A 51,862-nucleotide genomic window follows, 5' to 3' on the forward strand; every position below is an offset into this window, starting at 1 on the left:
CTGCCCACCGGCGCGGGGGGGGCCCTGCGCGCGGGGGGGGGGGGCCGGGGCCCGGCCGCGGGGGGGGGGGGGGGGGGGGGGGGGGGGGGGGGGGGGGCCCCGCCCCGCCCCCCGGCCGGCGCCGGGAGCCGCCCCTGCGCCATGCGGGTGACCTGCTTCGACGCATCCGACATGGCGCCGACGATCAGGTCCTGCAAAGTCTCGATGTCGTCGCGGTCGACGACCTTCGGATCGATCTGAACCGCCACCACCTCGCCGCTGCCCTTCACGGTGACCTTGACCAGCCCGCCGCCGGCCTCGCCGTGCACCTCGGCGTTCGCGAGTTGTTGCTGGGCCTCCAACAGCTTCTGCTGCATCTGCTGCGCCTGGGCGAGCAGCGCCGACATATCGCCTCCGGGTTGCATGACAGTCCCCTCGCATCTCGGTCTCGACTTGGTTTCGCCTGCGCGTATTGGGCGATTCGGAACACCCAGCGTAGACCGCGCGCCGCTACCTTGGCGCCGTGGACCTAGGACTGAGCAGGCGTGTCGGAATCAAAGTGGTGGTCGGCGTGCTGGTTGCTGCGTCGATGATCCTGACCCCCACCGCGCGAGCGGTTCCCTCCAACATCGCCGGCATGGTGGTCTTCATCGACCCCGGCCACAACGGCTCCAACGACGCGTCCATCACCCGTCAGGTGCCCACCGGCCGGGGCGGCACGAAGGATTGCCAGGCCAGCGGGACGTCGACCAACAGCGGCTACCCGGAGCACACCTTCACGTGGGACACCGCGCTGCGGGTGCGCGCCGCGCTGAACGCCCTCGGTGTGCGGACCGCGATGTCGCGCGGCAACGACACCGGGCTGGGTCCCTGCGTCGACGCGCGCGCCAACGCGGCGAACGCGATGCATCCCAACGCGGTCCTGAGCATCCACGCCGACGGTGGGCCGCCGTCCGGCCGCGGTTTCCACGTCAACTACTCGGCCCCGCCGCTCAACCAGGCGCAGGCCGGGCCGTCGGTGCAGTACGCCAGGATCATGCGTGACCAGATGCAGGCCTCGGGCATCCCGCCCGCCAACTACATCGGCCAGGACGGCCTCTACGGGCGCGCGGATCTGGCGGGCCTGAACCTGGCGCAGTACCCGTCGATCCTGGTCGAGTGCGGCAACATGAAGAACCCGGCCGATTCCGCGCTGATGGAGTCGGCCGAGGGCCGGCAGAAGTACGCCGACGCGCTCGTCCGCGGCGTCGCGGGCTTCCTGGCGACCCAGGGCCAGGCCCGCTAGCTCTCCAGCTCCTTCTTCAGGTTGGCCAGCACCTCGCCCTGAATCCTCTTCAAACCCAGTGGCGCAAAGGTCTTTTCGAAGAAGCCCTTGACGCCGCCCGCGCCGTTCCACGTCGTCTTGACCGTGACGCTCGAGCCGGGCCCGGCCGGAGCGACCGTCCAGTTGGTCAGCATGGACGAGTTCGCGTCCTTCTCGATGACGGTGTGGCCGGCGACGTCGACGTCGACCTGGACGTCACGCACGCGCGACTTGGTGGCCTGCAGCCTCCACTTCGCGACCGTGCCCGCGCCCTGGCCGCCCTGCAGCACCTGGTAGTCGCTGTACTGCGGGGACAGGATTTTCGGACGAACGGTCTGATAGTCGGCGACCGCGGCGAGGGTCGCCGCGGGGTCGGCGTTGATCAATATGGTGCTGTCGGCGCTTACCTGTCCCAAGGCACTCCCCTTTTGTGGTCCTCGTGTTGCATGCGCCCGCGCTCGGGTGCATGGGCTGTCGCCGAAGACTAGGGTATATGTGGTGCCTGTCGGTGGATCTGCACTCTCGGCTCACGCTGCGGGCGTCGAACGGTTGATGGCGAGCTATCGTTCCATCCCGGCGACGTCCGTCGTCCGGCTAGCCAAACCCACCTCAAACCTGTTCCGCGACCGCGCGAAACGCGATGCGCGCGGCCTGGACACCTCAGGCCTGACCGGTGTCTTGTCGGTCGATCCGGAAGCGCGCACCGCCGACGTCGCGGGCATGTGCACCTACGAAGACCTGGTGGCCGCGACTCTGCCGTACGGACTTTCGCCACTGGTGGTACCGCAATTGAAGACGATCACCCTCGGCGGGGCGGTCAGCGGGTTGGGTATCGAGTCGGCGTCGTTCCGCAACGGCCTGCCGCATGAATCGGTACTGGAGATGGACATCCTCACCGGCACCGGCGAATTGGTCACCGCCTCGCGCGAGGAGCATTCCGATCTTTTCCGGGCTTTCCCGAATTCCTATGGCACGCTGGGGTATTCGACCCGTCTGCGGATCGAGCTCGAACCCGTCGCGCCGTTTGTGGCGTTGCGGCACGTGCGATTCCGCTCGTTGCCCGACCTCGTCGCGGCGATGGAACGCATCATCGACACCGGCGGGCAGGGCGGCACCCCGGTGGACTACCTCGACGGGGTGGTGTTCAGCCCCGACGAGAGTTACCTCTGCGTGGGCAGGCGAACCACCACGCCCGGACCGGTCAGCGACTACACCGGCAAGGACATCTACTACCAGTCCATCCGCCACGATTCACCCGGTGTCGAGGCCACCAAGGACGACCGCCTGACGATCCACGACTACTTCTGGCGCTGGGACACCGACTGGTTCTGGTGCTCGCGCGCGTTCGGTGCCCAGGACCCACGCATCCGCCGGTGGTGGCCGCGCCGTTACCGGCGCAGCAGCTTCTACTGGAAGCTGGTGGCGCTCGACCAGCGCTACGGCATCGCCGACCGGATCGAGAAACGCAACGGCCGTCCGCCGCGGGAGCGGGTGGTGCAGGACGTCGAGGTGCCGGTCGAGCGGACCTGCGAGTTCCTCGAATGGTTCCTGGGCAACGTGCCGATCACCCCGATCTGGCTGTGCCCGCTGCGGCTGCGCGACAACGAAGGCTGGCCCCTCTATCCGATGCGACCCGACCACACCTACGTCAACGTCGGGTTCTGGTCGTCGGTCCCCGCCACCGGCACCGAAGGCGCCACCAACCGCTCGATCGAGAAGAAGGTGAGCGAGCTCGACGGACACAAGTCGCTGTACTCCGACTCCTTTTACACCCGCGAGGAGTTTGACGAGCTCTACGGCGGGGAGGCATACAACACGGTCAAGAAGACCTACGATCCCGACTCACGGCTCCTCGATCTCTACGCGAAGGCGGTGCAACGGCGATGACCACGACAAAAGCTTCGAGCCGCGCCACAACCGGCAAGTTCAGCATGGCGGAGGTGCTCGAGATCTTCGCCGCAACCGGGCGTCACCCGCTCAAGTTCACGGCCTACGACGGCAGCACCGCCGGCAGCGAGGACGCCGAGCTGGGCCTGGACCTGCGCACGCCCCGCGGGGCCACCTATCTGGCCACGGCCCCCGGCGAGCTCGGCCTGGCCCGCGCGTACGTGTCGGGTGACCTCGAGGTCACGGGCGTCCATCCCGGTGATCCGTACGAGTTGCTCAAGACGCTGACCGACCGGGTTCAGTTCAAGCGCCCGCCGGCGCGGGTGCTCGCCAACGTCGTGCGGTCCATCGGGGTCGAGCGCCTGGTGCCGGTCGCTCCCCCGCCTCAGGAGGCGCCTCCGCGGTGGCGCCGCGTCGCCGACGGGTTGATGCACAGCAAGACACGTGACGCCGAGGCCATCCACCACCACTACGACGTGTCGAACACCTTCTACGAGTGGGTGCTCGGCCCGTCGATGACCTACACCTGCGCGGTGTATCCCCACGCCGACGCCACCCTGGAAGAGGCGCAGGAGAACAAGTACCGGCTGGTGTTCGACAAGCTGCGGCTGCGGGCCGGCGACCGGCTGCTCGACGTCGGCTGCGGCTGGGGCGGCATGGTCCGGTACGCGGCGCGACGCGGCGTGCGCGTCATCGGCGCCACGCTGTCGGCCGAACAGGCCGCCTGGGCGCGCGCGGCCATCGCCGCCGAGGGGCTGCAGGAGCTGGCCGAGGTGCGGCATTCCGACTACCGCGACGTCGGCGAGTCGGACTTCGACGCCGTGTCGTCGATCGGCTTGACCGAGCACATCGGCGTCAAGAACTATCCCGCCTACTTCGGCTTCCTCAAGTCGAAGCTGCGGACCGGCGGCCTGCTGCTCAACCACTGCATCACCCGCCACGACAACAAGTCGACGTCGTTCGCGGGCGGCTTCACCGACCGCTACGTCTTCCCGGACGGGGAGCTGACCGGCTCCGGGCGGATCACCAGCGAAATCCAGGACATCGGGTTCGAGGTGGTGCACGCCGAGAACTTCCGGCACCACTACGCGATGACGCTGCGGGACTGGAACCGCAACCTGGTGGCGCACTGGGACGAGGCGGTCGCGGAGGTCGGTCTGGCCACCGCCAAGGTGTGGGGCCTGTACATGGCCGCCTCGCGGGTGGCGTTCGAGCAGAACAACCTGCAGTTGCACCACGTGCTGGCGGCGAACGTCGACCCGCGCGGCGGCGACGAGCTGCCACTTCGCCCGTGGTGGACGGCTTAGCCGCCTAGCTGCCGTCTATCCGCCGCGCGCCCAGCTCGTTCTGCAGCAGTTCCAGTGCAGCCTCTTCGGGGTCGCGGCGGGGCACTGAGGGGTCGCTGCGGCCCGCCTCGGCCAGCATGTGTTCCTCTTCGTCACGCTGGGCCGCGTCGACCGCGGCGACGGGTTCCTCGGGTTGCGGCGGCGCGGGGGCCGGTTCGGCGGGCGCGGGACCGCCCGCCTCGCAACGCACCCGCCAGTTGACGCCCAAGGCGTCCTTGAGCGCTTCGGCGATGACGTCGGCGTTGCGCTGCTCGCACAGCCGCTTGGCCAGCGGCGCCGACGCGTGGGTCAGCACGAGAGTGTTGTCCTCGACCGCGCGGACCGTGGCCCCGGCCAGCATCACCTCGGTGGTGCGGCTGCGCTGGCGCACCTTGTCGCGCACCGTCGGCCACATCGTCCGCACCGCTGACGCGTTGAGCTCGCCGGGGGCAGCGACCGGCTCGAAAACCGGCTCGGGCGCGGGAGGCTCGGGCGCGGGAGCCGGCTCGGGCTCCGGGGCCGGCTTGGGTGCGCGCCGGGGCTCGGCCTTCGGTTCGGGCGCCCGTCGCGGCGGCGGCGCGGGCTGGGCGACGGGGGTTGGGGCGTCCTGCGGTACCGAGATGGCCAGCCGGGTCTCGATCCGCTCGACGCGTTGCAGCAGCGCCGATTCGGCGTCGCTGGCCGACGGCAGCAGCAACCGCGCGCAGACGACCTCCAGGAGCAGCCGCGGCGCCGTCGCCCCGCGCATCTCCCCCAGACCGGCCTGCACCACCTCGGCGTAGCGGGTCAGCGTGCCGGGGCCGATCCGGGCCGCCTGATCGCGCATCCGGTCCAGCACGTCCTCGGGCGCATCCACCACGCCGCGGCTCGCCGCGTCGGGAACGGCCTGTAGCAGCAGCAGGTCGCGGAACCGCTCCAGCAGGTCGGTGGCGAAGCGCCGCGGGTCATGGCCGGCGTCGATCACGGACTCGACCGCTCCGAACAACGCGGCGGCGTCCGACGCGGCGAGGGCGTCGACGGCGTCGTCGATCAGCGCGACGTCGGTGGCGCCCAGCAGACCCAGCGCGCGCGGGTACGTCACATGGGCGTTCTCCGCGCCCGCCAGGAGCTGATCCAGCACCGACAGCGTGTCGCGGGGCGAGCCGCCGCCGGCCCGGATCACCAGCGGGTACACCGCGTCGTCGACGACGACGTTCTCCTGCTCGCAGATGCGCCCGATCAGCGCGCGCATGGTCTTGGGCGGCAGCAGCCGGAACGGGTAGTGGTGGGTGCGCGACCGGATCGTCGGCAGCACCTTCTCCGGCTCGGTGGTCGCGAAGATGAAGATGAGGTGTTCGGGCGGCTCCTCGACGATCTTGAGCAGCGCGTTGAAGCCCGCGGTGGTCACCATGTGGGCCTCGTCGATGATGAACACGCGGTAGCGGGACTGCGCCGGGGCGTAGAAGGCGCGGTCGCGCAGCTCGCGGGTGTCGTCCACGCCGCCGTGGCTGGCGGCGTCGAGCTCGACGACGTCGATGCTGCCCGGCGCGTTGGGGGCGAGCGCCTGGCAGGAATCGCAGACCCCGCACGGAGTGGCCGTCGGCCCCTGCACACAGTTCAGGGAACGGGCCAGGATGCGCGCCGAGGACGTCTTCCCGCAGCCGCGCGGCCCGGAGAACAGGTAGGCGTGGTTGATCCGGCCGGCCTCCAGCGCGATGGACAGCGGTTCGGTGACATGCTCCTGTCCCACCACCTCGGCGAACGTCGCCGGTCGGTACTTCCGGTAGAGGGCCACGGTCAGCAGGCTACCGACGACCGGTGACGAAGGCCCGCCGGGCGTCGAACGTGAACTGAGGGCGGGTTTTCGGCGATTTTGCCGCCCTCAGCTCACGCTGGATGCGGCGGACACCAGCAGCGACTCGGAGGCCGCCAGCAAGGCGCAGGTCGCGAGCCCGTCGACGGCGTCGCGCAGATCCGGCAGCGACGGGAAGGTCGGCGCGATGCGAATGTTCTTGTCGTCGGGGTCCTTGCGGTACGGGAACGACGCGCCCGCCTCGGTCACCGCGATGCCGGCGTCCTTGGCCAAGGCGACCGTCCGCCGCGCCGTCCCGGGCAGCACGTCGAGGCTGATGAAGTAGCCGCCCTTGGGGTCGGTCCAGGACGCGATCTTCGCCTCGCTCAGCCGCTGGTCCAGGATTTCCAGGGCCAGCGCGAACTTCGGCGCCAGGATCTGCTGGTGGCGGAGCATGTGCAGGCGCACACCGTCCGCGTCGCCGAAGAAGCGCAGGTGCCGCAGCTGGTTGACCTTGTCCGGACCGATCGACTTCTTCCCCGCGTATTGCAGATACCAGGCGATGTTGCCTAGCGATCCGCCAAGGAAACTGACACCGGCCCCGGCGAACGTGATCTTCGACGTCGAGGCGAAGACGTAGGGCCGATTCGGGTTGCCCGCCTTGGCCGCCAGGCCCAGGACGTCGACCTGGCGGATGAAGTCGTGGGTGAGGGTGTGCACGGCGTACGCGTTGTCCCAGAACAACCGGAAGTCCGGTGCGGCGGTCTGCATCTGGACCAGCCGGCGGACCGTCTCCCAGGAGTACGTGACGCCGGTCGGGTTGCCGAACACCGGGACGGCCCACATGCCCTTGATGGCCGGGTCGACGGCAACGAGCTCTTCGATGAGGTCGACGTCGGGACCGTCGGCCAGCGTCGGGACGGGGATCATCTCGACGCCCATGGTCTCGGTGATGGCGAAGTGGCGGTCGTAGCCGGGCACCGGGCACAGGAACTTGACGGTCGCCTCGTCCTTCCACGGCCGCGGCGAGTCGACGCCGCCGTAGAGCATCGAGAACGCGACCAGGTCGTGCATCAGCTCGAGGCTGGAGTTGTTGCCGGCGATCAGGTTCTGGACGGGGATCCCGAGCAGCTCGCCGAAGATCGCGCGCAGTTCCGGCAGGCCGTGCAGCCCGCCGTAGTTGCGGGTGTCGGTGCCCTCGCCGTCGCGGAAGTCGTCGCCCGGGAGGCTCAGCAGCTGGTTGGACAGGTCGAGCTGCTCGGGCGCGGGCTTGCCGCGCGTCAGGTCCAGCGCCAGCTTCTTGGCCTGCAGATCCGCGTAGTCCTGCTGGTTGCGGGCGTGCACGGCCGCAAGTTCTTGCATGCCGAGGGAATCGAACGACACGGACTGCCTTTCGCTGCATATCTACGGTGGCGATCGCAAGCGCGGCGGTGGGGGTACCCCCGCGAAGCTGGGGGACCGGGCGCTGCGGGTCGCCACCCAAACACTAAGGGGACCCCGCGCACCCGACAGAGCCCATTGACCCTTGCTGCCTTCCGGCCCTGGGGGAGTTCACAGGATAGACGCCGCGCGGGGTCCTCCGGCGAGTCTAATACCTGACCGAAAGCGACTACCGAGGGCGGCCGTGAGGCGCTCGGCTACCATGGCCACGGAGGATTCGCCTAGTGGCCTATGGCGCTCGCCTGGAACGCGGGTTGGGTTAACAGCCCTCGCGGGTTCAAATCCCGCATCCTCCGCCAGTTGTCCGCCACGCGGACATGCACGATATGGGTTCGCAATCGGGTCGGTCCCCTTTAGGCTCGCGTGAACCGACCGGCATGAGGAGGGGTATGGGCCGCAAGGTCGCCATACTGTGGCACGCGTCGTTTTCCATCGCGGCCGGCGTCCTCTACTTCTTCTTCGTGCTGCCCCGCTGGCACGAGTTGATGGGTGACACCAGCCATGGGCTCGGCACGACGCTTCGGATTGTCACGGGCGCGCTGATCGCGCTGGCCGCGCTGCCAGTGGTGTTCACGCTGCTGCGGACCCGCAAGCCGGAGCTGGGCACCCCGCAACTGGCCCTGTCGATCAGGCTGTGGTCGATCGTGGCCCATGTGCTGTCGGGCGTGCTGATCATCGGCACCGCCATCAGCGAGATCTGGCTGAGCCTCGACACCGCCGGGCGGTACCTGTTCGCGGTCTACGGCGCCGCCGCAGCCATCGGTGTCCTCGGGTTCCTCGCGTTCTACCTGTCCTTCGTCGCGGAGCTGCCCCCGCCACCGCCCAAACCGATCAAGCCGAAGAAGGCCAAGGAACCCCGGAAGCGAGGCGTTCGCCGCAAGAAGGCCGAGCTCGACGACGTCGACGAGGCCACCGAAGACGACGACTCGGAGACCACCGAGGAGTCGGAGGAGCCCGCGACCGTCGAGGCCGATGCTCCCGACGCGATCGAGGCGACCGAGGAAGCCGAACCGGCCGAGGCGGAAGAGGCGGCTGAGGAGCCCACCGAGGCCACCGCCGACACCAGCGAGGCGGCGGACGAAACGGCCGAGACGGACGAGGACACGGACGAGCCCCGCAGCGGGCTGCGCAACCGCCGCCCGACCGGCAAGGGCACCCACCGCATGCGCCGCCGGCGCACCCGGGGCGGCGTGGCGGTCGACGAGGCCCCCGCCGAATAGGTCAGTCGCGGCGCCGAAGGCGCTCGACGTAGTCGGCCAGGTGCCGCCGGGTTTCGTCGGCGCCCCACATCCGGCTCACCTCGGCGTCCACGGCGCCGCCGGCACGGATCCGCGAAATCGTCGGCGCCCGCAGCTGCGACTTGGTGTGGCGGTAGGCCTCGGCGGGGATGCCGGCGAGGTCGGTCGCCTCGGCCACGGCCGCCTCCACGAGGTCGTCGGTGACGACCCGATGCGCGAGCCCGGCCGCGACGGCCTCGGGCCCGCGGTAGGTGCGGCCCCCGAGCAGAACCTCTTCGACCCGGTCGCCGCACGCGTGGCGCATCACCTCGAGCGCGGCGACGGGAAACGGCACGCCCACACGCACCTCGGAGGCCCCGATCTGGGCCTCGGGGGCGGCGAGGCGCCGGTCGCAGGCGCACGCGAGTACGCACCCGCCCGCGATGGCGGCGCCGTTGACCGCTGCGACGGTCGGAGCGGGATAGCAGAACAGCGCCTCGAATGCGGCGGACAGCGCGGGGATCAGTCGGTCCGTGTACTCGGCGCCCCCCTGCACCACACGGTTGAGGTCGACCCCGGCGCTGAAGACGCGCCCCTCCCCGGTGACGACCAGCGCGCCGGCTCCCGCGCGCGCCAGGTCGCCGACTGCGAGGGTGAGCTCCTCGAGCAGCTCGACGTCGAGGGCGTTGACGCGGCCCGACGACAGCGAGAGCACCTGAACGCTTCCGGCCGTGTGGACTTCGATCATCATCGGCTCGCTACGGCGAGGACGACGGGGATGTCGGTGTTCTCGTCGGTGTGGTAGCTGGCGCACACGCGGTGGTAGCCGTCGGCGATCTGCAGCGGCACCCCGGTCACGAAGTCGCCGCGTACCAGCAGGATGGGCGAGAGCGGTTGCCCCTTCTTGACCTTGGCGAGGTCGGCGGCGACGTGCGGATTGTCCTCGGGCAGCAGGCTCAGCTGCGCCGCCCGCAGGATGTCCTTGGCTTTCTTGTGCACGATGCCCCCGGCCCGCAGCCGCTGCGTCAACTCGTCGACGGTATGTGAATCCGCAAGCAGGGCAAGGTAATCGGCGGCCGCAGGAAAGTCGTGGGCCTCGGGTTTGTCCAACCACTTGACGCTGGGCACTGCGGGTCTCCCTTCATCGCGCCGACACCGAGGCAGCCTACCGACTGCGGCGACGGAATTTGGGATCGGTAGCGGCCCCGACGATCTGTACTTGCTCCCATGTCGACGCCATTGGGGCGGCGCATGAGGAAAGGGAATCTCGGTGAAACGTCTTCTCGCGGCTGCGATCGGAACACTTGGCTGCGCCACGGCTTCGCTGGCGCTGGTGGGTTGCTCGGACGGCGGCCACACGGCCGGCCCGGCCTCGAGCACGGCACCCAGCGTGGCCACCGGCACGGGCGCGCAGGTGAAGGTGGGCGGCACCGACCTGGCGGGCGTCGATCCCGCTTCGGTGACGTGCGTCAAGACCGGCGGCAAGATCAACATCGGCAGCGGGTCCACCGGCGGTCGGCAGGCGCTGGCCGTCGTCATGACCGACGAGGCGACCCCCAAGGTCGAGTCGCTGGCGCTCGTCGTCGACGGCAACGCGCTGTCGGTCGCCAACAACATGGGCGCCAAGGTCGGATCGGCCAACGTGGCGGTGGACGGCAAGACCTACACCATCACCGGCCAGGCGCAGGGCGCCGACCTGAAGAACCCGATGGCCGGGATGATCACCAAGGACTTCAACATCAAGGTGTCCTGCGGGTGATCGGTTGAACTCCGGAGCGGCGGACGTGCCCCCCAACGTCCGCCGCTCCGGCTTATGATGCTGCCGTGTCGATCCCCGGTGAACTGGAGCGCGCACGTCACCTGGCGTTCGCCGCCGACGAGGCCGGCGCCCGGGACCTGCTGCTGTCCCTGATACCCGGGATCGAGCGTGAGGACCGTGACGACCTGATGCTGGAAGTGCTTGCCCAGCTTGGCGACATCTATCTCGCCCGCGGGGCGCACGACGGGGTGCGTGAGTCGGTCCTGCGCATCCGCGACTGCCTCGCCACCTACGCCGCGATCGCCGCCGGCGCCATGCCCGAAGCCGCCGGGCGGGTACGCATGTCGGATGCCGAAGTGGCGCACATGACGTGCCGCTACTCGCGTCGGGCCGGGTTCCTGGAGACGGGCCTGGCCGCGGCGCTGGGGGACCACGAGGGCGCCGCGACCGCGCTCGCGGCACTCGACGACATGGGATCGGACGAGTTCGGCGACCTCGCAGACGAATTCGCATCTCTGCGGTGTCACGCGCGCGTGCTCTGTGCGACCGCGCTCTGCGACGACGATCTGCACGTACGCTCGGTTCCGTTGTGGGACGAGGTACTTCGCACTCTGGAGGACGCCCGCTGCCCCGACCACCTCAGGGTGTCCGCGGCCACCGCGTACGGCAGGTTCTGCGTCGAAACCGGACGACTGGCGGACGCCGAGCCGTGGCTGCGTCGCGCCGAGGCCCGGGCAGAAGCGAACGGCTGGGAATTGGCCAGAGCCACCGCTCAATTGGAGCGCGCCGCGGGGTGCTGGGCGGCGAACGACCACACGACGACCGAGCGGCTGGTTTCGGAGGCCTACCCGGTGATCGCCCGTTACGCCCGCGCGCACGACATGGCCCGGTGCTGGCTCTACCAGGGCCTGACCCGGCTGGGGTCCGGCGCGCTCGAGGCGGCCGACGAGTGCTGGCAGCACGCCGAGCGGCACTGGCGGGAGTTGGGCAAGCCGTTGTACCTGCACCGGATTTTGTTGCAGCGCAGTTGGATTCCGATCTTCTGGGGCCGCTTCGCGACGGCGGTCGAGCTGATCGCCCAGGCGCGCGAGGTGCTCGACTCGTCGCCGCGCAGCACGTGGCTGCAGTACGCCAGGCTCGACAACCACCTGGGCACCGTGTGGCGCGCGGACGCGCTGACCGACCTCGGCTTCGACGCCTCCGGCGACCCGGACGAGACGCTGCAGGAAACCGAAGCGCGGCAGGCCGAGTCGCTCGGCGTCCTCGTCGGCGAGGTCGGCACGCCGGAGTATCACCGCGGGCTGGCCAAGCTCGAACAGGCCGCCGAACTGAAGGTGCCGGCGGCCCTGGCGGTGGACTCGGTGCGGTATGCGATCGCCGACCCCGACGCGCGGGCGCGCTGGGCGGCCGGCGTGGCCGCGCCGATGCTGGCCGGCGCCTTCGCCGTGGCGTGGGAGTGGGAGAACACCCAACTGGTCAGCGAGCTCGTCGAATACCACAGCGCCCGAGGGACATTCGATACCGAGGCGAAAGGGCCGGCCTCCGGTGAATGGGCGTCGACGGCCACCGCGGCGGTGCCCGTGGACGCCGCCGATGCCCTTGCCGCGGCCGCCCCACCCGTGCGGGGAGCGGGGGTGCTGACAAGGCTCGGGCCGCTGCCCCCGCTGCAGATGCAGCCGGACGCGCCGCCGATCCTCAGTCACTACCGTGGGCTGGCATTCGAACGCTACGGTCGCGAGGTCACCGCGGCCGAGCCCGCCTGGTCGACGTGGCCGTGAGCGAGCGCCTGACGCTGGTCCTGCGGTACGCCGACCTCGGCATCGCCACCTACGCCAGCCTGCGTATCGTCGGGCAGCCCGCGCGGACGGTCACCTGGGTGGTCGAGGAACCCATTCTGCTGGCGGCGCTGCAGGAGCTCACCGACGCCCTGCCCGAGCCGCACGGCGGCGAGACCCTGCGCGACGCGATCGAAAGGGCCTTGACCCGGGGAGCTTTCGCCCGGCCCGACACCGAGCTCACGGTGGCCTACATCCTCGGCGTGCTGTTGATCGGGGCGGCCGGGTGGCAGCTGCTGACCGAGTGCGCGGCGACGCCGCGCGCGACGCTGTTCGTGTCGCCCAGTGCGCGGCTTGCGCGGGTCCCGTGGGGCCTGCTGTCCCTGCCGAAGTCGGGTCCGAGCAAGGAAGAGCTGGTGCGCGCCCGCCAGGAGGCGATTACGCCCGACGGCCGGGTGGCCGCGCGTATCCCGTGGCAGCTGGCCGACATTCGCGAACACACCGACGGGTATCGGCTCATGGAGATGGTGGACGTGCTGATGGCGCCCCCCCAGAACATCGTGCACTCCGCGCGGGCGGCGGCGCGCTGGGACGACAGGAAGGGCCACCCGCCCGCGCTCGTCCTGGATCCGCGGGTGCCCGGCCAGCTGCCGGACTCCCCGCTCGGCTCGGTCCTCGGGCGGCCCTCGCCGCAGACACCGCTGGCGCTGCATTACACCGACCTGATGCGGCGCCGCCCCGTGTTGCCCGCCGTCGACGGTGCGGTGGATCTGTTCCGCCGCCGCGACGCCGACCGCACCTGGCTGCAGACGCTCCTGGCGCAGGCGCCCAGCCGGCTGGTGTACGTCGGCCACGCCAGCTCGGCCGAGGGGCGGGCGGACCGCGCCGCCCTGCATCTGGCCTGTACGGCCGCGGCGCCGGGCGACGCCGAGCCCATCGGCGACCACCGGCCGCTGACGGCGTCCGACCTGATGTCCTCGAAGGTGCCGATGCCGCCGCGCGTCGCCATGCTGGCGTGCGGTTCGGGCGGCGACTACCAGTTCGACGAGGCCACCGGCCTGGTGGCGGCCGTGATCCTGGCCGGGGCCCAGGTGGTGACCGCCACGCTATGGTCGCTGCCGACCACCGCGGCGTATCGGCAATTCGCGGGCGGATCGAGCGACCCGATGTCGGACCTCGTCATCGCCGTGGACACCGCACACCAGGAGGCCGACGCCGGTTGCGCGGTGAACCGGTGGCAGCGCGCGCAGATGCGGCGCTGGCGCGACGGCGACACCGCCGCCAGCCCGCTGTACTGGGCGGCCCTGGTCACGTTCACCGTGGACGGCGCGCGGTAGCTCAAACCGCGACCGGCCAGGAGGCGTGCACGGCCAGCACGTCGTCGGGCAACGAGAGTTGTTCTCGCGCAGCGGGATCGAACGCCACCAGCACGACGAGTCCCGGGCGCAGCATCGACAGGTCCGGCCCGTCGCCGCAGCGGGCCAGTTTGCCGATGAACGTCTCCCCCGACACGGCCACCACCTCGACGAAGACCTGTCGCTCGTCGGCGGCGGTCGCGCGGACGGTGCCGACCCCGACGGTGCGGCCGTGCGATGCCCGACGCCGGGCGGACACGAAGCGGCGGGCGCGTTCTGCGAGCCTGGTCAGCGAATTCATGCGACCAGAATCGCGACGCCGGCCGGCTACCGAACCCAACTTTTCGGCTGCCGGATTCTCGGCGATCCCCCTATCCTGTCCAGATGAGCGCGGATTCGCCGGTGGCGACTGCCATCGCGGGGGGGCATCCCCGCCGGTCGGTCATCGACCGGGCGTGGCGGGCGATCGGCCCCGGCGTGGAGGTGCTCAGCAGCGACGACGGCGGCCCGTTGACCCGCACCGTCAAGCGCATCATCGACCCGTTGGTGCTCCGGCTGCGCTCGAATCCCCAGTACTCCGCCCCGGTCGTCACGCCGGATACGGCCACGGCGATGCACGACCTGATCGTCGGGAGCGGCAGCGAGTTACGTTCGGCCGCAGCATGGTTCGAGGCTCTCAAGCTGGAGCGCCGCAGGCAGCGGATTCGCACGGGGAACGCCCAGGAGCTGTACTTCCCGGTGTGCTTCGAGCTGGCGGTCACCAAGGGGCCGCCCGGGCCGCACGACCACCAGACGGCCGCCGCCGTGCTCGCCGACATCCACCAGGGCCGCGACCGCACCGCGATCGAGGTGTTGCACGAATACGTGGCCGACCCAGGCGTTGTCGCCACGCTGGTCGAACAGCTCGACCGCAGTTGGCGCGACGTGCAACCGGGCGAGACGGTGACCGGCCCGTTCCTGGCCGAGCTCGCCACGGTGCTGGGGCCGGCGCACGGCCACAGTGCCACGACGGCCCGGCAGCGGGTGTGGTCGGCCATGATCGCCGACGCCACCCCCTACAACCTCGGCGCGCTGGCCCACACCGAATCGGACGCGCTGCCGTGGTCGATCGTCGAGCTCGGGCTGAGTTCGGCTGCCCCGCAACGACAGCCGTGCATCGCCGGCGGCTCCGACAGCGACCGGCCCCTGGACCGCACCGTCGTGGACCGGGTGCGGGGGACGCTGCGGCGCGCGCTGGATCGCGACGCGCTGCCCGACATCCCGCTGCTGTGCGAAGAAGAGGTCGACCGCGCGTGCGCGCCGTGGGGTCTGCTGAGCGAGGACAAGCAGGCCACGCTGGTCGCAGGCATCGAGGTCGCGGTCGATCTCGCGCCGCTGGACCAATCCGTATGCAGCCGTTACGCGTTGGGCGCGCAGATTCAGGCGCGCCTGCGCAAGGAGGCGTACGTGCTGCACGCCCGGCGCTACCTCGCCGAGGGCGGCCCGATCCATCCCCGGCAGCGGCAGGTGGTCGAGGACCTCGCCGCGTACGCCCAGCCGTACCTCAGCCGGCTGTGGGCGCGCCTGCATGGGCGCGACGTGTGGCAGGAACCCTGTGACGACGTCGACGACGTGCGGTCGCTGCTCGAGGGGGTAGCGCGGTCGGTGAGCCTCGACCACCGGCAGCGCATCAAGGCGATGCTCGAACTGCAGGTGGCCGGATGAGATTGGTCGCCGATTCCGGTCTGTGGAGCACGGGGGCGTCACCCGGCGCGACGCCGCTGGTCGCGGTTCTGGAGGTCAGTGGCGCCGTCCTGTCCTGGGTCGTCGACGAGCGACCGGACAACGCGCCCGTCGGGATCACGTTCACCGATGTGGTCCGGGCGGACTGGCTTTGGCGTGTCGTCGGCGACGCCGGGCACGTCGCCATCGCCTCCGCCGTGGCCGGGGTCGACGAACCCGGCGGCCTGGACATCGCCGGCGTCGACATCTCGCCGTCGGCCGTCGCACCTCTGCGCAGGCTCGCCGTCGGGCACTGGTTGCGGCGGTGGTGGCCCGCCAGCGGCCGCGATGCGATCCCGCTTCTCGACCACGCGCTGCTCGACGCCGAGATCGCGTTGCTCACCGCGCGCGCGCAGGGCTACTTCTCCGACGACACGCTCGATTCGGACGTGACCGAACTGCTCGCCCCGCACGGCGCCGCGTTGCTGGCACACGTGCGTGACGGCGACCCCCGGGTGATCGAATTGATCCGCGCGGCAGCGGAATTGGCCGACGAGGTCGGCGTCGAAGGCCCCGAGTGGGCGGACCTGTTGTCCGCCCTGGACGATCCGGTTCCCCTCGCGGAACCGGCGGGCGGGCGCCGCGACGACTACGCGCTGGCCGCCGGGCGCGACGGTGGCCCACCCGGCGCCGCGATAGCCCGCGGCCTCGCGTCCATCACCTGGAGCGCGGTTCCGGCCCAGGTGTTCGACGCGGCCGAGGACACGGTCGAGTGGACGATCGAGGCGGAGGACGGGGCCGCGATCGCGGTCGTGCGGGCGGCGACCGTGGGACCGGGGCGGCCCACCGGCATCGCGGTGCGCCTGCGGTCGGGCGATATCACCGGCGCGGGCGCGCTGGACGCCGACGGTCGCGCCGTCCTGCCACTGGTCGACTCCCGGAACCGGCCGGCCACGGAGGCGGCCGCCTGGGGCCACGATTGGTCGGCGACCTCGGTGCTCGTCGGCGCCGACGCGGCGGAGGAGACGCCCGCCCTGCGCGAGCGGGTCCGCCGGTGGGCACGCGCGCGGATCGACCGGCCGGCCGACGACGCGTTCCTCGCCGAGATCCTGGCGTCGGAGTCGTCCTACTGATCCGAAAATTTCACTCTCGCAGATGAGAGCGCCATTCTCTATGCTGTGCGAGTGCCCAACAAGTATCGAGTCGTGCAATGGAACACCGGAAACGTCGGCAAGAGCTCGCTGCAGTCCATCGCCGGCCATCCGGCGCTGGAACTGGTGGGCTGCTACGCCTGGTCACCGGAGAAGGCCGGCCGCGACGCAGGGGAGCTGGTCGGCATCGCGCCGCTGGGCGTGGCGGCCACCAATGACGTCGACGCGCTGCTCGCGCTGAAGCCGGACTGTGTCGTCTACAACCCGATGTGGATCGACGTCGACGAGCTCGTCCGGATCCTGTCGGCGGGCGTCAACGTCGTGACGACGGCCTCGTTCATCACCGGGGAGAACCTCGGCGACGGACGCGACCGCATCCTCGAGGCGTGCCGGCAGGGCGGGTCGACGATCTTCGGTTCGGGCGTCAGCCCCGGCTTCGCCGAACTGCTCGCCATCGTGTCGGCCATGGTGTGCAACCGGGTCGACAAGGTCACCGTCTTCGAGGCCGCCGACACCACCTTCTACGACTCGCCGGACACCGAGAAGCCGGTGGGCTTCGGCCAGCCCATCGACCACCCCGACCTGCCGGCGATGGCGGCGAAGGGCACCGCCATCTTCGGCGAGGCCGTCCGGCTCGTCGGCGACGCGTTGGGCGTCGACCTCGACGAGGTCCGCTGCGTGGCCGAATTCGCCCAGACGACAGCCGATCTCGAGATGGCGTCGTGGACCATCCCGGCGGGATGCGTGGCCGGCGTGTACATCAGCTGGCAGGGGGTCATCGGCGGCAGGACGGTGATCGACCTCAACGTGCGGTGGCGCAAGGGCCAGACGCTCGAGCCGGATTGGCAGATCGAGCAGGACGGCTGGGTGATCCAGATCGACGGGCAGCCCACGGTGACGACGAAGGTCGGCTTCCTGCCGCCGCCGTACTTCCAGGCCGAGACCATCGCCGACTTCATGGCGCTCGGGCACATCATGACGGCCATGCCCACCATCAACGCGATCCCGGCCGTCGTGGCCGCGCCGCCGGGCATCGCTACGTACACCGACCTGCCGCTGACGCTGCCCCGCGGGCACGTGCCGACCGGCTAGCGCCGGCCCGACACCGCCGCCCGCCGCCGGGCGGGTTTGGCGTACGGCGCGCCGAGGCGCGGGACCTCCACGGGGCCCCGATGCCGGGCCGCGGCGATGGCGTTGCGCAGCGGACCTGCCAGTCCCGCAAACGATCCCATGTCGAACAGCAACGGCGTCAGCAGCCGGTTGTGGACGAAGCCGAAGGCGCTGCCCGATTCGGGATCGGCCCAGCCCAGCGTTCCGCCCAGCCCGACGTGGCCGAACCCGCTGAGCAGACCGGGCACGGGCGTCTCGTGATAGCCCAGGTGAAAAGGCATGGGCACCACCATGTTCGCGTCGGGCCACTTGCGCCGCGCCTGACCCGTCAGGCCCCGCGTCAACTCCGCGGACAGGAACGTCCGGCCGTCGATGCGGCCGTCGTTGGCCAGCGCCGCGTACATCTTGGCCAGGCCGCGGCCGGTCACCACGCCGTTGGCCGCCGGCACCTCGCCGTCCAGGAACGGCGTGTCGCCCTTGAGCAGCGAGACGACGCCGGGAAAGTACATCGCGCCCAGCGCGCCCGAGAAGGGCAGCCCGGCCACCTTGGGCGCGATGAAGTTGAAGACCGGTGCGCGCAGCCTCCCTTGCGGGATCAGGATCTGCGCCGGCTTGGTGGGCGCGTCCTCGGGTGGCCGGCCGAGATGCAGGCCGTCGGTGTCGAGTGGGCGGGCGACCTCCTCGCGGATGAGCTCGCGCATGCCCTTGCCGGTCACGGCCCTGGCGAGGCCCGAGAGGAGCCACCCATAGGTCAGGGCGTGATAGGCCTGGACCCCGCGCAGGTGGTCGACGCGCGCGGCGGCCATGCGCTCCTCCATCGCGACGTGGTCCATCAGCTCCGCCTTGGTGACGCCGCGCAGGTGCGACAGGCCGGAGCGGTGCCGCAGGACGTCGCGCACGGTGATGTCCTGTTTGCCGTTGGCCGCGAACTCGGGCCAGTATTCGGCGACGGGCTCGTCGTAGGACAGCAGGCCCCGGTCGGCCAACCGGTGAATGACGGTGGACGCGACGCCTTTGGTCGCCGAGAACACCATGGCGCCCGTGTCCGCGGTCCAGGGTTGCGTGCCGGCCCGATCCGACCAGCCCGTCCAGACATCGACGACGGGCACGCCGTCGATGAACACGCACAGGGCCCCGCCACCGAACCGGCGGCCGAAGAACAGCCGGGAGAACAGCTTGACGACGTTGGCGAAATGGGGGTCCGCCGCGCCGGAGACACCCCGCGGCAAGCCGTCGTCGGTTACCAGCGGAGCCGTCGCCGTCACCGGATCCCGACCCCCTCGTCGGCCATCACGTCCACGAAGCTATCACCAGGCAACAGACCTGAACAGGCGCCAGTTTTGACGGGCGGGAAACGCCCTCAGGAGGGGAGCGGACCTGGGGGGTCGCGGGGCTTGTCGCCGGGGAGCGGGCCGGGCGGCGCCTCCCGGAGGTACCGCCTCAGGCGAAGCAGTTGATTGGTGACCATGCCGATGCCGAGCAGCACCAGCAGGCCGACCACTGCCACCACGATCGCGGCGCTCATGGTTTCCATCATGACAGGCATCGCGGGTTTCGACCGGACCCTTCGCCGGGTAGACGGGACGAATGAGCACAGAAGACAAGATCAAGAACAAGATTCAGGATGTCGGCGGAAAGGCCAAGGAGGCCGTGGGCAAGGCCACGGGCGACCACGACACCAAGAACGAGGGCCGCGCCGACCAGTCGAAGTCCAGCCTGAAGGACGCGGGCGAGAAGGTGAAGGACGCCTTCAAGAAATAGGCGGGCCACCCGCGAGATTGGGTAACAACGATTGAGGACGCCGTCTTCTGGTAATCCACCGGGGGATGAACGTTTTCACAGAACAGCGTGCGCGGCGGCTGTCGGCATCCTTCGGGGTGGCGGCGGCCGTCGCGTTTTCCGTCGTATCCAGCACGCACGCCCCCTCGGCGTCCGCCGATCCCTGCCCCGACGTTGAGGTGGTGTTCGCCCGTGGTTCGGGCGAACCGCCCGGCGTCGGCGGCATCGGCGGATCGTTCGTCGACGCGCTGCGCCCCCAGCTCGGTTCGAGGTCCCTGGGCGTCTACCCGGTGAATTACCCTGCGAGCACGGACTTTTCGAGCCCCAGTTTTCCGGAGGGGGTGATCGACGGGATCCGTGACGCCAGCGGTCACATCGAGTCCATGGCGGCGAACTGCCCCAAGACCCGGGAGGTGCTCGGCGGGTATTCGCAGGGCGCGGCGGTCGCGGGGTTCGTCACCTCTCAATCGGTGCCGCCCGGCGTCCCCGCCGCTGCGGTGCCCAAGCCGTTGCCGCCCGACGTCGCAAATCACGTCGCCGCCGTCACGCTCTTCGGCACGCCCTCGGACCAGTTCCTGCAGAAGTACGGCGCGCCGACCATCGCCATCGGCGCTCCGTACCAGCCGAAGACGCTGGAGCTGTGCGCCCCGGGCGACGGGATCTGCGGAGGTGGCAACGATCCCGCGGCACACGTGTCGTACGGCATCAACGGCATGACCGGCCAGGCCGCAAACTTCGCCGCCAGCCACCTGTAATCGGTGGGGACCCGCCAGGGCAGAATCGCAGCATGCGCGTTCTGATCACGGGGGGGACCGGGTTTGTGGGCGGCTGGACCGCCAAGGCCGTCGCCGACGCCGGGCACGACGTCCGGTTCCTGGTTCGCACTCCCGACAAGCTCAAGACGTCCGTCGCCCAGCTAGGCGTCGACGTGTCCGACTTCGCCGTCGGGGACATCACCGATCGCGTCTCGGTGCGGGAGGCGCTCACCGGGTGCGACGCCGTCGTGCACAGCGCCGCGCTGGTCGCGACGGACCCGCGACAGACGGCCGAGATGCTCGCGACCAACATGCAAGGCGCCCAGAACGTGCTCGGGCAGTCCGTCGAACTTGGGCTGGACCCCATCGTTCACGTGTCGAGCTTCAGCGCGCTGTTCCACCCGGGCCTGGAGACGCTGACGGCGGACCTGCCGGTCGTCGGCGGCGCGGACGGATACGGAACGTCCAAGGCGCAGGTGGAGATCTACGCGCGCGGGCTGCAGGATGCGGGTGCGCCGGTGGACATCACCTACCCGGGAATGGTCATCGGCCCGCCCGTCGGCGACCAGTTCGGCGAGGCCGGCGAGGGTGTCAAGGCGGCCGTGCAGATGCACGCGATCCCGGGCCGCAGCGCGGCGTGGTTGATCGTCGACGTGCGCGACCTGGCCGCGCTGCACGCGGCGCTGCTCGAGCCGGGCCGCGGCCCGCGCCGCTACATGGCGGGCGGCCATCGGGTGCCGGCCGCCGAGCTGGCGAACCTGCTCGGCCAGGTCGCCGGGACGCCGATGGTCTCGGTCCCGATCCCTGACACCGCCCTGCGCGTCGCCGGGGCGGTGATGGACCGGGCGGGGCGCTTCCTGCCTTTCGACACGCCGATCACCTGGGCGGGCATGCAGTACTACACGCAGATGCCCGCGTCGGACGATTCGCCCAGCGAACGCGAACTCGGCATCAGCTACCGGGACCCGCTGGAGACCCTGACCGACACCTTCGAGGCCCTGCGCGCCGCCGGCTGAACGCCCCGAGGACCTAAGACTGCACGGCCGGGGCCGTAAGGCCCTCGCCTGCCGCGCTCCGCGGGGCGACCATCACCGCAAGGTTCGGATTGTCGTGCCGCCGAAACCTCGGACAGGAGCCTCGTGATGACGAAAACCATTCCGCCACTGGATCTTTCGTGGCTCTTGATCGAGTCACCGGCCGGCACCACGCATGTCGGGGCGATGATGCTGTTCAAGAAGCCGGCAGGTCGCAGGCCCGTCGTCCGCGAGATCGTGGAGGCCTACCGGGCCTGTTCTCCCACGCCGCCGTTCAACTACGTCCCGGAGCTTCTGGTCAAGGGCGCGCCCCACTTCCGCGAGGTGACGAACTGGGATCCGCATTACCACGTCGGGCACCTGGCGCTGCCCGCCCATGCGTCCTACGACGACCTGCTCCGGCTCGTGGCCGAACTTCATGAGCCCCAACTGGACCGGGACCGGCCCCTGTTTCGCTGCTGGGTCATCGACGGCGTGCCGAACCGGATGTTCGCCATCTACACCAAAACCCACCACTCGATCATCGACGGCGAATCGGGCCTCAAGCGCATCTACGCCGGCCTCAGCACATCGGACGCGCCCACCATCCCCACCCCCGCCTTCGCGCTCGACGCGCCCGCGCCCGCGCCGCACCCGCGGTCGCATCTGGCCGAGAAGATCGCCGACGCGATTCGTGGCGCCATCAGCGGCGCCGGCACGCTCAACCAGGTCTCGGTGAGCGCCGTGCGCAAGGTTCTCGCCGGCGCACTGGGGTCCCACCTCGAGGGCAGCCTCCCGTTCGCGGCGCAGCACGCCCCGACGAACGCGCCGCTCACCATCGGGCGTCGATTCGCGACGCTGTCCCTGCCCCTCGCCGAGATGCAGGCCGTCGGCCGGCACTTCGGCGCGACGCTGAACGACGTGGCCGTCACGGTCGTCGATGCCGGCTTGCACGCCTACCTGCGCGAGAACGGGCGCGCCTACGGGCACCCGTTCATCGCCATGTGCCCGGTGTCGCTGCGCAGCGCCGGCGACGAGACCATCGGCACCCGGGTGTCCGCGATCTTCGCACGACTCGGGGAGCCCGACGTCGACGCGGCGGAGCGGCTGCGCCAAGTGGTCGAGTCGGTCGCCGCCTGCAAGAAGGAACTCGCCCACATGTCCAGTAGCGCCGCGATGACCTACGCGGCCGGGCTCGTGGCGCTCGCGGGCATGGGCACCGCGACGCACCTGGATCGCATCACGCACCCGGCCTGCAACCTGGTCGTGTCCAACGTCGCGGGGGCCAAGGAACCGCGGTACCTCAACGGCGCGCGCTTGCTGGGTCTCTACCCGGTGTCGGCCCTCGCGGCCTCGATCGGGCTCAACGCCACTCTGGCCTCCTACCACGACAGCATGAACTTCGGATTCGTCGGCAACGCGGCCGCGTTCGACGACCTGTCACGACTCGCCGCCCACACCCGGCGGGCCTACGACGAGCTCAGGGAGGCGGCCGGTATCTCGTCGGCGTCGCGAAAGCGCGCCGCGACGGCGTCTTAGCGCAGCGGGCTCGGGTTGTGCCATCCTGCGTCTGTGTTCGCTCTCCCGGCGGGTGCGGTGAAGGCGAGGTGGACCCGGCAGGCTCCGACCGGGCGCGAGCCATAGTCAAGCAACGGAGGATCGACCAGTGAAGAGTGTCACCTGCACCAACGCCAAGCTCGAGGTCGTGGACCTGCCGACCCCGACACCCGCCAAGGGCCAGTTGCTGATCGAGGTCCTCAGGTGCGGGATCTGCGGGTCCGATCTGCATGCGCGCCACCACTGCGACGAGCTCGCCGACGTGATGGCCGAGTCCGGCTACGACGCGTTCATGCGATCGGACCAACAGGTGGTGTTCGGTCACGAGTTCTGCGGTGAGGTGCTCGACTACGGGCCGGGCACCCGCAAGGCTCCCCGGCCCGGAACGACGGTCGTGGCGCTGCCGCTGCTGCGCCGCGGCAAGGAGGTGCACGGGATCGGGCTGTCGACCATGGCGCCGGGGGCCTACGCCGAACGGCTACTGGTCGAGCAGTCGCTGACGCTCCCCGTCCCGAACGGGTTGTCCCCCGAGATCGCCGCGCTCACCGAGCCGATGGCCGTCGGCTGGCACGCCGTCCGGCGCGGCGAGGTGAAGAAGGGCGATGTCGCCATCGTCATCGGTTGCGGCCCAATCGGTCTCGCGGTGATCTGCATGCTCAAGGCGCACGGCGTGCGCACCGTCGTCGCCAGCGACTTCTCGCCGGGCCGGCGCGCGTTGGCGACGGCGTGCGGCGCCGATATCGTCGTCGACCCAGCCCAGGATTCGCCCTACGCGACCGAGGCCGGCCGGAAACACCTGCGAGGCATCCTCGAGGCGTTCGACCTTGCGGTCGGCACGATCGAGAAGGTGCAACGGCTGCGGCTGCCGTGGTGGCACGTGTGGCGCGCCGCCGAAGCGGCCGGCGCGGCGACGCCGAAGCATCCCGTCGTCTTCGAATGCGTCGGCGTCCCGGGCATCATCGACGGCATCATCGCCGCCGCGCCCCTGTTCTCGCGCGTCGTCGTGGTCGGCGTGTGCATGGGCTCCGACCACATCCGGCCGGCCATGGCCATCAATAAGGAAATTGACCTGCGCTTCGTCCTCGGCTACACGCCACTGGAATTCCGGGACACGCTGCACATGCTCGCCGACGGCAAGGTCAACGTGGCCCCGCTGATCACGGGAACGGTCGGGTTGCCGGGTGTCGCGGCCGCATTCGACGCGCTCGGCGATCCCGAGGCACACGCGAAGATCCTGATCGATCCCAGGAGCGACGCTAGCCGGCCGGCTTGATCTCCAGCCCCACATGCACCTTGTCGATGCCGCCACGCACGATTGAGTGCGCGTAGAACCACCAGGCGTGGTACCAGTACCGCTTCAGCACGGCGTTGTAGACGCGGCGGGTCTCCGACTTCGGCAGCACCCGCGCGACGCCTTCGACCGGCTCGCTCTTCGGTTTGCCCAGCGACCCACTGCGCGCGATCGTGACTCGCGGCGTGTTGTTGATCCGCTTCACCTTCCACGAGCCGTCGTCAGTGATGACCAGGAGCTTGTCACCCTCGGGCACGCCCCAGATCGCCGTCGGCTTCGGCCGGCCGTCCTTGGTGAACGTCGTCAGGAGCAGATACTTGGACTGAATGACATCGGTGAAGCTGGCAGCCATTGTTCCTTCACTTTCTGAACCGTTCGGGTGATCAGTTCCCCGAAGGTCAATCTTCTAATCAACGGCGTTGTTGATTACGGGCGACCGCCCAAATTAGGGTCCGGTGATGGCCAGGGACTCCACCACTCGCGACATGCTGATCGACGCCACGGTGCAGGTCATGGTCGACGAGGGCTATGCGGCGGCGACGTCGCGCCGGGTGGCGGCCAAGGCGGGCGTCAAACCGGCGCTGGTGCACTACTACTTCCCCACAATGGACGAGCTGTACCTGGAGGTTTTTCGCCGGGGCGCCGCGGCCTACCTCGAACGCCAGAATGAGGCGCTGGCATCGGATCATCCCCTGCACGCTTTGTGGAGCACCCTCATCGAGCCGAAGGATGCCCGGCTGCTGCAGGAGTTCATGGGACTTGCTAATCACCGCAAGGATATTCGGGCCGAGATCGCGGCGTGGTCGGATCGCTGGCGGAGCATGCATATCGCCGCGCTCACCAAGGTGATTCACGAGAATGCTTTGGATGTGGCGGATTTCCCACCCGCCGGCCTCGCGGTCGTCGTTGCCGCCGTCGGTCAGACGCTCATCATGGAACAGTCCCTCGGTGCCACCCGTGGACACGACGAAGCCGTCGCGCTGGTCAGCCGACTCATCGACCGTTTCGAGAAGCCGGCCTGACTCAGGGCAGCACCACCCGCAGGCGCTCCCAACCCCTGACCGTCGAGGTCGGAGCCAACTTCGCTGTCTCGTAGTCGATTCCCCACTCGGGCCAGCGGTTCAGGAGCTCGTCGAGCGCCACGCGGCCCTCCAAGCGGGCGAGGTTCGCCCCGAGGCAATAGTGCACGCCCTTGCCGAAGGTGATGTGCGAGATGTTGTCGCGGTGAATGTCGAAGGTATCGGGATCGGCGTAGCGGCGGTGGTCACGGTTGGCGGCTCCGAACAGCAGGAGCATCGCGCTGCCCGCCGGAACGGTCGTGCCGTAGCACTCGAAATCCCTTGCCATCCAACGCGCGACATGGGGCCCGGTCGGTTCGAACCGCAGGGTCTCGTCGACGGCCCGGTTCAGCAGTGATCGATCCTCGTACACCTCGCGGCGCTGGTCCGGGTGCTCGGCCAGCACCTTGGCCAGCCAGCCGATCAGCCGACCGGTGGTTTCGTTGCCCGCACCGGCGACCACCTGCGTGTAGTGCAGCACCTCCTTGCGGGTCAGCTTCCGACGGACGCCGTGCTCGTCGTCGAACTCGACGTTGAGCAAGGTCGTCATCAGGTCGTCGGACGGGTTCTTCGACCGCCATTCGACGTAGTCGGCATAGATCCGTCCGTCCGCGATGGAGTCGGCGTCGGAGACCTTCAGCGGGGCGCCGGGTTTGGTGCGCAGGTTGGCGTCGTTGGCGTCGCGCACCGAAACCTGTTCGGACTCGGGGATTCCCAGCAGCATGCCGATGACGCGCATCGGCATCATCGACGCCAGCTCGGCGATGATGTCGAACCCGCCCGACCCGACCAGCGGATCCAGGCAGCGGACGCAGTACTGCCGGATCTGATCCTCGAGCTCCGCCATCCTGCGCGGCGTGAACACCCGCGACATCAGGCCCCGCAGCCTCGTGTGCTCGGGCGGGTCCTGGAACATCATCACGCCGCCGGGCATGTCGAACTTCGACTTGATCAGCTCGAGGATGTCGCTGCGCCGGTTGGAGAAGGTCTCCCAGCTTCCCAGGGCCTTCTCTACGTCCGAATGCCTTGACAGCGCCCAGAAGTCGTACTTCTCGTTGTAATAGATCGGCGCCTCTTCGCGCAGGCGCGCGTAGACGGGATAAGGGTCGGCGATGATGCCGACGTCATAGGGGTCGTAGTAGACGTCCGTGTCGTGTGCGACGCTCATCGGCGGTTCCTCACTTCAAGCCGCTGCCGGCGTCCACCCGAAGCGCTACGCCGGTGATGTAGCGCGACTCGTCGGAGGCCAGGAACAGCACGGCGTTGCTGATGTCTTCGGGGGTCACCCACGGGATGGGCAGAACGTGAAAGCTCTGGCACACCGGCGCAAGGTCGTCAGGCCCCGGGTTCTGCAACTCGGGACGAAAGGCGCGGTAGGTGGCCTCGTTGATCAGCGAAGGGGTGTTCACGTGGGTGGGGAGCACGGCGTTGACCCTTATCATGCGCTGGCCCAATTCGACGGCGAACGCACGCATCAGGCCGATGACTCCGTGTTTGGCCGCGACGTAATGACCGACGTACGGGTACGCCTTGAACCCGGCCACCGAAGACGTCAGGACCACCGATCCGCCGCCATCGCCGCGAAGGATATGCGGCACCCCGGCCTTCACGGTCTTCCACACGCCACTCAGGTTGACGTCGATCATCTCCTGCCACCGCGCCTCGTCGGCCTTGTGCAGTTTTCCTGCGGTGGTGCCGATGCCGGCGTTGGCCACGATGACGTCCAGGCGGCCCAGTTGTTCCACACCGTTGTCCACGGCCGTCTTCATCGCGTCGAAGTCACGCACGTCGACCTGTGCGGTCACCACGCGGGCACCGGCGTCTTTGACCATGCCCGCGGTGATATCGAGATCCTCCGCCGTCGCACCCGGCGCCGGCGAGGCGTCGAATGGGCGGCAGATGTCGACGGCGATGATGTCGGCGCCCTCCTCCGCGAGCCGGACCGCGTGGCTTCGGCCCTGCCCGCGCGCCGCGCCCGTTATGAACGCGACCTTGCCGTCCATCCGGCCCATCACCGCTCCGTTCCGTTTTGGGCGATCGCCCAAATTGGTGCACGCCATGTGTAACAGGACGGCACTGCGAACGTCAAGAGGTCAGGGCGGCGTCGATCAGGGTGGCCGCGGCCGCGCGGGCGTGGACGGCGGGGGCCGTGTCGTTCAGTGATGTCGCCATCGCGGTGGCACCCTCGAACAGCACGGCCAGCTGCCTTCCGAGCGACTCCGGATCGCCGGCACCGGCCTCCCGCGCCAGCGTGACAAGGCGCCGGGTGAACTCGCGCTTGTGGGCGCGCACGATCGCGTCGGAAGTCTTCAAGGCCCCGGCGGATTCCACTGCGGCGTTGTGGAAGGGGCAGCCCCGCACGACGTCGGATCGTGGAATGTCGAAGATCGCCAGCAGCCGCTCGCGAGCGGAAAGGCCGGTGTCGTCAAGGCGTCTCTCCGGCGAGCTTCCTCGGGCATCCACGTTACGCAGGTAACTGTCAACCAGGTGCTGCTTGCTGGGAAAATGTTGATAGAGCGTGCGTTTCGAAACATTGGCCTCATGCGCGATGAGCTCGACACCGGTCGCATGAATCCCGTTACGGTAGAACAACCGCGCCGCGGATCGCTCGATGCGCTCCCGCGCACCGCGTCCACCGCGCTGGTCCGTCATCGGCGTCGGCATCGCCCGATTGTATACCGCTCGGTTTACAATGCGCGAGATTGTCGCTATCGTCAGAGTTTCATATAAACCGATCGGTTTACCGGGAGCTCGTATGACGAAGCCGCAGCAGCCGCAGCCAGCGTGGGGACCGACCGAGTCTCGTGTGGTGAGCTGGCGGGACCCGATCGGGACACATGCCGCCGTCGGGTCGATGTCCGGGTTGTCATACTGGCAAGCGGTCGCTGGGGGCAGCCTGCCGCAGCCGCCCATCGCCGAGCTGATGCGGATGGATGTCGTCGAAGTCGACAGCGGCCGTATTGTCTTCAGCTGCAAGCCCGATGCATCGATGTACAACCCGTTGGGAATGGTTCACGGCGGGGCGGTGTGCACCTTGCTCGACACCGTAACGGCCTGCGCGCTGCACACGACGTTGCCCCAAGGCGTGACCTACACGTCGGTCGAGATCAAAGTCAATTACCTCAAGGCGGTCACCGTCGACAGCGGACCGCTCACCGCCGTCGGCACCGTCGTGCGAGCGGGCTCGCGGATCGGGTTCGCCGAGGGACAGGTCACCGATGCCTCGGGCGATCTCGTCGCCACCGCCACCAGCACCCTGCTCGTGTTCGCCGCTCGCTGAAAGGATTTGTTGCCGAATGTCTTCCATCCTGATCACCGGAGCCAGCCGCGGCATCGGTCGCGCCCTCACCGCCGAATTCGCACGCCGGGGACATCGCGTCGTGGCTACCGCCCGCGACCCGCGCGCGCTGGCGGACCTCGACGCCGACGAGCGCCTGGCGCTGGACGTCACCAATGACGCCAGCGTGGCCGCGGCGGTCGCCGCCGCCGGTGAGGTCGACGTCCTCGTCGCCAACGCCGGAGCCATCTTCTACGCCTCCGTCGAGGCAACCCCCGCGTCCGAGCTGCAGCGGCTGTTCAACCTCAACACCCTCGGCGCAGTGCGCGTGGCGCAAGCAGTGTTGCCGCAGATGCGTGCCCGGGGCGACGGCAAGCTTCTGTTCATGTCGAGCGTCCTCGGACGGGTCGTCCTGCCCCCCGCGGCCGCGTACGCGGCGACCAAGTGGGCGATGGAAGCGCTCGTCGAAGCGCTGGCCATCGAGGCCTCACCGTTCGGCGTCCAGGCCGCGCTGCTGGAACCCGGCGCAGTCAGCTCGGGCGCCCTCGACGACGTGACCACATACAGGCTGCCCGACGACCCGTACGCCGCCATCCTTGGCGGCGGTGGTCTCCGCGCCGGAGCCATCACCCCCGAAGAGGTTGCCGCCGAGATCGTCGACGCCGCGGAGAAACCCGGACTGCCGCTGCGTATTCCGATCGGCGATGCCGCACGGACGTTGCTGGCGGCAAGGCATGCCGCTCCGGATGACGTGCCGTTCGGCGGTTAGGCGTGACGCGCGGCCTCCTGCGCCAGCTGCACGCGTGAGGTGAGTCCGAGCTTGGTGTAGACGTGCGTCAGGTGTGATTGGACGGTGCGCGGTGAGACAAAAAGCCTTGAGGCAATGTCGTTGTTTCCGAGGCCTTCGGTGACCAGTCGGACGACATCGTGCTCGGCCGGGGTGAGCGACGCCCAGCCGCTTGCGGGGCGCCTGCGCTCACCACGTCCGCGCTGCGCGTAGGCGATCGCCTCATCGGTGGACAAGGCGGCGCCCTCACCCCATGCGTCATCAAACTCGTTCTGGCCCATCACGTCTCGCAGTGCAGCTACCGAGGCCTCATAGGCGGCGTCGTAGACCTTGAAGCGCACTGCGCCCATGCTTTCCCGAATCCCGCCTGCCGCCCCGAACAGCCGCGCCGCTTCGCGGTGAGCGCCGGTTCGGGCCGTTACTGTGCCGAGACATTCCAGGGTGTCAGGAAAGCCCAAATACGCCTGCACACTGGCGGTGATTGCGAGCGCATCATGGGCGTCACGCTCAGCTCGCTGGAGCTCGCCCTGCGCGATCAGCACCCGGGCGCGCGTGGTCAAGGCATGGGACAGGTAATTGCCGCCCGTCGCGGTAGCGACAGCTTCATCGGCAGCCTGGCCGGCCGTGAGCAGGTCCTCACTGGCCAGCGCAGCCTCCGCTCTAGACCGATGACGCACCCCGACGGTCTGGGCCAGTGCACTCAAGTGCGGCCAGGCAGCGATCGCCTCCAGCGTCGTCGTGACATCCCCGACGGCCAGCGCGGCATCGGCCAGAGCCCTGCAGGCGACCCCCTTGTGAATGTCGCCGCACTCCGACGCGGCCTCGATCGCCGCCTCGGCGACGGCGCGGGCAGCCGTGTCCCCCTGGTACGCCAGTACGCAGCCCAGCAACCCCAGCGCACTCGCCTCAACGAGGACGTCGTGAGCTGCCTTGGCCTCGACCGCCAGCTCGGTGAATTCTTTGGCGGCCCCGGCAAGCTCACCCCGCAACATCTGGGCCACACCCAAGCACCAGCGGCACGCGCGGGATACAAACTTGTCACCGATCGCCTCGGCGAGGTCGCGTCCTTCTTCGGCGGCGGCGCGCACCGCCATGGGGTCACCCGTGGCGATCGCCGCCACCGCCTGCCACGGAAGCACCTGGCTCAGAATCCAGCGATCGCCGGCAGCGCGGGCGAGCTCGATCGCCTCGGCGAAGTATTGCCGGGCGACCTCAGGGTTGTTGAAGGCGGCGACGTAGCCGCAGGGGATCAGCGCGCGGGTCAGCACGGCAGTACCCTCGACCTCGCGTGCGATCGCCAGTGCCTGCTGGGCCCGATCCGCGCTGTCGGCCGTGCCCATCCGCACGGCGAGCATCGCCCCGTCCGCCAGCGCGCGCGCCCGCACGGCGGCGCTCACCTTGCGGCCATGTGCGTCATCGTCGGCAAGGGCGGCGTCGAACCAGGCCAGCCCTTGCCGGTGCCGGCTTCGTGTGAGCCACAACGGTTGCAGCGCGGATGCCAAGGTCAACGCCAGCTCGATAGCGGAGCTTTCGCGGCGCCACTCGAACGCGGCGCGCAGATTGTCGATCTCGATCTCGACCTGCTCGAGACGCTGTTCGTAGTTGCCGTCTGCCGGCGCATCGAGCCGGATTGCCAGAGCGGTGTAGTGGTCGCAGTGCCGGGTGCGCACTGCGTTGGCTTCGCCGGACTCGAGCAGTTTTTCTTGGGCGTACTGGCGCACCGTTTCAAGCAATCGGTAGCGCGTTGCGCTACCGATTTTTTCGGCCACCACGAGGGACTTGTCCACCAGCAGCGTGAGCAGGTCTAGAACCTGGAATCGCTCCACCTCGCCGGAGCCCGCCACCCCTTGAGCGGCCCTGAGATCGTAGCCACCCAGGAAAGCGGCCAGCCTGCGGAACAACACTCGCTCGGGCTCGGTTAAAAGTGCATGCGACCAGTCCACCGAGGCGCGCAAGGTTTGTTGTCGGCGCACCGCCGTGCGCGCGCCGCCGGTCAGCAGCCGAAACCGATCATGCAGGCTGCCCAGGATCTCGGCCAGCGACAAGGCCCGCACCCGGGCGGCCGCCAGTTCGATCGCCAGCGGCATGCCATCCAAACGCTCGCAGATGTCCGTGACGGTGGCGATGTTGTCGTCGGTCACGGCGAAGCCGGGCTCGGCCAACCGCGCCCGGTCGGCGAACAACTCGATCGCTTCATCGACCGTCGACAGCGACGGCACCCGCCACGTCGCCTCGCCCGCCACTCCGATCGGTTCTCGGCTGGTCGCCAGGACCGTCAGTCCCGGCGCCGCACCCAACAGCGTAACAATCAGCTCCGCACACGCGTCGAGCAGATGCTCGCAGTTGTCCAACACCGCCAACAGATGACCGCCGCGCACGAACCGCAGCAGTGTCTCGATCGTCGAGCGGCCTGGTTGGTCCGGAAGCCCAAGTGCGCGGGCCACCGTCACGGGCACAGAGGCAGAATTGGTGATTGGCGCCAGGTCCACATACCAGACACCCTCGGCATACTCGCCGACCAGTTGGTACGCGATTTCGGTTGCCAACCGCGTCTTGCCTACCCCGCCGGCCCCGGTCAACGTCACCAGACGGTTCTGCGCCAACAGCTTTCGCACTTCGTCCAGCTGTGGGCCGCGACCCACAAAGGTGGTGAATTGCGCCGGAAGATTGTGCGCTTCAGAGCTCTTCGCGGCGCGCAGCGGCGGGAACTCGCTGCGCAGGTCGGGATGACACAGTTGCACAACGCGTTCCGGACGGGGAACCCCGCGCAATTCGTGCATGCCCAGCTCGGTCAGCCACGCGTCGGCCGGCAGCGCGTCGACGACGAGCGACTCGGTCACGCCCGAGAGCACCGTTTGACCGCCGTGGGCGAGATCGCGCAGCCGCGCCGTGCGGTTGATCGTCGGGCCGATGTAGTTGCTCTCGTCGCGCAGCTGCACCTCGCCGGTGTGCACGCCAATGCGCAAGCTGATCGGAGCGAGTGGTGCCCGCTGCAATCCGAGCGCGCACGCCACCGCGTCAGTGGCCCGCGCGAAGGCCACCACGAAGCTGTCGCCCTCACCCTGCTCCACCGGCCGCACCCCGCCGTGGGCGACCAACAGATCCGACAGGACCCCGTCCAACAAGCAAAACGCCGCGGTCATTTGCTCAGGCTGCGACTCCCACAACCCGGTGGAGTTCTCCACATCCGCCAACAGCAACGTCACCGTGCCCGTCGGCAACAGCCCACTCACGCCAAAAGCGCTCCAGTCCACCCCCGGTAGGTCCGCATATGAATCGATCTCGCTCATGCTAGCCAGCCTGCGACACGGCCGAAATAGAAACATCAGCTAAAACGCGCATAAATCGCCGCCCGCTGGCTATGCAAATCTCCGCGACGGAAGATAGCCACCGTGACTTACACCAAGGACACGACGGGCCTGCTGGTTATCGATCCCTACAACGACTTCATCTCGCCGGGCGGGAAGGTGTGGGACCGGTTGAAGGGCGTGATCGAGTCCAACGACTGCGTGGCGCACATGAAACAGATTCTCGACGCCGCCCGGAGCGCGAATATCCGCGTCTTCTACGCGTTGCACCGCCGCTATCGGCCCGGAGATTACGAGTCCTGGAGATATGTTGCGCCGGTCCAAAGGGCGGCGTGGTCACGAAAAACATTCGAGTACGGCACGTGGGGCGGTGAATTGCACAGCGATTTCACGCCGCAATCCGGAGACATCGTCGCCGATGAGCATTGGTGTTCGAGCGGCTTCGCCAACACCGACCTGGACCTTCAATTGAAAAGGCACGGCATACAGGGCCTGATCATTATGGGGCTCATCGCGCACACGTGCCTGGAAGCCACCGTTCGATTCGCCGCCGAACTCGGATACGACGTGACGGTGGTTCGCGACGCGACGGCCGACTACTCGGACACCGAAATGCGCGCCGCCCTCGAGGTGAATATCCCCAATTACGCCAGCGCCATAGTGTCAGCCGACGAGGTGCTCGCCGCTATCAATCCGTGAAGATTTGTCTCGGGGGTGTGAAAGCTTCGTTAACAACGCGGCTCCCTCACCAACAGACCCGCACGCTGGGAGCATGACGCTCTTTGAGCTGCTTCCCTCGCCTCGGCGGGCTCTGGCCGTCCGCGGCGACGGCATGAACCGCTGGACGGCGGTGGCCGTGCGGATGCTCTCGGGCGCGGTATCTCTGCGCGTCACCGCCGCCTACGCGGCGTTGCTCCTGGCGGTTTCGGCGACGCTCACGGCCATGGGTCCGCATGCGCGGGCCGTCGCGGTGAGCCAGATGAGCACGAACCTGCACAACCTGGCGCACGGCCGCGTGGCCACGTTGATCGGCAGCGCGTTCGTCAACGACGGCGACGACGTATACCTCTGGCTTCCGGGGCTGGTCTGCCTGCTGGCGCTCGGTGAGATCATCTGGCGCAGTACAGGTTTGATCGTCACCTTCGCGGTCGGCCACATCGGCGCCACGGCGCTCGTGGCGGTGGGGCTCGTCGCCGCCGTCGAGAACAGGTGGGTCCCGGTGTCGGTCGCCCGCGCGACCGACGTCGGAATCAGCTACGGGGCCGTGTGTGTCCTCGGCGCGCTGACAGCATCCATCCCCGCGCGCTGGAGGCCGGCCTGGATCGGCTGGTGGCTGGGGGTCGCGATGGTCGCGGCGTGGGGCGCGGACTTCACCGCCGTCGGTCACGTCCTGGCGCTTTTGTTGGGCATCGGCCTGTCGTCGCGATTGCCGTCAATCGAACACTGGACGCGCTGGCGGGTTCTGCTGCTGGTGGTCGGTGGCACATTCGGCTACCTGGTGTTGTCCGGGTGGTGGGTCTCGGCGCCCGTCGCGGGCGTGACGACGGCCCTTGGCGCGCACGCGTGGGCCCGCGCGGTGCGGTGGCGCGATCGGACGGCCCCGGCGTCAGGTTGATTTCGCCTTGAGATCCCGGTCCTTGCTCGGCTGCACCCGCTTCGGTTCGCCCGGCATCTTCGGGTAGTTCGGCGGATACGGCATGTCGCCCAGCCCGCGCTCCTCGTCGGCCTTGACCATCGCCAGCAGCGGATCGATGGACTGCGCGACGGAATCGATTGCCGCCCAGGGGTCCTCGCGGCGCCGCACCAGATCGGGCACGGTCGCCATCGTGTAGTCGTCGGGGTCGGCGTCGGCCAGCTCGTCCCACGTCAGCGGCGCCGACACGGTCGCGATGGGTGTCGGCCGCACGGAATACGCCGACGCCATGGTCCGGTCGCGGGCGTTCTGGTTGAAGTCAATGAAGATCCGCGCGCCCCGTTCCTCTTTCCACCACGAGGTGGTCACCGCCTCGGGCGCGCGGCGCTCGATCTCCCTGGCCAGCGCGATCCCGGCCCGGCGCACCGCGACGAAATCCCACTCGGTGGCGATCCGCAGGAACACATGAACGCCGCGTCCTCCGGACGTCTTCGGGTATCCCACCAGGCCGAGCTCGTCGAGCAGGGGCCGGAGAACGTCGACGGCGACGGCCCGCGCCTGCTCGAATCCGGTGCCGGGCTGTGGGTCCAGGTCGATGCGCAGTTCGTCGGGGTGGTCGGCGTCCGGGCAGCGCACCTGCCAGGGATGCAGCGTGATGGTGCCCATCTGGGCCGCCCACACGATCGCGGCGGGGTGGGTGACCTTGAGGGCGTCGGCGGTGCGGCCGGACGGGAATGTGACCTGGCACGTCTCCAGGTAGTCGGGATGGTGCTGCGGCACCCGCTTCTGATAAATCTCCTCGCCGTCGATGCCGTCCGGGAAGCGCTGCAGGTGCGTGGGCCGGTCCCGCAGGCTCGCCAGCATCGGACCGCCCGCCACGGCGAGGTAGTACTCGACAAGCCGCCGCTTGGTCCCGTTGGGGCCGAGCCTGGGGAAATACACCTTGTCCGGATTGGTCAGACGCACCGCGATGCCGTCGACGTCCAGCTCCTCTGCAGCAGCCATATCCTCACCCTATGGACCTACCCGTGATGCCGCCGGTCTCACCCATGCTGGCGAAGTCGGTGCCCTCGATTCCGCCGGACGCGTCATACGAGCCCAAGTGGGACGGATTCCGGTCCATCTGCTTCCGCGACGGCGACGACGTCGAGCTCGGCAGCCGCAACGAACGGCCGATGACCCGGTACTTCCCCGAACTGGTGGCGGCCGTGCGGGCCGAGCTGCCGCCGCGGTGCGTCATCGACGGCGAGATCGTCATCGCGACCGACCACGGCCTGGACTTCGAGGCGCTGCAACAGCGCATCCATCCGGCGGAGTCGCGGGTGCGCATGCTTTCCGAGGCGACCCCGGCGTCGTTCATCGCCTTCGACGTCCTCGCGCTCGGCGACGACGACCTCACCCGGCGCCCGTTCAGCGAGCGCCGCGCCGCCCTTGTCGGCGCGTTGGCCGGCGCCGGGCCGTCGATCCACGTCACGCCCGCCACTACGGATCTGGCGACGGCGCAGCGCTGGTTCTCCGAGTTCGAGGGGGCGGGCCTGGACGGTGTGGTCGCCAAGCCGCTGACCGTGACGTATCAGCCGGACAAGCGGGTCATGTACAAGATCAAGCACGAGCGGACCGCCGATTGTGTGGTGGCCGGCTACCGGGTCCACAAGTCGGGCTCAGATGCCATCGGCTCGCTGCTGCTCGGCCTCTACCAGGCTGACGGGCAGCTCGCGTCCGTCGGGGTGATCGGCGCCTTCCCGATGGCCGAGCGACGCCGGCTCTTCGCCGAATTGCAGCCCCTCGTCACCGGTTTCGACGATCACCCCTGGAACTGGGCCGCGCACGAGGCCGGCGAGCGGACCCCGCGCAAGAACGAGTTCTCGCGCTGGAACGCCGGCAAGGACCTGTCCTTCGTGCCGCTGCGCCCCGAGCGCGTGGTCGAGGTCCGCTACGACCACATGGAGGGTCAGCGGTTCCGTCACACGGCCCAGTTCAACCGGTGGCGCCCCGACCGGGACCCGCGCTCGTGCACCTACGAGCAACTCGACCAGCCGCTCACCTTCAGCCTCGGGGACATCGTCCCCGGACTCGGCTCCGTGCGGGAGGGTTGAGTTTCACCACAACGGAGGCGGCCACGGACGATTAGTGACTTCCGGTGGCGGATTCTCGCCGTCCCAGATCGAGGTGGGCCGACCGTTCTCCGTCACATTGCCATGGCCGTAATTGGCGGGATACCAGGTGTGGCAGATCGACCAATCCCAATCGATGTACTGATTAGGCGCATATGGCATTTGCTTGGGATTTCCCGGGCACCAGTGGTAGGGGCCGTCGGCATGCGCGATCGCCGGTGCCAGCCCAAGAGCCGCCATGCTCAGGCCGCCCAACACCACAGCGGTCGTCGCGGAGCGCGTGATTCGTCGGTTCTTATTCATGGCAATCCTTTCGCCGCCTGGCCCCATTTCGGTAATCGGCTCACGGTGTGCCCGAGCACATGAACGGGAAACCGCACCATGGCTTTTGCAACGCCTCGGGCGGCGGCGGCGGAGGTCCCTCCCAGATACCGGGGGCAACGTTGCCATGCCCCCAATAGACGCCCCACCAGCTATGGCATTGATTCCAGTCCCAGTTGACATCGGTCCCCGGGCACCCCCGTCCGGTGTCCGGGTGAAGCCCGCTGTGTTGTTCCCCCGGGCAGCACATATAGGGTCCGCTTGCGCCGTGCGGCACCGGGTCGTCCGCCAGGGAACCGTGCGTCGGAGTAAAGCCGGGCCCGGCTTGGGCGATAGCCGGTGCCACTCCCAATAGGGCCGCCGTGCAGCCGCCGGACAACAACGCGCCGGCAACGACTTTGCGTAATCTTCGGGTGGCGCTCATCGCAATTCCTTTCGCCTCAATGTCCGTGAACGTAATCCCGGCGGCTTGCGGAAATCTTGCGATTGTCGATCACCGATTCGAGCGTTTATCCGCGCCCTATAGCGGGCACGCGACCGCCATGTCAGTCACATCGTTTCAGGACCTGCCACTGGCGGACCGCGACCGCAAGTGGGACGGTGACGCCGCGGAGAAGCGAGTTCGCAAGTGGGCCGGCGCCGAGGACGGGCCGAACCAGAAGTACCGCGACGCCCACGTCTGGTACGACGGCGACAAGAAGGACAACTTCACGGGCTACAAGCTGCTCATCGCCGACGTGGTCGGCGGCGACCTTCAGGCCGTGCCGCGGGGCGTGATGGCGGCGGGGGCGATCATGGACGGCGCGCGCGGCGGCATCAATCTGCCCGAGAGCGACGTCCCCCGGGTGAAGAGCCACCTGGCCAAGTACTACACGAAGATGGGCGAGAGCCCACCCTGGAAGCGCTGACCCCGCGCCGAGCGTGCGCAGTTGTGCGCGAATACCGGCGTGTCGTTGTACAAACGCGCACGCTCGCCGGGAAACCGGACCCGAGCTACACCGCGACCGTCAGCTCCGACAGTCCGCGCAGCGTGACGTTCGCCTTATACTGCGGATCGCCGGCCAGGCGGGCATGCGGGAAGCGCCCGGCGACGGCCGACAGGGCGACCCCCGCCTCCAGCCGCGCCAGCGGCGCGCCCAGGCAGTAGTGAATGCCACGCCCAAAGCCTAGGTGGCGCAACGCATTCCGCTCGGGGTCGAAGGTGTCCGGCCGGTCGAACTCGGCGGGGTCGCGCTGGGCCACGGCCAGCAGCAGCATCATGATGTCGCCCGCGGGCACGTCGACGCCGCCGATCGTCACGTCGGCGAGGGCGACCCGGCTGACGAGTTGCACCGGCGGGTCGTAACGCAGCGTCTCCTCGACGATCAGCGGCGCACGCCCGGGATCTGCGCCCAACGCCGTCCAGTGCCGCGGATTGCGGAGCATCGCCAGGACGGCGTTCCCGATCAGGTTGACGGTCGTCTCGTGCCCCGCGATCAGCAGCAGGTTGCAGGTGGAGACGATCTCGTCCTCGGTCAGCTGATCACCGGACTCTTCCACCGCGATCAGCCCCGACAGGAGATCGTCGCCGGGTTCGGACCGGCGCCGCTCGATGAGGCCGTGAAAGTAGTTGCGCAGCCACGTCACCGCCTCGATCCGAGCGTTCACCACGTCCTGGGGAACGCCGACGACCGTCGAGAACGGGTCCAACGCCTGCGCCAGTACCGCCGACGCACGGCTGAACTGGGGCTCGTCGTCGAGCGGCACGCCGAGCAGCCGACAGATCACGGCCACAGGTAGCGGGTAGGCGAAGTCCTCGACGACGTCGAACTCGCCCCGGTCGGCGATCCGGTCGAGCAACCCGGCCACCAGCGACTCGATCCCGGGCTGCAGGGCGTTGACCACCCTCGGCACGAAAGCCTTGCTCACCAGCCTCCGCAGCCGCGTGTGATCGGGCGGATCGAGGAACAAGAACCCGGGCGGGAACGGCCGGCGCCGCCACACGCCGGCCTCGATCTGCCGCCTGGCGACCGTCGAGTTCATGTTGTCGCTGCTCGACGACGGGTGCCGCAGCACGTCGTCGCAGTCGCGGTAGCTCGAGAAGACAACGAGGTTGGCGTCGGACAGTTGCACCGGTCCGTGGTCACGGAACTCGGCGCCCAGCCGATAGGGGTCGGCGCGATTGGCCGGATCCATCAGCCGCAGCAGCATCGCCCTGGAATGGGCCTGCGCCGCCGTCATGGGACCATTCTGCCCGTCCCGGGAGCGGCGCCTTGGAAACCCGAGGTCGCGGCCTGCCGAAGGCGGCGCTCAGTCCTATTGGCGGCGACCCGCTGCGCCCGGCTAACGCCTTCGGCGGCCGCGCTTGCGATCGCCACCGGTCCTATTGGCGGCGACCCGCCGCGCCCGGCTAACGCCTTCGGCGGCCGCGCTTGCGATCGCCACCGGTCCTATTGGCGGCGCAAGAAATTCACGATGTGACCGGCCAGCTCTTCGCCGGCGTCCTCCTGCAGGAAGTGCCCCGCGCCGCGGATGACGGGGTGCTCGATGCCCTGCGCGCCGCGCATCTCCCGCTGGAAGATCGCGCCCATCGGGCCGGTGATGGGATCGCTGTCGCTGAACGCGACGAGCATGGGCGTGGGGCTGACACAGAGCTTCGCCCACGCCGCCTTGTTGGCCGCCGCCGCGGGGTCGTCGGGTGAGGTTGGCACGAGCGTCGGCATGGCGCGCGGCCCGGCGCAGTACTCGTCGGACGGGAACGGTGCGTCGTAGCCCGCCCGCACCTCGTCGCTCATCTGCTGACGGCACCCGCCCTGGACGAACCAGCCGACGTTCAGCGTCGGAGTCGTCGTGATGGCCTCGCGGAAGCGCCACCAGATCTCGGCCATCGGCTGCTCTCCGTTGGGCAGGCCGGTGTTCGCGACGACAAGCCGCGAGAACCGTTCGGGGTGCTCCGCGGCCAGCCGCAGGCCGATCAGTCCGCCCCAGTCCTGGCAGACCAGGGTCACGTTGCGGAGGTCGAGCACGTCGAACGCGAGCGCACGCATCCACTCGACGTGCCGCGCGTACGTGTGGTCCTCGCGGCGCGTCGGCTTGTCGGAGCGGCCGAACCCGACGAGGTCCGGGCAGATGACGCGGTGCCCGGCGTCGACGAGAATCGGAATCATCTTGCGGTACAGGTACGACCACGACGGCTCGCCGTGCAGCATCAGCACCGGGTCGGCGTCGTCGGGGCCGTCTTGCACCCACGCGACCCGCAATGTCCCGCCCTCGCCGTCCGAGATCTCGGAATAGCCTGGCGCGTAAGGAAAATCGGGCACATCGTCGAATCGGTCGTCGGGTGTCTGCAATGTCTGCATCTCAGGTCCCTTCGGTCAATCCGGACAACGCCGGCTGGGTCATCAAGCGATCGAGGAATCCGCGCTGGCCCTTGAGCAGCTTGTCACGCGCCGCCGCCACCGGGAACCAGCCGACCCGGTCGACTTCGGGAAACTCGCGCATCGTGCCCGAGCCCTTCGGCCACTCGATCGAAAAGGTGTTGCTGCGCGCGTCGGTCACGTCGAGGTCTGCCCGCACGGCGAAGGCGGCGACGAGCTTGCCGCTGGGTTGCTTGAGCGTGCCGAGGTCGGTGCGGGGGCCGGCGGGCACCGCCAACCCGAGTTCCTCGCGGAACTCCCGCTGCGCCGCCTCCCACGGGTCGTCGCCGTCGGCATACTCGCCCTTGGGGATCGACCAGGCCCCGTCGTCCTTGCGGGCCCAGAACGGGCCGCCCGGATGCGCGATCAGGACCTCGACGACGTCGTCGACCGTCCGGTACAGCAACACACCGGCGCTGAGCTTGGCCAAGTTTCAGACCCCGACGGCGCGTTCGAGGTCCTTCAGCGACGACTCCAGGTGCGCGAGGAGCCGTTGCAGGTGCGGCACGCTGCGGCGGCAGCCGACCAGGCCGAAGTCGATGTTGTCGGCGTTGCTGACCAGCGTGATGTTCAGCGCCTGCCCGTCGAGGACGATGGACATCGGGTAGTTGCCGTCGAGGCGGGCGCCCCCGTAGTACATCGGCTGGGTCGGACCCGGAACGTTCGAGATGATCACGTTGAACGGCGGCGGCGTCGACGGCACCCAGCCCGGAATGGCGACCAGGCCGAGCGAGGCCATGTTGACCGCCGACAGTGCCAGCGCCTGGAGGCGGGGCAACTGCGAGAACACCTTCTTGTTGCTGCGCATCGACTCGCTGATGGTCCGCAACCGCAGCGCGGGGTCCTCGGCATCGGTGGCCAGGTTGCACAGGATGGCACCCACCAGGTTGCCGCCCGCGTCGGCCTCGTCCTCGGTGCGCAGGCTCACCGGGACCATGGCGAGCAGTGGAGTGTCCGGCAGGGCGCTCTGCTCGAGCAGGTAATAGCGCAGGGCGCCGGAACACATGGCCAGCACGACATCGTTGACCGTCACGCCGGCGGCCTTCTTGACGTTCTTGATCCGCTCCACCGGCCACGACTGCGCGGCGCAGCGGCGGGCACCGCCGATCTTGACGTTCAACATGGTGCGGGGCGCGCCGAACGGCAGCGTCAGCTGCTGCTCGAGCAGCGCCGCCCGGGCCAGCGACACGCTCGACGGGGCAAGCGCGGCAACGGATCCCGCGGTGCGGATCAGCCTATTGAGCGGCGACGACCGGGCCACTTCGCGCTTGCGCTTGGGCAGGGCCCAGGGAGCGCGGATCTCGCGGTCGTCGGGATCGGTCGACAACGCGCGCTGCATCAGCTTGAGCGCCGAGACACCGTCGACCAGCGAGTGGTGCAGCTTGGTGTACACGGCGAACCGGCCGTCCTTGAGGCCCTCGATCACGTGGGTCTCCCACAGCGGGCGGTGGCGATCGAGAAGGCTGCTGTGCCAACGCGAGGTCAGCTCGAGCAGTTCGCGGACGCGCCCCGGCGACGGCAGTGCGGAGCGGCGGACGTGATAGTCGATGTCGATGTTCTTGTCGTACGCCCAAGCCAGGTTCGCGATCCCGCCCCAGAACGACGCGGGATGCTTGAGGAACGTGGGCTGGAAATCCTTTTGCGCGACCAGGGTTTCGTGGAACTCGCGGACGAACCCGCGACCGGCGCCCTGGGGCGGCTTGAACAGCTGCAGACCGCCGACGTGCATGGGATGCTCGCGGGACTCTCCCAGCAGGAAGATCGCGTCGGTGGGGGCCATCAGTTCCATCCACCAATTAAAGCGCGCGGCGCAAGCCCCGATAGTTTCTTCTAGAACATCGCCGCGGTGCTGACTTCGCGGTGGTGGCGCATGTACTCGACGAGCCGGTCGACGTAGCTGCCGAACGACGGCACCTCGATGCCGCTGCCGGCGAGATCGGCGCGGCAATGCTCGGTCAGGTAGTACGTGGGGTGCGCGAAGTAGTCGACTGCCTCCGGCGGAATCCGCATCAGACGGTAGAGCCCCGGAACGTACGCCAACGACGCCTTGGCCACCGACCGCGGCAGCCGGACCTTGACCAGTTGACGACCCGTGGCCTCGGCCAGCACATCGGCCATCTCGTCGACGGTCAGCGGCCGCGGGTCCGCCAGTTGGTACGTCTTTCCCTCGGAAGCGGGCAGGCCGCTCAGATACGCGACCGCGTCGATGACGAAGTCGCGCGGCACCACGTTCACGCGGGTCGCGGTCGGGTCACCCGCCACGGGCATGACCGCGAGCCGGGGCTGCCGCAGCAGCCACTGCATGACGAAATAGGGCCCGTCGAACTTCTGCGTCTCGCCGGTCCGGCTGTCCCCCACCACTATCGCGGGGCGATAGATGGTGGCCGGCAGGCCGGCGTCCATGTGCCACCGCACGTCCGCCTCGGCGAGGTTCTTGGTCTCCTCGTAGTAGTTGTTGAACGCCGCCCCGACCTCGAGGTCGTCCTCGCTGAACGGGCCGGAATAGCGCCCGCTGACGTAGCAGGTGCTGAAGTAGTGCAGACGCGTCAGGCGCGGACAACGCTCCAGCGCGTCGAGGACGTGCCGGGTGCCGTCGACGTTCACCCGTACCGCCACGTCCCGGGGCACCGTCAGGTCGTATGCCGCGGCGAGGTGCCACACCTCCGTGACATCGGCGAGGGCGTCCGGGGCGAGGCCGAGGCCCGGCTCGGTGATGTCGCCCTCGGCGAGCTGGATCCTGCCCTCCAGGAAGGGGTCCGACGTGCACAACTGTTCCGCGCGCCGCTGCGCCGCCGCCCGGTACTTCGGCTGCACCAGACAGGTCGCGGAACCGTCGGTGCGTTTGAGGATGTTCGGCAGCAACGCGCTGCCGAGGAAGCCCGGGAACCCTGTCATCAGAACGGTCATTGCGACACTCCCTCGCCCGATGGCGTTCGATACCGAAAGCGTTGGTGCGCAACATCGCGCACTCATCGCCCCAGTCGAGGCTAGCCACGTCCCCCGCACCCTGAGACGGGTCTTTCGGCCCACCTTGACCGCCATTGGTCCCCGTGTTCTTGACGAAAGGTCGGCCGCGTCGGGGCGAGTGTGAAACCACGGCGTTGAGCGTGTATCCACGGCGCTATTTCGGCCGAATCTCCGCCCTGCATACACACTCAAAACCCTGAGTACACACTCAAATGCCGGCGGGCTCGAGAGGGGCGGCCGCACCGGGGCGAGTGTGAACCACGGCGTTGAGTACACACTCAAGAAACTCAACCCTTGCTGTACAGCGCCTCGATCTCGTTGGCGAACCGCGCGGCCACCACGTTGCGCTTGACCTTCAGCGTCGGCGTCAATTCGCCGGTCAGGACGGTGAAGTCGACCGGCAGAATGTGGAACTTGCGGATCGACTCGGCGTTCGACACCGTCTGGTTGGCGGCCTTGACGGCCAGGTCGATCTCGCCGATCAGGTCGGGATCGCCGGCCAGGTCGGCGACCGACGCGGTCGCCTCCTTGCCGTGGTGCTGCTTCCAGACCTCGAAGCCCTCCGGGTCGATCGCGATCAGCGCGGCGACGAACGGCCGGTTGTCGCCGACCACCATCGCCTGGCTGATCAGCGGGTGCGCTCGCAGCTGGTCTTCGAGCACCGCCGGGGCGACGTTCTTGCCGCCCGCCGTCACGATGATTTCCTTCTTGCGGCCGACGATCGACAGGAATCCGTCGGCGTCGATCGAGCCGAGGTCGCCGGTGTGGAACCAGCCGTTGACGATCGCCTCCTGAGTGGCTTTGTCGTTGTGCCAGTACCCGTTGAACACCACGCCGCCGCGCACCAGCACCTCGCCGTCGTTGGCGATCGCCATGCTGTTGCCGGGCAACAACTTTCCGACCGTGCCGACGCGTTCCTCGCCGATGCGGTTGACGGTGATGGCGGAGCTGGTCTCGGTCAGGCCGTAGCCCTCGTACACCGTGAGCCCCACGCCGCGGTAGAAGTGGCAGAGCCGCTTGCCGAGGGGGGCTCCGCCCGAGACGGCGGCGGTGCAGTCGCCGCCGAGCGCGGCGCGCAGCTTGCCGTACACCAGCCGGTCGAACAGGGCGTGCCTGGCCCGGAGCAGCGTTCCCGGACCGCCGGCGTCCAGCGCCGTGCTCCACTCGATGGCGGTGCGGGCGGCCAGGTCGAAGACCCAGCCCCGGCCGCTGTCGCGGGCGTTCAATTCGGCTGTGTTGTAGACCTTTTCGAACACCCGGGGCACCGACACCACCACGGTGGGCTTGAAAACGCCCAGGATGGCAACCAGGTTCTTGATGTCGCTGGTGTAGCCGATGGTGACCTTGTTGGCGAACGCCGACATCGACAGCGAGCGCGCCAGCACGTGCGCCAGCGGCAGGAAGACCAGCAGCCGGCCGCCCTTGCGCAGCAGCGTCGGAAAGCAGTCGGCCGCGCCGCGCGTCTCGTAGAGCAGGTTCGAGTGGGTCAGCTGACAGCCCTTCGGGCGGCCCGTCGTGCCCGACGTGTAGATGAGCGTGGCCGCGTCGGCCGACCGCAACCCCGCCAGGCGCTCGTCGAGCAGGCCCGCGTCCACCGCCTTGCCCGCCTCGGCGAGCTCGTCGAGCGCCGCCGGACCGCCCTCTAGGTGCAGGATCTTGCGCAGGTTCGGCAGCTCGTCGGTGAGCTCCTTGACCAGGAGCGCGTGCGCGTCGGTCTCGGCGATCACCAGCACCGCGCCGGAGTCCTCCAGCACCCAGCGCACCTGCTCGGCCGACGACGTGTCGTAGATGGGCACGGTGACGGCGCCCACCGAGAGGATCGCGTAGTCGAGGATCACCCACTCGTAGCGGGTGCCCGACAGGATGGCCACCCGGTCGCCGGCGTTCACCCCCTCGGCGATCAGGCCGAGCGCGGCTTCCCGGATCTGCCGGGCGGCCTCCGCGCACGTCACGTCGGTCCAGACGCCATCGACCTGGCGCTGAAAGATGACGTGCCGGGGGTCGTCGCGCTCGTGCGCGTAGACACTGTGGACGACGCTGTCGTGCTCTTCGACCGTGAAGCCGGCCGGGACGCTGTATTCACGCATAAAGCAACACTCTCAAAAGATGGGCTGTGGGCCCGACGGTAGTCGGCCCGACCACAGGCTCGCAGTGGCCGAAGGTCACCGCTTCGCGGCGCGTCGCCTGATTGCCGACACACCGGCGGTGTCTCACCCTTGACAGGGCCGCGGCGGCCGCTGAAGGTCGTCGGCATGTCGGTGGTTCGCGGCACGGCCCTCTCCGGCTACTCCGACCTGGTCGCGGAGCTGGGCGGCGACCCGGTGGCGCTGCTGCGCGCGGCGGGCGTCCGAGAGCGGGACGTCGGGAACTACGACGCGTTCATCTCCTACCGGGCGACCGTGGCGGCGATCGAATCGGCGGCGCACGTCACGGGGACCCCGGACTTCGGGCGGCGGTTGGCGCAGCGGCAGGGCATCGAGATCCTGGGGCCGGTCGGGGTGGCGGCGCGCACCACCGCGACGGTGGCCGATGCTTTGACGATCTTCACCACCTACATGGCGGCCTACAGTCCCGCGATCGTCATCCGGTTGACGCCGGTGGGCGACGGCGACCGGTCGATGTTCACGATCGAGTTCGTGATGGAACGGCTGCCACCGCACCCCCAGACGACGGAGCTGTCGCTGGGCGTCGCGCTGCGGGTTCTGCGCTTCCTCATTGGTTCGGAGTACTCGCCGTTGTCGGTGCATCTGCCCCACGACCCCCTTTCCCCCGAGGCCGACTACGTGAGGTACTTCGGCTGCAGACCCCACTTCGCCGAGCGGAACGCCGGCCTCACCGTCAGCACCGCCGACCTGGCCCGCCCCCTCAACCGTGACGACGTCGCGCACCGCGCGGTCGTCGACTACCTGAGCCGCATCACGCCGCACGGGGCGAGCTTCACCGAATCGGTGCAGAGCATCGTCCGGCAGCTGCTGCCCACGGGGGCCGCGACGCTCGAGGTCGTCGCCCACGAATTCCACCTGCATCCCAAGACGCTGCAGCGCCGGCTCGCCGGCGAGCACACCACCTTCGCCGCCGTCGTCGACCGGGTCCGCAAGGACATGGCTGAGCGCTACCTGCGCTCCACCGGCATCAGCCTGTCGCACCTGACCCGCGAACTCGGCTACGCCGAGCAGAGCGTGTTGACCCGTTCGTGCAAGCGATGGTTCGGGATGGGACCGGCGGCCTACCGCAACCGGGCGCGCGTGCCGGCGGTTCCGCTACCCGGTTAGCGCCGCCTGCCGCACGGCCTGGAAGCACAGGTTCTCGTCCTCGACGGGTCCCTCGCGCAAGGTGTGGTAGTCGGCCCGATAGTCCATGCACGTCCGCCACGGGTATTCGGCGCCCTGGCGCGGGAACTGGTCGATCGATCGCTTGACGTAGTTGGCGCCGATGTCGAGCAGCGGCATCGTCGGCATCCCCTCGGGCACGCGCGGGTAGCAGACGACATGGCCGTGGGCGTCCATGTGAGCGAGCAGCCGGCAGAAGTGCTCGCACACCAGGCCGACCCGCAGCGTCCAGGACGAGTTCGTGTACCCGAACATGTAGACGAAGTTGGGCACGTCGCTGAGCAGGAACCCCTTGAAGGCCACCTTCTCCGAGAGGTCGACCGGCGCACCGTCCACGGTGAGGCTGATGCCGCCGAACGCCAGGAGGTTCAGGCCGGTCGCGGTCACGACGATGTCGGCTTCCAGTTCGCGCCCCGACTGCAGCCTGACCCCCTTCTCGGTGAAGGTGTCGATGCGGTCGGTGACCACCGATGCCCGCCCGTCGCGGATCGCCTTGAACATGTCGGAATCCGGTACCGCACAGAGCCTTTGGTCCCAGGGGTTGTACGCGGGCCGGAAGTGCTCGTCGACCGGGTACCCCTTCGGCAGCTGCCTGGCGTTGAGGTGGCGGATCAGCCGGCGGGCGGCGCCGGGGTGCTGCTGGCAGAAGCGGTAGATGAGCCGCTGCCGGGCGATGTTCTTGCGCCGGGTCAGCGCGTAGGCGCGGTCGCGGCCGATCACTTTGGGCAGGGTGTTGGCCAGCCGGTCCTCAGACGGCACCGGAACGATGTAGGTCGGCGAGCGCTGCAGCATCGTGACGTGCCCGGCCGTCTCGGCCAGCGCGGGGACCAGGGTCACCGCGGTCGCGCCGCTGCCGATGATGAGCACCCGCTTGCCGCGGTAGTCGAGGTCTTCCGGCCACTGCTGGGGGTGCACGATCTGCCCGGTGAACCGTTCCCGGCCGGGGAACTCCGGGGTGAACCCCTCGTCATAGCGGTAGTAGCCGCCGGCGCAGAAGAACCAGCCGCATGTCATGTGGATGCGGTCGCCGGAGTCGACGCGCTCGATCTCCACCAGCCAGCGCCCGTCGCGACTGGACCACGCGGCGCTGATCACCTTGTGGTGCAGGCGGATCGCCTGCCTGATCCCGTGCTCGGCGACCGTCTCGCGAAGGTAGGCCATGATCGCATCCGCGCTGGCGATCGCCTTCTCGTTCTCCCACGCCTTGAACTCGTAGCTGAAGGTGTGCAGGTCGGAGTCCGACCGGATGCCCGGGTACCGGAACAGGTCCCAGGTCCCGCCGATCTCCCCGCGGCCCTCCAGGATCGCGAAGGTCTTACCCGGCTGCAGCGTTCGCAGGTAGCAGGCGGCGCCGATGCCCGAGATACCGGCGCCCATGATCAACACGTCGACATGTTCGATTGCGTTGGACGTCATCGCCGCTGTCCTCTTTCGAGAGCGCCCCCGGGTGTCGGGAACTCTTGTGGACAGCCTGCGTCAGCACCCCGCCCGCGGTCTTGACACCAGGGGACAACCTTTTGACATTTGCGCCCATCGGCGCGGGTCACCCGACGGCGCTGACCCCGGCCGTCGACATCGTGAAGCCGCGCCGGGACGTGATCGTGCACGTCACCCCACTGGGTTCGGACCGGCAGGCGAAGGGGCCGACGGCGGCGGTCTGCCCGTACGCCAGGGTCGGCGTGCCCTGCCCCGGGTTGCCCAGGCAGGTCTCTCCCGTGCAGGTCTTGAACGAGCCGTCCGTGGACAGCCGCGCGGTCTGCGGCGGCGAGTCGGTCTGGCAGTAGGTTTCGTCGGGTATGCCGCCGCGTCCGTAGTCCATCTCGCAGCTGATGTTGCGCGACGGCAGCAGGAATGCGCACCACGTCGACGTGCAGACCGGGTTGTCCGCGGCGGCGCGGGGCAGGCCCACACCGCTGCCGACGACCGCGAACGCCAGGGCTGCGACCAATGTCCGGTACACGACTCCCCCCTTTTCGTAGCTCAGGGGAAGTATTCACCCGATCCCGATCGGGGGTGGCGGCTTTCGCGATATCGCGCGCTCACAACAGGTCGGTGATGGTCTTGAGGCCGGTGTCGTACAGGACTCCGGGCAGCATGCCCCCGTCGTGTTCGATGGTGGTGCCGTTGACGAAGTCCGCCTCCCCGCCGGCGAGGAAGACGCAGACGCGTCCCACCTCCGCCGGCTCGCCCGCGCGGCGCATCGGCACGGCCGCGAAATACGTTGCGCCGGTTGGGTCGTCTTTCGGCAGCACGAACGACCGGAAGTTCTCGGTCATGGTCGGGCCGAGCGCGATGCAGTTGACCCGCACCTTCGGGCCCCACTCCTCGGCCAGGGATCGCGTGAGGTGGTTGAGACCGCTCTTGGCCGCGCCATAGGAAACCAGGGTCGGCGATCCCGCCGGATGTCCCGCGCCGCTGGAGATGTTGATGATGCAGCCCGTGCCGTCCTGCGTGCGCATCTGCCGGTATACGCGAATGGCGAACCACAGCGGGCTGATGAGGTTCATCTGCACGGCGTACGCGTGGAACAGCGCCGTACGCTCGTACTCGTCATCACTGGCGGGCGCGCCCTGAATGCGTTGCACGAGTTCGGGAATGCTCTCGACGTGCGGCGCCGGCACGGTACCTCCGGCGTTGTTCACCAGGATGTCGATGCGGCCGTGGGCGGCGACGACGTCGCTCACCATGGCGTCGATCGCCCGGTAATCGCCTTGGTCGCAGACCATTTGGTGGGCACGCGTGGCCCAGTCGGGTTCGTCTTCCGCTCCCGGGATGGCGCCGAGGGGCGAGCGCGAGCAGCCGATCACGGTCGCTCCCGCGCGCAGGAGTTCGTGGGCGATGCCGACGCCGACGCCGCGGCTGGTGCCGGTGACGATCGCGATCTTGCCGTCGAGGACGCCCATCGTCGCACCTTCCCCGCGTTGACAGTGACTGCCAGCCGGTCATACTGTGCCATCCAGTCGTCGGCGTGTAAAGGCGCCCGTGGTTGGAGGTCACCGATGAGCAGCCCACCCAAGCTTCGTGTCATCCAGTGGGCGACGGGAGGCGTGGGCCGGGCCGCCATCGAGTGCGTGCACAATCACCCCCAGCTCGAGCTGGTCGGGTGCTGGGTGCATTCCCCGGACAAGAACGGCCGCGACGTCGGCGAGATCGCCGGCATCGGGACGGTCGGAGTGACCGCGACGAGCGACATCGCCGAGGTGCTCGGGCTCGACGCCGATTGCGTGGTGTACAGCCCGCTGATACCGAAAGACGATGAGGTGGTGGCGATCCTGCGCTCCGGCAAGAACGTCGTCACCCCGGTCGGATGGGTGTATCCGGACCTGGACAATCCGTCGGTCAAGGCGATCGTCGACGCCGCCGAGGAGGGCGGGGTGACGCTGCACGGGTCGGGGATCCATCCCGGCGGCATCACCGAGCGATTCCCGCTCATGGTGTCGTCGCTGTCGTCGGCCGTGACGCACGTGCGGGCCGAGGAGTTCTCCGACATCCGCACCTACAACGCCCCGGACGTCGTGCGCCACATCATGGGGTTCGGCGGCACGCCCGAGGAAGCCATGGGCGGCCCGATGGCCGGCCTGCTGGAGTCCGGCTTCAAGATGTCGGTGCGAATGATCGCCGATCTCATGGGCTTTCGCATCGACCCGACGATCAGGACGACTCAGGAGATCGCGGTGGCGACCGCCGACATCGACTACGAGCCGTTTCCGATCACCGCCGGAGCCGTGGCCGCGCGGCGGTTCCGTTGGCAGGCCCTGGTCGACGGCGAGCCCGTCATCACGGCGGCGGTCAACTGGCTGATGGGTGAGGAAAACCTGGATCCCGCCTGGTCGTTCGGCGAGCGCGGTGAACGCTTCGAGGTGGAGATCACCGGCGAACCCACGGTCAGCCTCACGTTCAAGGGGCTGCAACCGGAGACGATCGCCGAAGGGCTGCAACGCAACCCGGGGGTGGTGGCCACCGCGAACCACTGCGTCAACGCCATCCCCGACGTGTGCGCCGCGGAGCCCGGCATCAAGACCTATCTCGACCTGCCCCTGTTCGCGGGCCGCGCGGCCCCGCGCCTGGCGGTCGGATGACCTACTCCCACCCCGACTCGATGCGCGGCCACGCCGCGATCGTCACCGGTGCCGCGCAGGGGGTCGGTAAAGGCATCGCGGCGGCGCTGCTCGAACGCGGCGCTTCGGTGCTGCTGGTCGACATCCAGGAGGACAAGCTGGCGGCGACGGCCGCGGAACTCCGGTCGTCCGGGCCCGTCGAGACGATCGTGGCCGATCTGCGTGACCCGGGCAATGCGCAGCGCATCGTGGCGGCCGCCGTCGACGCATTCGGCACCGTCAACGGCCTGGTGAACAACGCGATAGCCACCAACGAGCCGAAGCGGTTCGTCGACATCACCGACGACGACCTGGCCCTGGGCTACGAGGTCGGCCCGCGTGCGACGTTCGTGCTCATGCAGGCGGTGCATCCGGTGATGGTGGCGGCGGGCGGCGGATCGATCGTCAACCTCGGCTCGGGGACGGGCACGGGCGGCGAACCGCGATGGGGCGGTTACGCCGCCGCTAAGGAAGCCATCCGGGGCCTCTCCAAGGTCGCCGCCCTGGAGTGGGGCCGCGACAACATCCGCGTCAACGTCATCTGCCCGTTCGCCGAGTCCGACGGCGTGAAGCTGTGGAAGCAATTCGCGCCGGACGACTACACCAAGGCGGTCAGGCGTATTCCGATGAAACGCATCGGCGACGTCCGCACCGATGTGGGTGCGCTGACGGCGTTTCTGCTCGGCGGGGACGCGACGTTCATCACCGGGCAGACCATCCACGTCGACGGCGGGATCGGCTGCTTCCGGTGATCGCCGGCGAGGGATCCTTGCGCGAGCGGCAGCGCGCGCAGGTCCGCGCCGAGATCAGGCGCGCCGCATTCCGCCTGTTCGTCGATCGCGGGTACGACGCGGTGACCACCGAGGAGATCGCTTCTGCCGCAGGGGTTTCCCCTCGTACCCTGTTCCGCTACGTCCCGGCCAAGGAAGACCTCCTGCTCGCGCCCGTGCGGCATGGGGGCGCTGCGATCCTGAGCCTGCTCGAACGCCGGCCGCCCGGTGAGTCGCCCGACGCGGCGCTGGTCAACGCGATCGTCGCGCGGGTGCGGTCGTTCGACCAGGCCGACTGCGAGGAGTGGCGCGAGGCCTTGCTCGCCTCCCCCGGCCTGCTGGGCCGGGTCACCATTCACACGCCCGTTGACCGGGAACGGGCGACGCAGCTGATCGCCGAGCGCATGGGCGTCGACGCCGACCGGGACATCCGCCCCGGGCTGCTCGTCCAACTAGCGTTCGCCGCAGCGGATTTCGCGTTCCAACGCTGGGTGCGGCAACCGTCGGACCCGCGCCCGCTCGACGTCTGCGTGTCGGAGGCCCTGGCGGCGGTCAGGAGCCGCCACTGGCGGATAGGTGGCGGGGCTTAGCCGCCCCCGCCGCCCGCGCCACCGCCCCCGCCGCCCGCGCCACCGGCT

At 69.1% G+C, this 51,862-nt stretch carries 51 protein-coding genes, 1 tRNA gene and 1 other RNA gene; 27 read left to right on the forward strand and 26 right to left on the reverse strand.

Features of this window, described 5'->3' with window-relative positions; translation table 11 throughout:
- The coding region (locus GPY60_RS18480; RefSeq protein WP_156689144.1) for a YbaB/EbfC family nucleoid-associated protein at window positions 1–404 on the reverse strand (404 nt) is incomplete at its 3' end.
- 98 nt (window positions 405–502) lie between these two features.
- On the opposite strand from GPY60_RS18480, the gene GPY60_RS18485 reads away from it, so the two are divergent.
- Window positions 503–1,264, forward strand: coding sequence for an Rv3717 family N-acetylmuramoyl-L-alanine amidase (locus tag GPY60_RS18485; RefSeq protein WP_197283733.1), 762 nt, complete (start codon window positions 503–505; stop codon window positions 1,262–1,264).
- Here the strand turns inward: GPY60_RS18485 and GPY60_RS18490 are convergent.
- On the reverse strand, window positions 1,261–1,698 hold the full coding sequence (locus GPY60_RS18490) for an SRPBCC family protein (protein WP_156689145.1): 438 nt from the start codon (window positions 1,696–1,698) through the stop codon (window positions 1,261–1,263). The two genes, GPY60_RS18485 and GPY60_RS18490, sit on opposite strands and share 4 nt — an antisense overlap.
- 136 nt (window positions 1,699–1,834) lie before the next feature.
- On the opposite strand from GPY60_RS18490, the gene GPY60_RS18495 reads away from it, so the two are divergent.
- Together GPY60_RS18495 and GPY60_RS18500 are read left to right on the forward strand one after the other, a co-directional pair.
- On the forward strand, window positions 1,835–3,169 hold the full coding sequence (locus tag GPY60_RS18495) for an FAD-binding oxidoreductase (protein WP_197283734.1): 1,335 nt from the start codon (window positions 1,835–1,837) through the stop codon (window positions 3,167–3,169).
- Window positions 3,166–4,476: a class I SAM-dependent methyltransferase gene (locus GPY60_RS18500; RefSeq protein ID WP_197283735.1), complete on the forward strand. Its 1,311-nt coding sequence runs from the start codon at window positions 3,166–3,168 to the stop codon at window positions 4,474–4,476. Before GPY60_RS18495 ends, GPY60_RS18500 begins: the two co-directional genes overlap by 4 nt.
- 4 nt (window positions 4,477–4,480) lie before the next feature.
- Here the strand turns inward: GPY60_RS18500 and GPY60_RS18505 are convergent, their stop codons facing one another.
- The 3 genes from GPY60_RS18505 to ffs all read right to left on the reverse strand — a co-directional run bounded on the left by GPY60_RS18505 (window position 4,481) and on the right by ffs (window position 7,847).
- Complete coding sequence (locus tag GPY60_RS18505; RefSeq protein ID WP_156689147.1) at window positions 4,481–6,268, reverse strand: DNA polymerase III subunits gamma/tau; 1,788 nt, start codon at window positions 6,266–6,268, stop codon at window positions 4,481–4,483.
- Window positions 6,269–6,355: 87 nt separating this feature from the next.
- A complete protein-coding gene (locus GPY60_RS18510) occupies window positions 6,356–7,648 on the reverse strand; it encodes an aminotransferase class I/II-fold pyridoxal phosphate-dependent enzyme (RefSeq protein ID WP_156689148.1) in 1,293 nt (430 codons plus the stop codon).
- Between the two features lie 102 nt (window positions 7,649–7,750).
- Window positions 7,751–7,847, reverse strand: an RNA gene (gene ffs, locus GPY60_RS18515) — signal recognition particle sRNA small type.
- Window positions 7,848–7,915: 68 nt separating this feature from the next.
- Here ffs and GPY60_RS18520 point away from each other — a divergent pair.
- Both GPY60_RS18520 and GPY60_RS18525 read left to right on the forward strand, forming a co-directional pair.
- Window positions 7,916–8,004 (forward strand) — tRNA-Ser (locus tag GPY60_RS18520).
- A 90-nt stretch (window positions 8,005–8,094) separates the two neighbouring features.
- Complete coding sequence (locus GPY60_RS18525; protein ID WP_156689149.1) at window positions 8,095–8,925, forward strand: hypothetical protein; 831 nt, start codon at window positions 8,095–8,097, stop codon at window positions 8,923–8,925.
- A 1-nt stretch (window position 8,926) separates the two neighbouring features.
- Here GPY60_RS18525 and GPY60_RS18530 read toward each other — a convergent pair whose 3' ends face one another.
- Window positions 8,927–9,670 carry an enoyl-CoA hydratase/isomerase family protein gene (locus GPY60_RS18530; protein WP_156689150.1) on the reverse strand — a complete coding sequence of 248 codons (744 nt, stop codon included), beginning with the start codon at window positions 9,668–9,670 and terminating at the stop codon, window positions 8,927–8,929.
- The gene (locus tag GPY60_RS18535) at window positions 9,670–10,050 is read right to left on the reverse strand and encodes a hypothetical protein (RefSeq protein ID WP_156689151.1); all 381 of its coding nucleotides are present in this window, start codon (window positions 10,048–10,050) and stop codon (window positions 9,670–9,672) included. Before GPY60_RS18535 ends, GPY60_RS18530 begins: the two co-directional genes overlap by 1 nt.
- Before the next feature lie 142 nt (window positions 10,051–10,192).
- Between GPY60_RS18535 and GPY60_RS18540 the strand changes: the two genes are divergently transcribed.
- The 3 genes from GPY60_RS18540 (at window position 10,193) to GPY60_RS18550 (ending at window position 13,793) form a co-directional block, all read left to right on the forward strand.
- Entirely contained in the window at window positions 10,193–10,681 is a 489-nt protein-coding gene (locus GPY60_RS18540) for a lipoprotein LpqH (protein ID WP_156689152.1), read from the forward strand.
- A 65-nt stretch (window positions 10,682–10,746) separates the two neighbouring features.
- Window positions 10,747–12,459, forward strand: a complete 1,713-nt coding sequence (locus GPY60_RS18545; RefSeq protein ID WP_156689153.1) for a hypothetical protein — start codon at window positions 10,747–10,749, stop codon at window positions 12,457–12,459.
- The gene (locus tag GPY60_RS18550; protein WP_156689154.1) at window positions 12,450–13,793 is read left to right on the forward strand and encodes a CHAT domain-containing protein; all 1,344 of its coding nucleotides are present in this window, start codon (window positions 12,450–12,452) and stop codon (window positions 13,791–13,793) included. The genes GPY60_RS18545 and GPY60_RS18550 overlap by 10 nt, the downstream gene beginning before the upstream one ends.
- 1 nt (window position 13,794) lies before the next feature.
- On the opposite strand, the gene GPY60_RS18555 is transcribed toward GPY60_RS18550, so the two are convergent.
- Window positions 13,795–14,151, reverse strand: a complete 357-nt coding sequence (locus tag GPY60_RS18555) for a hypothetical protein (protein ID WP_156689155.1) — start codon at window positions 14,149–14,151, stop codon at window positions 13,795–13,797.
- A gap of 44 nt (window positions 14,152–14,195) precedes the next feature.
- Between GPY60_RS18555 and GPY60_RS18560 the strand changes: the two genes are divergently transcribed.
- Genes GPY60_RS18560 through GPY60_RS18570 form a run of 3 tightly spaced genes read left to right on the forward strand, consistent with a single transcriptional unit; the run spans window position 14,196 to window position 17,755 of the window.
- Window positions 14,196–15,515 (forward strand): hypothetical protein, encoded by a 1,320-nt coding sequence (locus GPY60_RS18560; RefSeq protein WP_156689156.1) that lies wholly within the window; start codon window positions 14,196–14,198, stop codon window positions 15,513–15,515.
- Window positions 15,512–16,645, forward strand: coding sequence for a hypothetical protein (locus GPY60_RS18565; RefSeq protein ID WP_156689157.1), 1,134 nt, complete (start codon window positions 15,512–15,514; stop codon window positions 16,643–16,645). Before GPY60_RS18560 ends, GPY60_RS18565 begins: the two co-directional genes overlap by 4 nt.
- Before the next feature lie 51 nt (window positions 16,646–16,696).
- Entirely contained in the window at window positions 16,697–17,755 is a 1,059-nt protein-coding gene (locus GPY60_RS18570) for an NAD(P)H-dependent amine dehydrogenase family protein (RefSeq protein WP_156689158.1), read from the forward strand.
- Here the strand turns inward: GPY60_RS18570 and GPY60_RS18575 are convergent.
- Both GPY60_RS18575 and GPY60_RS18580 read right to left on the reverse strand, forming a co-directional pair.
- Window positions 17,752–19,038, reverse strand: a complete 1,287-nt coding sequence (locus GPY60_RS18575) for a serine hydrolase domain-containing protein (RefSeq protein ID WP_156689159.1) — start codon at window positions 19,036–19,038, stop codon at window positions 17,752–17,754. The genes GPY60_RS18570 and GPY60_RS18575 overlap by 4 nt on opposite strands.
- Window positions 19,039–19,133: 95 nt before the next feature.
- Window positions 19,134–19,310: a hypothetical protein gene (locus tag GPY60_RS18580; protein ID WP_156689160.1), complete on the reverse strand. Its 177-nt coding sequence runs from the start codon at window positions 19,308–19,310 to the stop codon at window positions 19,134–19,136.
- 50 nt (window positions 19,311–19,360) lie between these two features.
- Here GPY60_RS18580 and GPY60_RS18585 point away from each other — a divergent pair, with 50 nt between their 5' ends.
- From GPY60_RS18585 to GPY60_RS18605, 5 genes are all read left to right on the forward strand, one after another.
- Window positions 19,361–19,534 (forward strand): CsbD family protein, encoded by a 174-nt coding sequence (locus GPY60_RS18585; RefSeq protein ID WP_156689161.1) that lies wholly within the window; start codon window positions 19,361–19,363, stop codon window positions 19,532–19,534.
- A gap of 65 nt (window positions 19,535–19,599) precedes the next feature.
- Window positions 19,600–20,307 carry a cutinase family protein gene (locus GPY60_RS18590; protein WP_156689162.1) on the forward strand — a complete coding sequence of 236 codons (708 nt, stop codon included), beginning with the start codon at window positions 19,600–19,602 and terminating at the stop codon, window positions 20,305–20,307.
- 32 nt (window positions 20,308–20,339) lie between these two features.
- Window positions 20,340–21,323, forward strand: coding sequence for an NAD-dependent epimerase/dehydratase family protein (locus GPY60_RS18595; RefSeq protein WP_156689163.1), 984 nt, complete (start codon window positions 20,340–20,342; stop codon window positions 21,321–21,323).
- A gap of 126 nt (window positions 21,324–21,449) precedes the next feature.
- A complete protein-coding gene (locus GPY60_RS18600) occupies window positions 21,450–22,859 on the forward strand; it encodes a wax ester/triacylglycerol synthase family O-acyltransferase (protein WP_156689164.1) in 1,410 nt (469 codons plus the stop codon).
- Window positions 22,860–22,986: 127 nt separating this feature from the next.
- Window positions 22,987–24,150 carry a zinc-binding dehydrogenase gene (locus GPY60_RS18605; RefSeq protein WP_156689165.1) on the forward strand — a complete coding sequence of 388 codons (1,164 nt, stop codon included), beginning with the start codon at window positions 22,987–22,989 and terminating at the stop codon, window positions 24,148–24,150.
- Here GPY60_RS18605 and GPY60_RS18610 read toward each other — a convergent pair.
- Window positions 24,134–24,520, reverse strand: a complete 387-nt coding sequence (locus GPY60_RS18610; RefSeq protein WP_156689166.1) for a PPOX class F420-dependent oxidoreductase — start codon at window positions 24,518–24,520, stop codon at window positions 24,134–24,136. The two genes, GPY60_RS18605 and GPY60_RS18610, sit on opposite strands and share 17 nt — an antisense overlap.
- Window positions 24,521–24,626: 106 nt before the next feature.
- On the opposite strand from GPY60_RS18610, the gene GPY60_RS18615 reads away from it, so the two are divergent.
- Window positions 24,627–25,190, forward strand: coding sequence for a TetR/AcrR family transcriptional regulator (locus tag GPY60_RS18615; protein WP_231639717.1), 564 nt, complete (start codon window positions 24,627–24,629; stop codon window positions 25,188–25,190).
- Between the two features lies 1 nt (window position 25,191).
- Here GPY60_RS18615 and GPY60_RS18620 read toward each other — a convergent pair whose 3' ends face one another.
- The 3 genes from GPY60_RS18620 to GPY60_RS18630 form a co-directional block, all read right to left on the reverse strand.
- Window positions 25,192–26,394, reverse strand: a complete 1,203-nt coding sequence (locus tag GPY60_RS18620; protein ID WP_156689167.1) for a cytochrome P450 — start codon at window positions 26,392–26,394, stop codon at window positions 25,192–25,194.
- A gap of 10 nt (window positions 26,395–26,404) precedes the next feature.
- Complete coding sequence (locus GPY60_RS18625; RefSeq protein ID WP_156689168.1) at window positions 26,405–27,238, reverse strand: mycofactocin-coupled SDR family oxidoreductase; 834 nt, start codon at window positions 27,236–27,238, stop codon at window positions 26,405–26,407.
- A 73-nt stretch (window positions 27,239–27,311) separates the two neighbouring features.
- Window positions 27,312–27,890 carry a TetR/AcrR family transcriptional regulator gene (locus GPY60_RS18630; protein ID WP_156689169.1) on the reverse strand — a complete coding sequence of 193 codons (579 nt, stop codon included), beginning with the start codon at window positions 27,888–27,890 and terminating at the stop codon, window positions 27,312–27,314.
- Between the two features lie 91 nt (window positions 27,891–27,981).
- Between GPY60_RS18630 and GPY60_RS18635 the strand changes: the two genes are divergently transcribed.
- The gene (locus GPY60_RS18635; RefSeq protein WP_156689170.1) at window positions 27,982–28,506 is read left to right on the forward strand and encodes a PaaI family thioesterase; all 525 of its coding nucleotides are present in this window, start codon (window positions 27,982–27,984) and stop codon (window positions 28,504–28,506) included.
- A 16-nt stretch (window positions 28,507–28,522) separates the two neighbouring features.
- Entirely contained in the window at window positions 28,523–29,272 is a 750-nt protein-coding gene (locus GPY60_RS18640; protein ID WP_156689171.1) for an SDR family NAD(P)-dependent oxidoreductase, read from the forward strand.
- Here GPY60_RS18640 and GPY60_RS18645 read toward each other — a convergent pair.
- Window positions 29,269–32,580 carry a LuxR family transcriptional regulator gene (locus tag GPY60_RS18645; RefSeq protein ID WP_197283736.1) on the reverse strand — a complete coding sequence of 1,104 codons (3,312 nt, stop codon included), beginning with the start codon at window positions 32,578–32,580 and terminating at the stop codon, window positions 29,269–29,271. The genes GPY60_RS18640 and GPY60_RS18645 overlap by 4 nt on opposite strands.
- A gap of 102 nt (window positions 32,581–32,682) precedes the next feature.
- On the opposite strand from GPY60_RS18645, the gene GPY60_RS18650 reads away from it, so the two are divergent.
- Both GPY60_RS18650 and GPY60_RS18655 read left to right on the forward strand, forming a co-directional pair.
- Complete coding sequence (locus GPY60_RS18650; RefSeq protein ID WP_197283737.1) at window positions 32,683–33,297, forward strand: cysteine hydrolase family protein; 615 nt, start codon at window positions 32,683–32,685, stop codon at window positions 33,295–33,297.
- A gap of 163 nt (window positions 33,298–33,460) precedes the next feature.
- A complete protein-coding gene (locus tag GPY60_RS18655; RefSeq protein ID WP_370462760.1) occupies window positions 33,461–34,213 on the forward strand; it encodes a rhomboid-like protein in 753 nt (250 codons plus the stop codon).
- Here the strand turns inward: GPY60_RS18655 and ligD are convergent.
- Window positions 34,205–35,236, reverse strand: coding sequence for a non-homologous end-joining DNA ligase (gene ligD, locus GPY60_RS18660; protein ID WP_156689174.1), 1,032 nt, complete (start codon window positions 35,234–35,236; stop codon window positions 34,205–34,207). The two genes, GPY60_RS18655 and ligD, sit on opposite strands and share 9 nt — an antisense overlap.
- Window positions 35,237–35,247: 11 nt before the next feature.
- Here ligD and GPY60_RS18665 point away from each other — a divergent pair, with 11 nt between their 5' ends.
- Window positions 35,248–36,327 (forward strand): ATP-dependent DNA ligase, encoded by a 1,080-nt coding sequence (locus GPY60_RS18665; RefSeq protein WP_156689175.1) that lies wholly within the window; start codon window positions 35,248–35,250, stop codon window positions 36,325–36,327.
- Window positions 36,328–36,330: 3 nt separating this feature from the next.
- On the opposite strand, the gene GPY60_RS18670 is transcribed toward GPY60_RS18665, so the two are convergent.
- Entirely contained in the window at window positions 36,331–36,648 is a 318-nt protein-coding gene (locus GPY60_RS18670; protein WP_156689176.1) for a hypothetical protein, read from the reverse strand.
- A gap of 560 nt (window positions 36,649–37,208) precedes the next feature.
- Here GPY60_RS18670 and GPY60_RS18675 point away from each other — a divergent pair.
- The gene (locus GPY60_RS18675; protein WP_156689177.1) at window positions 37,209–37,574 is read left to right on the forward strand and encodes a hypothetical protein; all 366 of its coding nucleotides are present in this window, start codon (window positions 37,209–37,211) and stop codon (window positions 37,572–37,574) included.
- Between the two features lie 85 nt (window positions 37,575–37,659).
- Here GPY60_RS18675 and GPY60_RS18680 read toward each other — a convergent pair whose 3' ends face one another.
- The 6 genes from GPY60_RS18680 to GPY60_RS18705 all read right to left on the reverse strand — a co-directional run bounded on the left by GPY60_RS18680 (window position 37,660) and on the right by GPY60_RS18705 (window position 45,115).
- Window positions 37,660–38,886 carry a cytochrome P450 gene (locus GPY60_RS18680; RefSeq protein WP_156689178.1) on the reverse strand — a complete coding sequence of 409 codons (1,227 nt, stop codon included), beginning with the start codon at window positions 38,884–38,886 and terminating at the stop codon, window positions 37,660–37,662.
- A gap of 209 nt (window positions 38,887–39,095) precedes the next feature.
- Window positions 39,096–40,004, reverse strand: a complete 909-nt coding sequence (locus tag GPY60_RS18685; RefSeq protein ID WP_156689179.1) for a haloalkane dehalogenase — start codon at window positions 40,002–40,004, stop codon at window positions 39,096–39,098.
- A 1-nt stretch (window position 40,005) separates the two neighbouring features.
- Window positions 40,006–40,491 carry an NUDIX domain-containing protein gene (locus GPY60_RS18690; protein ID WP_156689180.1) on the reverse strand — a complete coding sequence of 162 codons (486 nt, stop codon included), beginning with the start codon at window positions 40,489–40,491 and terminating at the stop codon, window positions 40,006–40,008.
- Window positions 40,492–40,494: 3 nt separating this feature from the next.
- Window positions 40,495–41,850 (reverse strand): WS/DGAT/MGAT family O-acyltransferase, encoded by a 1,356-nt coding sequence (locus tag GPY60_RS18695; protein WP_156689181.1) that lies wholly within the window; start codon window positions 41,848–41,850, stop codon window positions 40,495–40,497.
- 41 nt (window positions 41,851–41,891) lie between these two features.
- The gene (locus tag GPY60_RS18700; RefSeq protein WP_156689182.1) at window positions 41,892–42,968 is read right to left on the reverse strand and encodes an SDR family oxidoreductase; all 1,077 of its coding nucleotides are present in this window, start codon (window positions 42,966–42,968) and stop codon (window positions 41,892–41,894) included.
- A gap of 347 nt (window positions 42,969–43,315) precedes the next feature.
- Window positions 43,316–45,115: an AMP-dependent synthetase/ligase gene (locus GPY60_RS18705; protein WP_156689183.1), complete on the reverse strand. Its 1,800-nt coding sequence runs from the start codon at window positions 45,113–45,115 to the stop codon at window positions 43,316–43,318.
- 165 nt (window positions 45,116–45,280) lie between these two features.
- Between GPY60_RS18705 and GPY60_RS18710 the strand changes: the two genes are divergently transcribed.
- Window positions 45,281–46,300 (forward strand): AraC family transcriptional regulator, encoded by a 1,020-nt coding sequence (locus GPY60_RS18710; protein WP_156689184.1) that lies wholly within the window; start codon window positions 45,281–45,283, stop codon window positions 46,298–46,300.
- Here GPY60_RS18710 and GPY60_RS18715 read toward each other — a convergent pair.
- The 3 genes from GPY60_RS18715 to GPY60_RS18725 all read right to left on the reverse strand — a co-directional run bounded on the left by GPY60_RS18715 (window position 46,289) and on the right by GPY60_RS18725 (window position 49,260).
- The gene (locus GPY60_RS18715) at window positions 46,289–47,773 is read right to left on the reverse strand and encodes a flavin-containing monooxygenase (RefSeq protein ID WP_156689185.1); all 1,485 of its coding nucleotides are present in this window, start codon (window positions 47,771–47,773) and stop codon (window positions 46,289–46,291) included. The genes GPY60_RS18710 and GPY60_RS18715 overlap by 12 nt on opposite strands.
- A gap of 127 nt (window positions 47,774–47,900) precedes the next feature.
- A complete protein-coding gene (locus tag GPY60_RS18720; protein WP_156689186.1) occupies window positions 47,901–48,317 on the reverse strand; it encodes a hypothetical protein in 417 nt (138 codons plus the stop codon).
- A 79-nt stretch (window positions 48,318–48,396) separates the two neighbouring features.
- Window positions 48,397–49,260: an SDR family NAD(P)-dependent oxidoreductase gene (locus GPY60_RS18725; protein WP_156689187.1), complete on the reverse strand. Its 864-nt coding sequence runs from the start codon at window positions 49,258–49,260 to the stop codon at window positions 48,397–48,399.
- A gap of 96 nt (window positions 49,261–49,356) precedes the next feature.
- Here GPY60_RS18725 and GPY60_RS18730 point away from each other — a divergent pair, with 96 nt between their 5' ends.
- Genes GPY60_RS18730 through GPY60_RS18740 form a run of 3 tightly spaced genes read left to right on the forward strand, consistent with a single transcriptional unit; the run spans window position 49,357 to window position 51,814 of the window.
- Complete coding sequence (locus GPY60_RS18730) at window positions 49,357–50,436, forward strand: NAD(P)H-dependent amine dehydrogenase family protein (RefSeq protein WP_156689188.1); 1,080 nt, start codon at window positions 49,357–49,359, stop codon at window positions 50,434–50,436.
- On the forward strand, window positions 50,433–51,206 hold the full coding sequence (locus tag GPY60_RS18735) for an SDR family NAD(P)-dependent oxidoreductase (protein ID WP_156689189.1): 774 nt from the start codon (window positions 50,433–50,435) through the stop codon (window positions 51,204–51,206). The genes GPY60_RS18730 and GPY60_RS18735 overlap by 4 nt, the downstream gene beginning before the upstream one ends.
- Window positions 51,206–51,814: a TetR/AcrR family transcriptional regulator gene (locus tag GPY60_RS18740; RefSeq protein ID WP_156689194.1), complete on the forward strand. Its 609-nt coding sequence runs from the start codon at window positions 51,206–51,208 to the stop codon at window positions 51,812–51,814. Before GPY60_RS18735 ends, GPY60_RS18740 begins: the two co-directional genes overlap by 1 nt.
- Window positions 51,815–51,862 lie beyond the last annotated feature (48 nt).

This window comes from Mycobacterium sp. Marseille-P9652, from assembly GCF_902652685.1.
Lineage (GTDB): Bacteria > Actinomycetota > Actinomycetes > Mycobacteriales > Mycobacteriaceae > Mycobacterium.

Bases quoted from the DNA above. Each gene is read 5' to 3' on its own strand.
- GPY60_RS18670 (WP_156689176.1), bottom strand. From the start codon at position 36,648: ATGAATAAGAACCGACGAATCACGCGCTCCGCGACGACCGCTGTGGTG.
- GPY60_RS18675 (WP_156689177.1), top strand. From the start codon at position 37,209: ATGTCAGTCACATCGTTTCAGGACCTGCCACTGGCGGACCGCGACCGC.
- GPY60_RS18705 (WP_156689183.1), bottom strand. From the start codon at position 45,115: ATGCGTGAATACAGCGTCCCGGCCGGCTTCACGGTCGAAGAGCACGAC.
- GPY60_RS18590 (WP_156689162.1), top strand. From the start codon at position 19,600: ATGAACGTTTTCACAGAACAGCGTGCGCGGCGGCTGTCGGCATCCTTC.
- GPY60_RS18700 (WP_156689182.1), bottom strand. From the start codon at position 42,968: ATGACCGTTCTGATGACAGGGTTCCCGGGCTTCCTCGGCAGCGCGTTG.
- GPY60_RS18685 (WP_156689179.1), bottom strand. From the start codon at position 40,004: ATGCAGACATTGCAGACACCCGACGACCGATTCGACGATGTGCCCGAT.
- GPY60_RS18495 (WP_197283734.1), top strand. From the start codon at position 1,835: ATGGCGAGCTATCGTTCCATCCCGGCGACGTCCGTCGTCCGGCTAGCC.
- GPY60_RS18525 (WP_156689149.1), top strand. From the start codon at position 8,095: ATGGGCCGCAAGGTCGCCATACTGTGGCACGCGTCGTTTTCCATCGCG.
- GPY60_RS18715 (WP_156689185.1), bottom strand. From the start codon at position 47,773: ATGACGTCCAACGCAATCGAACATGTCGACGTGTTGATCATGGGCGCC.
- ligD (WP_156689174.1), bottom strand. From the start codon at position 35,236: ATGGCTGCTGCAGAGGAGCTGGACGTCGACGGCATCGCGGTGCGTCTG.
- GPY60_RS18630 (WP_156689169.1), bottom strand. From the start codon at position 27,890: ATGCCGACGCCGATGACGGACCAGCGCGGTGGACGCGGTGCGCGGGAG.
- GPY60_RS18680 (WP_156689178.1), bottom strand. From the start codon at position 38,886: ATGACGGCGGCGCAGGCCCATTCCAGGGCGATGCTGCTGCGGCTGATG.
- GPY60_RS18735 (WP_156689189.1), top strand. From the start codon at position 50,433: ATGACCTACTCCCACCCCGACTCGATGCGCGGCCACGCCGCGATCGTC.
- GPY60_RS18585 (WP_156689161.1), top strand. From the start codon at position 19,361: ATGAGCACAGAAGACAAGATCAAGAACAAGATTCAGGATGTCGGCGGA.
- GPY60_RS18710 (WP_156689184.1), top strand. From the start codon at position 45,281: ATGTCGGTGGTTCGCGGCACGGCCCTCTCCGGCTACTCCGACCTGGTC.
- GPY60_RS18665 (WP_156689175.1), top strand. From the start codon at position 35,248: ATGGACCTACCCGTGATGCCGCCGGTCTCACCCATGCTGGCGAAGTCG.
- GPY60_RS18655 (WP_370462760.1), top strand. From the start codon at position 33,461: ATGCTCTCGGGCGCGGTATCTCTGCGCGTCACCGCCGCCTACGCGGCG.
- GPY60_RS18730 (WP_156689188.1), top strand. From the start codon at position 49,357: ATGAGCAGCCCACCCAAGCTTCGTGTCATCCAGTGGGCGACGGGAGGC.
- GPY60_RS18615 (WP_231639717.1), top strand. From the start codon at position 24,627: ATGGCCAGGGACTCCACCACTCGCGACATGCTGATCGACGCCACGGTG.
- GPY60_RS18600 (WP_156689164.1), top strand. From the start codon at position 21,450: ATGACGAAAACCATTCCGCCACTGGATCTTTCGTGGCTCTTGATCGAG.
- GPY60_RS18640 (WP_156689171.1), top strand. From the start codon at position 28,523: ATGTCTTCCATCCTGATCACCGGAGCCAGCCGCGGCATCGGTCGCGCC.
- GPY60_RS18580 (WP_156689160.1), bottom strand. From the start codon at position 19,310: ATGATGGAAACCATGAGCGCCGCGATCGTGGTGGCAGTGGTCGGCCTG.
- GPY60_RS18530 (WP_156689150.1), bottom strand. From the start codon at position 9,670: ATGATCGAAGTCCACACGGCCGGAAGCGTTCAGGTGCTCTCGCTGTCG.
- GPY60_RS18625 (WP_156689168.1), bottom strand. From the start codon at position 27,238: ATGGGCCGGATGGACGGCAAGGTCGCGTTCATAACGGGCGCGGCGCGC.
- GPY60_RS18725 (WP_156689187.1), bottom strand. From the start codon at position 49,260: ATGGGCGTCCTCGACGGCAAGATCGCGATCGTCACCGGCACCAGCCGC.
- GPY60_RS18635 (WP_156689170.1), top strand. From the start codon at position 27,982: ATGACGAAGCCGCAGCAGCCGCAGCCAGCGTGGGGACCGACCGAGTCT.
- GPY60_RS18645 (WP_197283736.1), bottom strand. From the start codon at position 32,580: ATGAGCGAGATCGATTCATATGCGGACCTACCGGGGGTGGACTGGAGC.
- GPY60_RS18560 (WP_156689156.1), top strand. From the start codon at position 14,196: ATGAGCGCGGATTCGCCGGTGGCGACTGCCATCGCGGGGGGGCATCCC.
- GPY60_RS18565 (WP_156689157.1), top strand. From the start codon at position 15,512: ATGAGATTGGTCGCCGATTCCGGTCTGTGGAGCACGGGGGCGTCACCC.
- GPY60_RS18695 (WP_156689181.1), bottom strand. From the start codon at position 41,850: ATGGAACTGATGGCCCCCACCGACGCGATCTTCCTGCTGGGAGAGTCC.
- GPY60_RS18610 (WP_156689166.1), bottom strand. From the start codon at position 24,520: ATGGCTGCCAGCTTCACCGATGTCATTCAGTCCAAGTATCTGCTCCTG.
- GPY60_RS18595 (WP_156689163.1), top strand. From the start codon at position 20,340: ATGCGCGTTCTGATCACGGGGGGGACCGGGTTTGTGGGCGGCTGGACC.
- GPY60_RS18500 (WP_197283735.1), top strand. From the start codon at position 3,166: ATGACCACGACAAAAGCTTCGAGCCGCGCCACAACCGGCAAGTTCAGC.
- GPY60_RS18620 (WP_156689167.1), bottom strand. From the start codon at position 26,394: ATGAGCGTCGCACACGACACGGACGTCTACTACGACCCCTATGACGTC.